At 59.7% G+C, this 57,671-nt stretch carries 47 protein-coding genes and 4 tRNA genes (2 of these 51 cut by a window edge); 22 read left to right on the top strand and 29 right to left on the bottom strand.

Annotated elements, in window-relative coordinates; genetic code table 11:
* From fusA to FRH_RS06785, 17 genes are all read right to left on the bottom strand, one after another.
* Window positions 1-329, bottom strand: the beginning of a protein-coding gene (gene fusA / locus FRH_RS06865; protein WP_139527869.1) for an elongation factor G. It extends 1,795 nt beyond the left edge of the window; the window shows 329 of its 2,124 coding nt (coding positions 1-329); its start codon is at window positions 327-329; its stop codon lies off the left edge, out of view.
* Window positions 330-496: 167 nt separating this feature from the next.
* Window positions 497-967 (bottom strand): 30S ribosomal protein S7, encoded by a 471-nt coding sequence (rpsG, locus tag FRH_RS06860; protein WP_016915771.1) that lies wholly within the window; start codon window positions 965-967, stop codon window positions 497-499.
* A gap of 138 nt (window positions 968-1,105) precedes the next feature.
* Window positions 1,106-1,480, bottom strand: a complete 375-nt coding sequence (rpsL, locus tag FRH_RS06855; protein ID WP_009098973.1) for a 30S ribosomal protein S12 — start codon at window positions 1,478-1,480, stop codon at window positions 1,106-1,108.
* A gap of 195 nt (window positions 1,481-1,675) precedes the next feature.
* Complete coding sequence (gene rpoC / locus FRH_RS06850; RefSeq protein ID WP_153843238.1) at window positions 1,676-5,890, bottom strand: DNA-directed RNA polymerase subunit beta'; 4,215 nt, start codon at window positions 5,888-5,890, stop codon at window positions 1,676-1,678.
* A gap of 10 nt (window positions 5,891-5,900) precedes the next feature.
* Complete coding sequence (rpoB, locus tag FRH_RS06845; protein ID WP_153843239.1) at window positions 5,901-9,977, bottom strand: DNA-directed RNA polymerase subunit beta; 4,077 nt, start codon at window positions 9,975-9,977, stop codon at window positions 5,901-5,903.
* A gap of 361 nt (window positions 9,978-10,338) precedes the next feature.
* Window positions 10,339-10,710: a 50S ribosomal protein L7/L12 gene (rplL, locus tag FRH_RS06840; protein WP_139527866.1), complete on the bottom strand. Its 372-nt coding sequence runs from the start codon at window positions 10,708-10,710 to the stop codon at window positions 10,339-10,341.
* Between the two features lie 112 nt (window positions 10,711-10,822).
* Window positions 10,823-11,329 carry a 50S ribosomal protein L10 gene (gene rplJ, locus FRH_RS06835; protein WP_139527865.1) on the bottom strand — a complete coding sequence of 169 codons (507 nt, stop codon included), beginning with the start codon at window positions 11,327-11,329 and terminating at the stop codon, window positions 10,823-10,825.
* Between the two features lie 298 nt (window positions 11,330-11,627).
* Window positions 11,628-12,320, bottom strand: coding sequence for a 50S ribosomal protein L1 (gene rplA, locus FRH_RS06830; protein WP_139527864.1), 693 nt, complete (start codon window positions 12,318-12,320; stop codon window positions 11,628-11,630).
* A 2-nt stretch (window positions 12,321-12,322) separates the two neighbouring features.
* Entirely contained in the window at window positions 12,323-12,754 is a 432-nt protein-coding gene (rplK, locus tag FRH_RS06825) for a 50S ribosomal protein L11 (protein WP_139527863.1), read from the bottom strand.
* Window positions 12,755-12,876: 122 nt separating this feature from the next.
* The gene (gene nusG, locus FRH_RS06820) at window positions 12,877-13,410 is read right to left on the bottom strand and encodes a transcription termination/antitermination protein NusG (RefSeq protein WP_139527862.1); all 534 of its coding nucleotides are present in this window, start codon (window positions 13,408-13,410) and stop codon (window positions 12,877-12,879) included.
* Between the two features lie 8 nt (window positions 13,411-13,418).
* Window positions 13,419-13,802 (bottom strand): preprotein translocase subunit SecE, encoded by a 384-nt coding sequence (gene secE / locus FRH_RS06815; RefSeq protein WP_281997991.1) that lies wholly within the window; start codon window positions 13,800-13,802, stop codon window positions 13,419-13,421.
* 73 nt (window positions 13,803-13,875) lie between these two features.
* A tRNA-Trp gene (locus FRH_RS06810) sits at window positions 13,876-13,951 on the bottom strand.
* 147 nt (window positions 13,952-14,098) lie between these two features.
* Window positions 14,099-14,173: transfer RNA gene (locus FRH_RS06805), tRNA-Thr, on the bottom strand.
* Between the two features lie 14 nt (window positions 14,174-14,187).
* Window positions 14,188-14,261 (bottom strand) — tRNA-Gly (locus FRH_RS06800).
* Window positions 14,262-14,367: 106 nt separating this feature from the next.
* Window positions 14,368-14,451 (bottom strand) — tRNA-Tyr (locus tag FRH_RS06795).
* Window positions 14,452-14,577: 126 nt separating this feature from the next.
* A complete protein-coding gene (locus FRH_RS06790) occupies window positions 14,578-15,417 on the bottom strand; it encodes a type III pantothenate kinase (RefSeq protein WP_139527860.1) in 840 nt (279 codons plus the stop codon).
* A complete protein-coding gene (locus tag FRH_RS06785; RefSeq protein WP_153843240.1) occupies window positions 15,414-16,397 on the bottom strand; it encodes a biotin--[acetyl-CoA-carboxylase] ligase in 984 nt (327 codons plus the stop codon). Before FRH_RS06785 ends, FRH_RS06790 begins: the two co-directional genes overlap by 4 nt.
* Window positions 16,398-16,560: 163 nt before the next feature.
* Between FRH_RS06785 and typA the strand changes: the two genes are divergently transcribed.
* The 6 genes from typA to FRH_RS06755 all read left to right on the top strand — a co-directional run bounded on the left by typA (window position 16,561) and on the right by FRH_RS06755 (window position 24,113).
* Window positions 16,561-18,387 carry a translational GTPase TypA gene (gene typA, locus FRH_RS06780; protein WP_139527858.1) on the top strand — a complete coding sequence of 609 codons (1,827 nt, stop codon included), beginning with the start codon at window positions 16,561-16,563 and terminating at the stop codon, window positions 18,385-18,387.
* A gap of 285 nt (window positions 18,388-18,672) precedes the next feature.
* Entirely contained in the window at window positions 18,673-20,109 is a 1,437-nt protein-coding gene (locus FRH_RS06775) for a sodium-dependent transporter (RefSeq protein ID WP_139527857.1), read from the top strand.
* 54 nt (window positions 20,110-20,163) lie between these two features.
* Window positions 20,164-20,934, top strand: coding sequence for an ABC transporter ATP-binding protein (locus FRH_RS06770; protein WP_153843242.1), 771 nt, complete (start codon window positions 20,164-20,166; stop codon window positions 20,932-20,934).
* A gap of 104 nt (window positions 20,935-21,038) precedes the next feature.
* A complete protein-coding gene (locus tag FRH_RS06765; protein ID WP_153843243.1) occupies window positions 21,039-21,767 on the top strand; it encodes an ABC transporter ATP-binding protein in 729 nt (242 codons plus the stop codon).
* Window positions 21,768-21,783: 16 nt separating this feature from the next.
* Window positions 21,784-22,788: a branched-chain amino acid ABC transporter permease gene (locus FRH_RS06760; RefSeq protein ID WP_058579848.1), complete on the top strand. Its 1,005-nt coding sequence runs from the start codon at window positions 21,784-21,786 to the stop codon at window positions 22,786-22,788.
* Entirely contained in the window at window positions 22,788-24,113 is a 1,326-nt protein-coding gene (locus tag FRH_RS06755) for a branched-chain amino acid ABC transporter permease (protein WP_153843244.1), read from the top strand. Before FRH_RS06760 ends, FRH_RS06755 begins: the two co-directional genes overlap by 1 nt.
* Before the next feature lie 75 nt (window positions 24,114-24,188).
* On the opposite strand, the gene FRH_RS06750 is transcribed toward FRH_RS06755, so the two are convergent.
* Together FRH_RS06750 and FRH_RS06745 are read right to left on the bottom strand one after the other, a co-directional pair.
* Window positions 24,189-25,397 carry an ABC transporter substrate-binding protein gene (locus FRH_RS06750; RefSeq protein ID WP_139527852.1) on the bottom strand — a complete coding sequence of 403 codons (1,209 nt, stop codon included), beginning with the start codon at window positions 25,395-25,397 and terminating at the stop codon, window positions 24,189-24,191.
* Between the two features lie 97 nt (window positions 25,398-25,494).
* Window positions 25,495-25,743, bottom strand: a complete 249-nt coding sequence (locus FRH_RS06745) for a hypothetical protein (protein WP_139527851.1) — start codon at window positions 25,741-25,743, stop codon at window positions 25,495-25,497.
* A gap of 66 nt (window positions 25,744-25,809) precedes the next feature.
* Here FRH_RS06745 and FRH_RS06740 point away from each other — a divergent pair, with 66 nt between their 5' ends.
* Together FRH_RS06740 and rapA are read left to right on the top strand one after the other, a co-directional pair.
* A complete protein-coding gene (locus FRH_RS06740) occupies window positions 25,810-26,613 on the top strand; it encodes a TlpA disulfide reductase family protein (protein ID WP_281997990.1) in 804 nt (267 codons plus the stop codon).
* A 115-nt stretch (window positions 26,614-26,728) separates the two neighbouring features.
* Complete coding sequence (gene rapA / locus FRH_RS06735) at window positions 26,729-29,677, top strand: RNA polymerase-associated protein RapA (RefSeq protein ID WP_281997989.1); 2,949 nt, start codon at window positions 26,729-26,731, stop codon at window positions 29,675-29,677.
* A 16-nt stretch (window positions 29,678-29,693) separates the two neighbouring features.
* Here the strand turns inward: rapA and FRH_RS06730 are convergent, their stop codons facing one another.
* Window positions 29,694-30,596 (bottom strand): TIGR01777 family oxidoreductase, encoded by a 903-nt coding sequence (locus FRH_RS06730; RefSeq protein ID WP_153843248.1) that lies wholly within the window; start codon window positions 30,594-30,596, stop codon window positions 29,694-29,696.
* A gap of 181 nt (window positions 30,597-30,777) precedes the next feature.
* Between FRH_RS06730 and FRH_RS06725 the strand changes: the two genes are divergently transcribed.
* The 9 genes from FRH_RS06725 (at window position 30,778) to FRH_RS06685 (ending at window position 39,717) form a co-directional block, all read left to right on the top strand.
* Window positions 30,778-31,839, top strand: coding sequence for an FAD-dependent oxidoreductase (locus FRH_RS06725; RefSeq protein WP_153843249.1), 1,062 nt, complete (start codon window positions 30,778-30,780; stop codon window positions 31,837-31,839).
* Between the two features lie 236 nt (window positions 31,840-32,075).
* On the top strand, window positions 32,076-32,996 hold the full coding sequence (locus FRH_RS06720) for a MerR family transcriptional regulator (protein ID WP_176558247.1): 921 nt from the start codon (window positions 32,076-32,078) through the stop codon (window positions 32,994-32,996).
* Between the two features lie 33 nt (window positions 32,997-33,029).
* The gene (phrB, locus tag FRH_RS06715) at window positions 33,030-34,442 is read left to right on the top strand and encodes a deoxyribodipyrimidine photo-lyase (RefSeq protein WP_153843250.1); all 1,413 of its coding nucleotides are present in this window, start codon (window positions 33,030-33,032) and stop codon (window positions 34,440-34,442) included.
* A gap of 100 nt (window positions 34,443-34,542) precedes the next feature.
* On the top strand, window positions 34,543-34,974 hold the full coding sequence (locus FRH_RS06710) for a nuclear transport factor 2 family protein (protein WP_281997988.1): 432 nt from the start codon (window positions 34,543-34,545) through the stop codon (window positions 34,972-34,974).
* Between the two features lie 63 nt (window positions 34,975-35,037).
* Window positions 35,038-35,823 (top strand): SDR family NAD(P)-dependent oxidoreductase, encoded by a 786-nt coding sequence (locus FRH_RS06705; protein ID WP_139527843.1) that lies wholly within the window; start codon window positions 35,038-35,040, stop codon window positions 35,821-35,823.
* Window positions 35,820-37,169 (top strand): FAD-dependent oxidoreductase, encoded by a 1,350-nt coding sequence (locus FRH_RS06700; RefSeq protein WP_153843252.1) that lies wholly within the window; start codon window positions 35,820-35,822, stop codon window positions 37,167-37,169. The genes FRH_RS06705 and FRH_RS06700 overlap by 4 nt, the downstream gene beginning before the upstream one ends.
* Window positions 37,166-37,930, top strand: a complete 765-nt coding sequence (locus tag FRH_RS06695; protein ID WP_281997987.1) for a DUF1365 domain-containing protein — start codon at window positions 37,166-37,168, stop codon at window positions 37,928-37,930. The genes FRH_RS06700 and FRH_RS06695 overlap by 4 nt, the downstream gene beginning before the upstream one ends.
* Window positions 37,927-39,195: a cyclopropane-fatty-acyl-phospholipid synthase family protein gene (locus FRH_RS06690; RefSeq protein ID WP_153843254.1), complete on the top strand. Its 1,269-nt coding sequence runs from the start codon at window positions 37,927-37,929 to the stop codon at window positions 39,193-39,195. Before FRH_RS06695 ends, FRH_RS06690 begins: the two co-directional genes overlap by 4 nt.
* A complete protein-coding gene (locus FRH_RS06685) occupies window positions 39,196-39,717 on the top strand; it encodes a DUF2878 domain-containing protein (protein ID WP_153843255.1) in 522 nt (173 codons plus the stop codon).
* Here the strand turns inward: FRH_RS06685 and FRH_RS06680 are convergent.
* Window positions 39,711-41,549: a GGDEF domain-containing phosphodiesterase gene (locus FRH_RS06680; protein WP_139527838.1), complete on the bottom strand. Its 1,839-nt coding sequence runs from the start codon at window positions 41,547-41,549 to the stop codon at window positions 39,711-39,713. The genes FRH_RS06685 and FRH_RS06680 overlap by 7 nt on opposite strands.
* Before the next feature lie 273 nt (window positions 41,550-41,822).
* Between FRH_RS06680 and fabA the strand changes: the two genes are divergently transcribed.
* Complete coding sequence (gene fabA / locus FRH_RS06675) at window positions 41,823-42,338, top strand: 3-hydroxyacyl-[acyl-carrier-protein] dehydratase FabA (RefSeq protein ID WP_139527837.1); 516 nt, start codon at window positions 41,823-41,825, stop codon at window positions 42,336-42,338.
* A 12-nt stretch (window positions 42,339-42,350) separates the two neighbouring features.
* Entirely contained in the window at window positions 42,351-43,568 is a 1,218-nt protein-coding gene (gene fabB, locus FRH_RS06670) for a beta-ketoacyl-ACP synthase I (RefSeq protein ID WP_139527836.1), read from the top strand.
* A gap of 79 nt (window positions 43,569-43,647) precedes the next feature.
* On the opposite strand, the gene FRH_RS06665 is transcribed toward fabB, so the two are convergent.
* From FRH_RS06665 to FRH_RS06650, 4 genes are all read right to left on the bottom strand, one after another.
* Window positions 43,648-44,382: a lysophospholipid acyltransferase family protein gene (locus FRH_RS06665; protein ID WP_139527835.1), complete on the bottom strand. Its 735-nt coding sequence runs from the start codon at window positions 44,380-44,382 to the stop codon at window positions 43,648-43,650.
* Window positions 44,379-45,272 (bottom strand): sugar nucleotide-binding protein, encoded by an 894-nt coding sequence (locus FRH_RS06660; RefSeq protein WP_139527834.1) that lies wholly within the window; start codon window positions 45,270-45,272, stop codon window positions 44,379-44,381. Before FRH_RS06660 ends, FRH_RS06665 begins: the two co-directional genes overlap by 4 nt.
* 68 nt (window positions 45,273-45,340) lie before the next feature.
* A complete protein-coding gene (gene ssb / locus FRH_RS06655; protein ID WP_139527833.1) occupies window positions 45,341-45,934 on the bottom strand; it encodes a single-stranded DNA-binding protein in 594 nt (197 codons plus the stop codon).
* 76 nt (window positions 45,935-46,010) lie between these two features.
* Window positions 46,011-47,390 (bottom strand): MFS transporter, encoded by a 1,380-nt coding sequence (locus tag FRH_RS06650; RefSeq protein WP_219862369.1) that lies wholly within the window; start codon window positions 47,388-47,390, stop codon window positions 46,011-46,013.
* 170 nt (window positions 47,391-47,560) lie between these two features.
* On the opposite strand from FRH_RS06650, the gene uvrA reads away from it, so the two are divergent.
* Window positions 47,561-50,410, top strand: coding sequence for an excinuclease ABC subunit UvrA (gene uvrA / locus FRH_RS06645; protein ID WP_239286273.1), 2,850 nt, complete (start codon window positions 47,561-47,563; stop codon window positions 50,408-50,410).
* 120 nt (window positions 50,411-50,530) lie between these two features.
* Window positions 50,531-51,268, top strand: a complete 738-nt coding sequence (locus FRH_RS06640) for a Crp/Fnr family transcriptional regulator (protein ID WP_139527830.1) — start codon at window positions 50,531-50,533, stop codon at window positions 51,266-51,268.
* A gap of 72 nt (window positions 51,269-51,340) precedes the next feature.
* On the opposite strand, the gene FRH_RS06635 is transcribed toward FRH_RS06640, so the two are convergent.
* Both FRH_RS06635 and FRH_RS06630 read right to left on the bottom strand, forming a co-directional pair.
* Window positions 51,341-52,090 carry a ribonucleoside-diphosphate reductase gene (locus FRH_RS06635; RefSeq protein WP_281997986.1) on the bottom strand — a complete coding sequence of 250 codons (750 nt, stop codon included), beginning with the start codon at window positions 52,088-52,090 and terminating at the stop codon, window positions 51,341-51,343.
* A 50-nt stretch (window positions 52,091-52,140) separates the two neighbouring features.
* A complete protein-coding gene (locus FRH_RS06630) occupies window positions 52,141-54,252 on the bottom strand; it encodes an adenosylcobalamin-dependent ribonucleoside-diphosphate reductase (protein WP_219862363.1) in 2,112 nt (703 codons plus the stop codon).
* 204 nt (window positions 54,253-54,456) lie between these two features.
* Here FRH_RS06630 and FRH_RS06625 point away from each other — a divergent pair, with 204 nt between their 5' ends.
* On the top strand, window positions 54,457-55,020 hold the full coding sequence (locus FRH_RS06625; RefSeq protein ID WP_168444417.1) for a hypothetical protein: 564 nt from the start codon (window positions 54,457-54,459) through the stop codon (window positions 55,018-55,020).
* On the opposite strand, the gene FRH_RS06620 is transcribed toward FRH_RS06625, so the two are convergent.
* On the bottom strand, window positions 55,017-57,029 hold the full coding sequence (locus tag FRH_RS06620) for a sensor domain-containing diguanylate cyclase (protein WP_219862361.1): 2,013 nt from the start codon (window positions 57,027-57,029) through the stop codon (window positions 55,017-55,019). The genes FRH_RS06625 and FRH_RS06620 overlap by 4 nt on opposite strands.
* 23 nt (window positions 57,030-57,052) lie before the next feature.
* Window positions 57,053-57,671, bottom strand: the 3' portion of a protein-coding gene (locus FRH_RS06615) for an OmpA family protein (RefSeq protein ID WP_281997985.1). Its footprint extends 53 nt past the window's final position; 619 of the gene's 672 nt are visible here — the last part of the coding sequence; its start codon lies beyond the right edge, outside the window; it ends in the stop codon at window positions 57,053-57,055.

The raw sequence follows: 57,671 nt of genomic DNA, 5'->3' as shown, positions 1-57,671 counted from the left end.
ACCGCGCCATCGAGAACGCGCAGAGAACGCTCGACTTCGATAGTGAAGTCAACGTGCCCAGGCGTATCGATGATGTTGATGCGGTGCTCGTCGAACTGCTTACTCATGCCCTGCCAGAAACAGGTCGTTGCAGCCGAGGTGATAGTGATACCACGCTCCTGCTCCTGCTCCATCCAGTCCATGGTCGCCGCACCGTCATGCACTTCACCCACTTTGTGGGAAAGGCCGGTGTAGAACAGTACGCGCTCGGTCGTTGTGGTTTTACCCGCATCGACGTGTGCCACGATACCGATGTTGCGATAACGCTTAAGTGGAGTCTTGCGTGCCACGGTGAAACTCCCGTTAGTTGGCGATGCTCGTTAATCCAGCGGTGTACTTTTTGCTTATGCCACCGCCGCCATCGACAACGATAGCGGCGGCGTGTTGCAACATGACGAACATCTTTTCAATCACACTACAACTGGCAAAAAGCGACACAAACTTAGAAACGCCGAGCTTAGAAACGATAGTGAGAGAAGGCCTTGTTGGCTTCTGCCATGCGGTGTACGTCTTCACGCTTCTTAACGGCAGAACCTTTACCTTCAGCGGCATCCAGCATTTCACCTGCCAGACGCTGAACCATCGTTTTTTCACCGCGACGACGCGCAGCGTCTACCAGCCAGCGCATTGCCAGCGCTTGACGGCGTGACGGACGAACTTCAACCGGCACCTGATAGGTCGCACCACCTACGCGGCGAGACTTAACTTCAACCATCGGCTGGATGGTTTCCAGCGCTTTGTCGAAGATTTCCAGCGGCTCTTCTTTACTACGCTCGGCAACCTTGTCCAACGCACCGTATACGATGCGCTCAGCTACGGACTTCTTGCCGCTGACCATCAGGTGGTTCATGAACTTCGCCAGACGCTCACTTCCGAACTTGGGATCCGGCAGGATTTCGCGTTTAGCTACAACTCTTCTTCTAGGCATGATAAGCCCTCAATTAAGGATCCTTCAGGTAAACCCGGGACTCACGTCGCTCGTTGCGCCGCCCGACCTTACTCTTATCAGACCGATATATTCGTGTGAAAGGTAACGCCGCAGCCCTTGATGCTGCGATAAGACGTCTTAGGACTTCGGACGCTTAGTACCGTACTTAGAACGACCCTGCTTACGGTTCTGAACGCCAGAGGTGTCCAGGGCGCCACGAACGGTGTGATAACGCACACCGGGCAAATCCTTTACACGACCGCCGCGGATCAGAACAACAGAGTGTTCTTGCAGGTTGTGACCTTCACCACCGATGTAAGAAGAGACTTCAAAACCGTTGGTCAGGCGCACACGGCAAACCTTACGCAGCGCCGAGTTCGGTTTCTTCGGGGTGGTGGTGTAAACGCGCGTACAAACGCCGCGCTTTTGCGGGCATGCCTGAAGCGCAGGCACGTCACTTTTAGTGACGGGGCGCTTGCGCGGCTTGCGCACTAGCTGATTAATCGTTGCCATGGTGTTTAGCTGACTCCAATGGTTGCCTTAGCCTTTAACAAGTACCTTCAGCGGATGCGGGCGCACCCGCCCCACTGTTAAAGGCTGCGCATTCTAAAGGCTGACCCCAGGTGGCGTCAAGTCTTGCCGACGTATTCGCCAACAAGACCCTGCTCTTTGGGCCAGCTACTCGTGTTGCTCGTTGTCTACCGTTGGTTACAGATCGTCGTCTGAATCCAGGGCGGTCAACTGAGCGCCAAGCTCCTGCTCTACCTCGGTGGCCGAGGGATTGAACAGACGCTCTACGTCTTCGCGCTTGCGACGACGCTCTGCGTGATGGGTCAGACCGGTACCTGCCGGAATCAGACGTCCAACCACCACGTTTTCTTTCAGGCCGCGCAGGTAGTCGCGCTTGCCGGTTACCGCTGCTTCGGTCAGTACGCGGGTCGTTTCCTGGAACGACGCGGCAGAGATGAACGACTCAGTGGCCAAGCTGGCCTTGGTGATACCCAGCAGCAAGCGCTGATACTTGGCCGGGAACTTGCCTTCTTTCTCCAGACGCTCGTTCTGCTCCAGCACGCGCACCAGTTCTGCCTGGTCACCGGTAATGAAGTCAGAGTCGCCGGAATCGGTGATCTCCACCTTGCGCAGCATCTGACGCACGATGACTTCAATGTGCTTGTCGTTGATGCCTACGCCCTGCAGACGATAAACGTCCTGTACTTCGGCGGTGATGTACTTGGCCAGCTCTGCGACACCCAGCAGACGCAGGATATCGTGCGGGTTGCTTGGGCCATCGGAGATCACCTCCCCCTTCTCGACCGTCTCGCCTTCGAACACGGCGATTTGACGCCATTTCGGGATCAGCGCCTCGAACGGATCGCCAGACTCAGGCGTAATCGTCAAACGACGCTTACCTTTGGTCTCTTTACCGAAGCTCACCACACCGCTGATTTCCGCCAAAATAGCGGACTCTTTGGGTTTACGTGCTTCGAACAAGTCAGCCACGCGGGGCAGACCACCGGTGATGTCCTTGTTACCCGACGCCTCGACCGGGATACGCGCAACGACCTCACCTACACCGATGGTCGCACCGTCGTCCACCGAGATGATGGAGTTACCCGGTAGCAGGTATTGAACCGGCGTATTGGAACCGGACACGGATACGTACTCACCAGCGGCATCTTTCAGCATCACCATCGGGCGCTTGTCACGACCCGCCATTGGGCGTGCGGCCGACTCGATCACTTCGATGGACGACAGACCGGTCATCTCATCGACACTGCGGTGCATGGTGACACCTTCATCGAGGTCGATGAATTGCGCCTTACCTTCCACTTCCGCAATGATCGGATGGGTGTGCGGATCCCACTTGGCTACGACAGCACCGGCATCGACCACGTCGCCATCGCGCACGGAGAGCTCGGCACCATAGGGCAGCTTGTAGTACTCACGCTCACGACCGTGATCGTCGGCAACCGCCAAGGCGCTCGAACGAGAGACCACGACCAGTTTGCCGTCGGCACGCTCAACGTGCTTGATGTTATGCAGGCGCACTTTACCGCCGTGCTTGACCTGAACGCTATCGACCGCAGACGAACGCGATGCCGCACCACCGATGTGGAACGTACGCATGGTCAGCTGAGTACCCGGCTCACCGATCGACTGTGCGGCGATGACACCGACGGACTCACCGATGTTGACCTGGTGGCCACGGGCAAGGTCACGTCCGTAACAGGCGGAACACACGCCGTGAGCGGTATCACAGGTAATCGTGGAGCGTACGACGATTTCGTCAACGCCCATGGTGTCCAGCGAGGCACACCACTTCTCGTCGAGCAGCGTATTACGCGGAATCAGTACTTCTTCGGTACTCGGATCGACCACGTCCTGCGCGACGACACGACCCAGTACGCGCTGAGACAGCGGTACGATGATGTCGCCACCCTCGATGATCGGGTGCAGCGTCAGGCCGTTTTCGGTGCCACAGTCGGTCTCGGTAATCACCAAGTCCTGAGCAACGTCTACCAGACGACGAGTCAGATAACCGGAGTTGGCCGTTTTCAGTGCCGTATCCGCCAGACCTTTACGCGCACCGTGGGTCGAGATGAAGTACTGCAGTACGTTCAGACCTTCACGGAAGTTGGCCACGATCGGCGTTTCGATGATCGAGCCATCCGGCTTGGCCATCAGGCCACGCATACCTGCCAACTGACGGATCTGAGCGGCACTACCACGAGCACCGGAGTCGGCCATGATGAAGACGCTGTTGAACGAGTCTTGCTCAACGTCGTTACCATCACGATCGACGACCGTCTCTTTCGAGATACCGACCATCATCGCTTTGGCGACTTTATCGTTGGCCTTGGACCAGATATCGATAACTTTGTTGTACTTCTCGCCTGCGGTTACCAGGCCAGAAGAGAACTGGTCTTCGATCTCTTTGACTTCTGCTTCAGCGGCATCAACGATCTCGGTCTTGGCATCGGGGATAACGAAGTCGTTAACACCGATCGAGGCACCGGACCAGGTCGCCAGACGGAAGCCGGTGTACATCAGCTGGTCAGCGAAGATGACCGTGGGCTTCAGCCCCGCACGACGGTATACCTCGTTAATTAGGCTGGAGATCGCCTTCTTCTTCATCGGCTGATCGATCAGCGCGAACGGAACGCCTTCCGGCAGAATGCGGAACAGCAGCGCACGACCGACGGTGGTGTCGTAAAGACGGCGGTGCTCGGAGCGCTCGCCAGTCTCTTCGTCGACGTCCACTTCGTCCAGACGCACCTTGACGCGGGCATGCAGCGACACGGACTGTGTGCCGAAGGCGCGCTCTACCTCATTGAGGTCGGAGAACACCATGCCTTCGCCCTTGGCGTTGATCTTTTCGCGGGTCATGTAATACAGACCCAGAACAACGTCCTGCGACGGTACGATGATCGGCTCGCCGTTGGCCGGCGACAGCACGTTGTTGGTCGCCATCATCAGCGCGCGGGCTTCGAGCTGGGCTTCCAGCGTCAGCGGTACGTGAACCGCCATCTGGTCACCGTCGAAGTCAGCGTTGTAGGCCGCACAGACGAGCGGGTGCAGCTGAATCGCCTTACCTTCGATCAGCAGCGGCTCGAACGCCTGGATACCCAAACGGTGCAGCGTCGGCGCGCGGTTGAGCAGTACCGGGTGTTCGCGAATGACGTCGGCCAGGATGTCCCAGACTTCCGGCAGCTCGCGCTCGACCATCTTCTTCGCGGCTTTGATCGTGGACGCATGGCCCAGCGACTGCAGCTTGGAGTAGATGAACGGCTTGAACAGCTCGAGCGCCATTTTCTTCGGCAGACCGCACTGGTGCAGACGAAGGGTCGGGCCCACGGTGATGACCGAACGGCCGGAGTAGTCGACGCGTTTACCCAGCAGGTTCTGACGGAAACGCCCCTGCTTACCCTTGATCATGTCGGCCAAGGATTTCAGCGGACGCTTGTTGGAACCCGTGATGGCACGGCCGCGGCGGCCGTTATCCAGCAGTGCGTCGACCGCTTCCTGCAGCATACGCTTCTCGTTACGCACGATGATGTCGGGCGCATTGAGGTCGAGCAGACGCTTCAAACGGTTGTTACGGTTGATCACACGACGGTAGAGGTCGTTGAGATCCGAGGTCGCGAAACGGCCACCGTCTAGCGGCACCAGCGGACGCAGGTCCGGCGGTAGTACGGGCAGCACTTCCATGACCATCCACGCCGGCGCATTGCCGGAGTGGTAGAACGCTTCCAGCAGCTTCAAGCGCTTGGAGAGCTTCTTGATCTTGGTTTCAGAGTTGGTCTGCGGAATCTCTTCACGCAGCGTGTTGATCTCTTCTTCCAGATCGATGTCTTTGAGCAGCTCCTGAACGGCTTCGGCCCCCATACGGGCGTCGAAGTCGTCGCCGAACTCTTCCAAGGCTTCGAAGTACTGCTCGTCGTTGAGCAGCTGACCACGCTCCAGCGTGGTCATGCCGGGGTCGATGACCACGAAGCTTTCGAAATAGAGCACGCGCTCGATATCACGCAGCGTCATATCGAGGAACATGCCGATACGCGACGGCAGGGATTTCAAAAACCAAATGTGAGCCACCGGCGATGCCAGTTCGATGTGACCCATGCGCTCACGGCGCACGGCCGCCTTGGTGACTTCGACACCACACTTCTCACAGATGATGCCGCGGTGCTTCATGCGCTTATATTTGCCGCACAAGCACTCGTAGTCTTTGACCGGGCCGAAAATCTTGGCACAGAACAGACCATCCCGTTCCGGCTTAAAGGTACGGTAGTTGATGGTCTCAGGCTTCTTCACCTCGCCGAAGGACCAGGAGCGAATCATGTCCGGCGACGCCAGGGTAATCTTGATCGCGTCAAACTCTTCGGACTGAGATTGCGATTTGAGTACTTTCACCAAATCTTTCATGGGACGGCTCCTAGCTCTCTAACTCGATATCGATGCCCAGCGAGCGGATTTCCTTCACGAGTACGTTGAAGGATTCCGGCATGCCTGCCTGCATGGTGTGGTCGCCATCCACGATGTTCTTGTACATCTTGGTGCGGCCTTCGACGTCGTCCGACTTGACGGTGAGCATCTCTTGCAGCGTGTACGCGGCGCCATAGGCTTCCAGCGCCCACACTTCCATCTCACCAAAGCGCTGACCACCGAACTGCGCCTTACCACCCAGCGGCTGCTGCGTAACAAGCGAGTAAGAACCGGTAGAACGCGCGTGCATCTTGTCGTCTACCAAGTGGTTGAGCTTCAGCATGTACATGTAGCCAACGGTCACCGGACGGTCAAACGCATCGCCGGTACGGCCATCGTACAGCGTCATTTGGCCCGACTCCGGAATGTCCGCCAGCTTCAGCAGGTGCTTGATTTCGTGCTCTTTGGCACCGTCGAACACCGGCGTGGCCATCGGCACACCGCCCTTTAGGTTCTTCGCCAGCGCGATGACTTCGTCATCGGTCAAGGAGTCGATATCCTCGACGCGGGTACCCGGCGTGTTATACACCTGACCCAGGAAGTCACGAATTTCAGCGACTTGCTGACCGCGGGCGTCGCGCAGCATGGCGTCGATTTTGACACCCAAGCCGCGTGCCGCCATACCCAGGTGGGTTTCCAAAATCTGACCGACGTTCATACGCGACGGTACACCCAGCGGGTTCAGTACCACGTCCACCGGCTCGCCCTTCTCGTCGAACGGCATGTCTTCGATGGGCATGATCGCAGAGATAACACCTTTGTTACCGTGGCGACCGGCCATCTTGTCACCGGGCTGAATACGACGCTTGACCGCCATATAGACCTTGACGATCTTCAGCACGCCCGGCGCGAGGTCATCGCCCTGGGTCAACTTGCGCTTCTTGTCTTCGAAACGCTCGTCCATCTCTTTCCGACGGTTTTCGAGCTGCTCGTCGGCCTGGGCCAGCAGTTCGTTGTAGGACTCGTCCTGCATACGCAGCTTGAACCACTGCTGACGGGGCAGTTCGTCCAGATACGCGTCGTCCAGCACGTCGCCTTTCTTCAGCTGCGGACCGCCGTTGACGGCCTGACCTGCCAGCGTACGCTTCAGACGCTCAAAGGTGGCATCTTCGGCGATGCGGTAGGTCTCTTGAAGATCCTTACGCACTTCGTCCAGCTGCATCTGCTCGATGGAGAGTGCACGGGAGTCTTTTTCGACGCCGTCACGGGTGAAGACCTGAACGTCGATGACCGTCCCTTTCATGCCGGTGGGAGCACGCAGAGAGGTATCTTTTACGTCAGACGCCTTCTCACCGAAGATGGCGCGCAGCAGCTTCTCTTCGGGCGTCAGCTGGGTTTCGCCTTTGGGCGTGACCTTACCGACCAGAATATCGCCGGGGCCGACTTCGGCACCGATGTAAACAACGCCCGCTTCGTCCAATTTACCCAGCGCCGATTCACCGACGTTGGGAATATCGGAGGTGATCTCTTCCGGCCCCAACTTGGTGTCGCGGGACACACAGGTCAGCTCCTGGATGTGGATCGTGGTGAAACGGTCTTCTTGAACCACACGCTCGGACAGGAGGATGGAGTCCTCGAAGTTGTAGCCGTTCCAGGGCATGAAGGCGATGCGCATGTTCTGGCCAAGCGCGAGGTCACCCATGTCGACGGACGGACCGTCGGCGAGGATGTCACCACGCGCCACGTTGTCACCAGGGCGCACGATGGGGCGCTGGTTCATGCAGGTGTTCTGGTTGGAACGGGTGTACTTGGTCAGGTTGTAGATGTCGACACCGGCTTCACCGCCGATGATCTCGTCTTCGTTGACCCGCACCACGACACGACGCGCGTCGACGGAGTCAATGACGCCGCCGCGGCGTGCCACGGCACACACGCCGGAGTCACGGGCCACGAAGCGCTCCATGCCAGTACCTACTAGCGGCTTGTCGGCGCGCAGGGTCGGAACGGCCTGACGCTGCATGTTCGCCCCCATCAAGGCGCGGTTGGCATCATCGTGCTCGAGGAACGGGATCAGCGCAGCGGCCACGGAGACGACCTGACGCGGAGACACGTCCATCAGCGTCACCTGTTCAGGACGCATGAAGGTCGTCTCGCCACGGTGACGTACCTGCACCAAGTCATCGCTCAGCTTGCCAGACTCATCTACGGCAGCAGAGGCCTGGGCGATAACGAAATCGCCCTCCTCGATGGCAGAGAGATGCACCACGTCATCGGTCACCTGGCTATTGACGACCTTACGGTAAGGCGTCTCCAGGAAGCCGTAGCTATTGGTGTGGCTGTACGTCGCCAGCGAGTTGATCAGACCAATGTTCGGGCCTTCCGGCGTCTCGATCGGGCACAGACGGCCATAGTGCGTGGCGTGTACGTCGCGCACTTCGAAGCCTGCACGCTCACGGGTTAGACCACCCGGGCCGAGTGCCGACACACGACGCTTGTGGGTCACCTCGGAGAGCGGGTTGTTCTGGTCCATGAACTGAGACAGCTGACTGGAGCCGAAGAACTCTTTCACCGCCGCCGCAACCGGCTTGGCGTTGATCAGGTCTTGCGGCATCAGGCCTTCGCTTTCCGCCATGGAAAGGCGCTCTTTCACCGCACGCTCGACGCGCACCAGACCGACGCGGAACTGGTTCTCGGCCATTTCGCCCACGCAGCGAATACGACGGTTACCCAGGTGATCGATATCGTCCACGTCGCCGAAGCCGTTACGGATATTGATCAGCTCACGCAGGACATCGAGGATGTCTTTACGATCCAATACGCCAGAGCCCGTGTCGGATTCACGGCGCAGGCGACGGTTGAACTTCATCCGGCCAACGCCCGACAGGTCGTAGCGGTCTTCGGTGAAGAACAGGTTGTGGAACAGCGTCTCGGCAGCCTCTTTGGTGGGCGGCTCGCCGGGGCGCATCATGCGGTAAATCTCGACCAGCGCTTCCAACTGAGAGCCGGTGGTATCCAGCTTCAGAGTGTCGGAAATGAACGAACCGCAGTCGAGGTCGTTGGTGTAGAGGGTTTCGATATGCGTGATACCGCCCTGCGCCATACGCTCGAGGACTTCCGGAGTGATTTCCGTGTTACACGGGCAGATCAGCTCACCGGTTTTGGTATCGATTTGGTCTTTGGCCAGCGTTTTGCCGAACAGGTACTCCATCGGCACTTCCAGACGCTCAAGGCCGGCTTTTTCAAGCTGACGAATGTGCTTCTGAGTGATCCGACGGCCCTCTTCGACGATGACGCCGCCTTCGCCATCTTTGATGTCGAACGTGGCCGTTTCACCGCGCAGACGTGACGGTACCAGCTCCACCGAGAAACCGCTCTTCTCGATGTGGAACTTGCTGGTTTCGAAGAATTCGTCGAGGATCTCTTCGGTGCTCATGCCCAGCGCACGCATCAATACCGAGGCCGGCAGTTTGCGGCGGCGGTCGATACGTACGAAGACGTTGTCTTTCGGGTCGAACTCGAAGTCGAGCCAAGAGCCACGGTAAGGAATCACGCGAGCAGAGTAGAGCAACTTCCCTGAGGAGTGGCTCTTGCCTTTGTCGTGATCGAAGAACACACCGGGCGAACGGTGGAGCTGAGAAACGATAACCCGCTCAGTACCGTTGATGACGAAGGTACCGTTCTCGGTCATCAGGGGGATCTCCCCCATGTAGACTTCCTGCTCTTTGATGTCTTTGATGGCCTTGTTCGAAGAGTCGCGATCGTAGATGATCAAGCGAACCTTGACACGCAGCGGAGCGGAATAGGTCACGCCACGCAGCTGACACTCTTTGACATCGAACGCTGGCGTACCGAAACGGTAGCTCACGTACTCCAGGGCCGCATTGCCTGAGAAGCTCTCGATCGGGAACACGGACTTGAACGCCGCGTGCAGGCCAACCTCGTGGCGCTCGTCGGGCGAACGATCCTGCTGGAGAAAGTCGTAGTAGGAATCAAGCTGGATGGCCAGCAAGTAAGGCACATCCATCACTTGGGGCAGTTTGCCGAAATCCTTGCGGATGCGTTTTTTCTCAGTATATGAGTAAGCCATCTGTATTCCCCAGCTTGTTCACCATGGGTGACCGATGCGTGGTCATCTGCCCCGCGGGCGTTTCAGACGCAGACAGCAAGCTCCTAAATCGGTAGCTCGCCGTCAAAAATCTTGATAGATAACAGTGTTACAGTAGTGCTGTTCGCGCTTTGCTGTCGCTTGCCAACATCACTCGCGCTTCACAACTGACGCGTCACAACAACGTACGCTTCACAACAACGGTCTTACTGTTTTGCTGCTTTTTACCGCAGCGCTTCTGCTGTTGCCTTGCAGCATATTACAACAGAAAAAGGCCGGCAGCGGGATAGCCCGCCGCCAGCCGTGGAAGCTTACGCAGCGCGTAAAGCCATCAGCACAAGGATTACTTGAGCTCGACGGTTGCGCCCGCTTCTTCCAGCTTCTTCTTAGCGGCTTCAGCGTCTTCTTTAGACATGGCTTCTTTGATGGTCGCCGGCGCGCCGTCAACGGCACCCTTGGCTTCTTTCAGGCCAAGACCGGTGATTTCACGAACGGCTTTGATGACGTTAACTTTCTTGTCACCAGCAGATGCCAGCACCAGGTCAAATTCAGTCTGCTCTTCAGCAGCTGCTTCGCCGCCAGCAGCCGGACCAGCCATCACGGCCGCCGCTGCAGAAACGCCGAACTTCTCTTCCATCGCTTCGATCAGCTCGACAACTTCCATGACGGACATGTCGGCTACAGCATTGATGATATCGTCTTTGGTCAGTGCCATTGTTTCATTCCTAACTTTGCGGGAGTCTCGGTCGACCGAGAACTCAGGGTTCATTGCTTGGTTCAGGCAACGCTACGACTCGATCGTTCACGCCGCCTGCAAGAAACGCTGCTTAGGCAGCTTCGGCTTCTTGCTTTTGGTCGCGCAGTGCGGCCAAAGTACGAACCAGCTTGCCAGCTGAGGCTTCTTTCATGACCGACATCAACTTGGCAATCGCCTCGTCGTAGGTCGGCAGGGTTGCTAGACGATCGATGTCAGCAGCCGGAATCAGCTCACCTTCGTAGGCCAACGCTTTGACTTCGAAGTTCTTCTCGTCTTTGGCGAAATCCTTGAACAGACGAGCGGCAGCGCCCGGATGCTCAGTAGAGAAAGCCAGCAGAGTAGGACCAACAAAGCTCTCGTTCAGGCACTCCCACTGAGTGCCTTCGAGTGCGCGGCGAGCCAGCGTGTTACGAACAACGCGAAGCTCTACACCGTTCTCGCGGGCCTGCTTACGCAGATCGGTCATTTTGCTGACCGTAACGCCACGAGAATCGGCAACTACGACGGAGAGTGCGCCCTTGGCCGCTTCACTGACCTCGGCAACAATCGCTTTCTTGCCTTCAAGTGCTAGTGGCACAGTGATCACTCCTTCGTGCCGGAACCCATCAAGGCTCCGGTGGTTACCATCTCTTCCAAGGCATACTGCTGGCCTTGGAAGCCTTGGGGGATGGTGCTCACCAGAAAGCGGCTTGCGAAAAGCGTTAACCAACTGGCGGCCACACCATCTGCGCAGGCGCTCTAGGGCGATTAAGCCGCCCCGTCTCAAAAGACGAGGCGGCACCTGCGGTCTTTGACGGCGCCTCGCTCGACTGACTGCCTAGCGAGGGACCGCAAAGTTCTTGCTCGGTACTTACTAAAACCTGCCGACGACTCGCTTATACCAGCGCAGAGTGGTCGATGGTCAAACCCGGGCCCATGGTAGTGGACAGGGTAATTTTCTTAAAGTAGATGCCTTTGGAGGAGCTCGGCTTGAGCTTCTTCAGGTCAGCTACCAGTGCTTCCAAGTTGCCCTGAACGGACGCCGCGTCAAAATCCACTTTACCTAGGGTCGTGTGGATGATGCCGTTCTTATCGGTACGGAAACGCACCTGACCCGCTTTGGCATTTTTGACCGCCGTCGCCACGTCAGGCGTCACGGTGCCTACTTTCGGGTTCGGCATCAGGCCACGCGGACCAAGAATTTGGCCCAACTGACCGACAACGCGCATCGCATCCGGAGAGGCGATGACCACGTCGAAGTCCATTTGGCCTTTTTTGACTTGCTCAGCCAGATCGTCCATACCCACGATGTCAGCACCGGCTTCTTTAGCCGCATCAGCATTGGCACCTTGGGTGAAGACGGCTACGCGAACGTCTTTACCAGTACCGTTAGGCATGACGGTAGCGCCACGTACGACCTGATCGGATTTACGCGGATCAACACCCAGGTTGATCGCCACATCCAGAGACTCTTTGAACTTGACAGTCGACAGCTCGGAAAGTAGCGCAACGGCTTCTTCCAGAGAGTACGCTTTGTTCGGGTCTACTTTCTCGCGAATGACTTTCGCGCGCTTAGACAATTTAGCCATGATCAGAGACCCTCCACGTTTAAGCCCATGCTACGAGCGCTACCAGCGATGGTGCGCACCGCGGCGTCGAGATCAGCAGCCGTCATATCCGGCTCTTTGGTCTTGGCGATCTCTTCGAGCTGCTCGCGAGTCACGGTACCGACTTTCTTCTTGTTCGGCTCACCAGAACCGGATTTGATGCCGGCTGCTTTCTTGAGCAGAACGGCGGCCGGCGGTGTTTTGGTGACGAACGTGAAGCTACGGTCAGAGTAGACAGTGATCACGACAGGCGTCGGCAAGCCCGGCTCAATCTCTTGAGTCGCAGCGTTGAACGCCTTACAGAATTCCATGATGTTCACGCCGTGCTGACCCAGCGCGGGGCCTACGGGCGGACTCGGGTTGGCTTTACCTGCAGCAACCTGCAGTTTGATATAAGCCTGTACTTTCTTGGCCATGGTAAATACTCCAGTTGGGTGATAGCGCCTGACGGCTCCCCGGTACGCGTAAAGCAGCGCTGGGCTGCTTTACATGAATCCAGACTGGCGCGCATAGGACACCAGCCTGCAACATTTTGAGATTACTCTTTTTCTACCTGCGAGAACTCGAGCTCAACAGGCGTTGCACGCCCGAAGATCAGCACGCTGACCTGCAGGCGGCTCTTGTCGTAGTTCACCTCTTCAACGACACCGTTGAAGTCAGCAAACGGACCATCGATGACACGAACGGACTGACCCGGCTCGAACATGGTTTTGGGTCGCGGCTTGTCGGTGCCGTCTTTCACACGACGCAGAATGGCTTCCGCCTCGCGACTGGTAATCGCTGCGGGCTTCTCTTTGGTGCCGCCAATGAACCCCATGACACGCGGCGTTTCATTCACCAGGTGCCAAGTTTCATCCACCATTTCCATCTCGACTAACACGTAGCCCGGATAGAACTTGCGCTCACTCTTGCGGCGCTTACCGTCACGCATCTCAACCACTTCTTCCGTCGGCACCAGGATCTCGCCAAAGCGATCTTCCATGCCGTACATCTTCACACGCTCGATAAGCGAGCGCATGACATGCTTTTCGAAGCCGGAATAAGCGTGGACGACGTACCAACGTTTGGACATGAAAACTCCTAACCAATGACGCCGGACATCGCCCAGCCAAGAAGAGTATCGATCAACCACAGCATCAGACCCACCACCAGCACAGCCACTAGCACGATCGCCGTGGTTTGGATGGTTTCAGGACGGGTCGGCCATACAACGCGCTGAATCTCTTTCTTGGCGCTGATGGCAAGCTCAACCAAGTCACGACCTTTGGTGGTTGTTAAGGCGATCAAACCCGCAAGCGCACACAACATCACCACACCTAAGACGCGGTAGAGCAGGCCAACATCGGTGAAATAGGTATTACCAACGACTGCAACGACAAGCAGCGCCACAACCGCCGCCCACTTGAGCCCGTCATGGCGCGTCTGTTGCACCTCTTCGCCATGTTTTACGGAACTAGGCTTCATAAAAACGAGACTCCCAAGGGTGCAGCGAGCGACAAAGGAATTCTAGAAAAAGACATACCAACCTGGGGAAGGTTGGCAGGCCAGGAGGGAATCGAACCCCCAACCTGCGGTTTTGGAGACCGCTGCTCTGCCAATTGAGCTACTGGCCTGTATCGTCACGTGCGCAAGCAAACGCCTACGCAACAGCGGGCGCCATGATAGCGGAGAAACCCCCACCTGACAACCCTTACTTTTACCCTCCACCCAATGGGAGAGCAAAGACAAAAAAAGCGAGCTTCGCTCGCTTTTTTGCAATATGGAGCTCATGGACGGAATTGAACCGTCGACCTCACCCTTACCAAGGGTGTGCTCTACCCCTGAGCTACATGAGCCAAACACATCAAACTGGAGCGGGCGGCGGGAATCGAACCCGCACCATCAGCTTGGAAGGCTGAGGTTCTACCATTGAACTACGCCCGCCGAACTTGCCTGTAGAATGACAATCCGTTGCACGAGAAACAGTAGCTAATGCCCGCTTACCGGCGTTTCATTCCCAAACGCTGACTAACTCAGCGCTCGATCAATCTGGTGGAGAGGGAAGGATTCGAACCTTCGAAGCTTTCGCGGCAGATTTACAGTCTGCTCCCTTTGGCCACTCGGGAACCTCTCCAGCTGTGGCGGCACATTATGCCAGCCTCCAAAACGGTGTCAAGCCTGCAAACCCTTTATTTATCAAAGCTTGCTGGAAGCAGCACTTTCAAAGCACGGCATCCGCTCTGGAACGCGCTGCATTCTGTCAAAGCAGCATCGAGAATGCAAGGCCTGCACGAATTTTTTCTAATGATACCGGCTCTGGCACTCGCGGCGCGCCCGACATCTTTCCAGCACGTTCGGCAAACGTGAGCGGATAGCAGGCCTCCAACCCACCATAGACCATGTCGGGCCACACTGCGTGAGGCACTTGCACGCCACGGGATACCACACGGGCATCGCCGCCGGTCAGCAGCACCGGTAGTGTCACCCCCTGCTGATCGCATACTTCACTGTAAATGCGGTTGATGGCGCTAACGGCGGCCATGTAAATACCATGGTTCACCGCATCCACCGTGCGCCTTCCCGGCTCTAGTAGCGCATCGGCTTCGCTTTCCGGATCGATGGCGACATTGCGTGTCCCCAGCTTCAGGCTCTCTTTCATCAGCCGCAGTCCTGGGATGATAAAACCACCCAAATGCATACCACCCGGTAAGACGAAGTCGATGGTAATGGCACTCCCGCAATCCACCGCGCAGCACCCCCCCGCCAGCTGGTAGCCTGCCAGCGCCCCCATCCAGCGGTCGACGCCGAGTCGCCCCGGCTCCTCGTAGCCGTTGACGACACCGAGCGCCTCTGACGTCGAGCGAGCCACGTAGACATGGCGCACCTGGCGCCGCAGCAGCGCGACGGTCTCTTCAAGCACGGCCGTCCTGGCCACGCTGGAGATACGTACCGCTTCCACGACGTCCAAATCGGGAATGTCTGCCCCGGGACGCCACTCCTCTCGCGTCCACACGGCGCCTCGCGAACGGATCTCGCTGCTCTCGGCATCCTTGAGCCGCCACTTCGACAGCGTGTTGCCGATATCCAAATCCAAAATCATAGGCGCCTACGTACGCTAATCTCACCGCCGACCAGGCGTCGCGAGTAACCATTTTCAGTAACCCATAGGTTACCACTTTCATCGACATCCCCGGCGACGGCATCGCTGGACCGCTCGCCTTGAATCACACGGATGGGCAGGCCTGCGTAGGCATGCCGCTGATTCCAGGCATTCAGCCAGGGAGCAAACCCGCGGGTTTCGAACCCTGCCAGCATGTTCAAAAGCCCTGCTACCATGTCTGCCGCTAGCTGATTACGCGAAATGCCCGGCTGCGCATCGAACAGCGCCGCCACCGGCTGGTCGATCGTGGCGCGCAAGCTATCTGGCAATGACAGATTCATGCCCATGCCGATGACCACTTCGCAGGGGCCAGCCGCGTCGCCGGTCACCTCGATCAAAATACCGGCCAGCTTACCGAGTTCACCACCCTGCTCGGCCAGCAGCACATCGTTGGGCCACTTCAACTTGGGCGACACACCATAACGTTCGAGCACTTGGGAGACCACCACACCGACGGCCAGACTAAGCCCCTCCAGCGCATTGATGCCGGACTCGAAGCGCCACCCCATCGACACCATTAGGCTCTGCCCCCAGGGAGTCGACCACACTCGCCCCCGGCGACCACGCCCAGCCGTTTGCAGCTCGACGAAGCAGACCTCGCCATGCCCCGCCCCTTGCGAAAAGCGTTCGCGCAGATATTCGTTACTGGACGGCAGCTGATCTTCGACGAATAGCCGTGTCAGCAAATGGCGGGCATCGGCGGGCAGCCGTTCGACGATCTTGGCGCCCTCCAGCGGTTCTAACGGGTAGGCGAGCCGGTAGCCGCGCCCTTTGACGGCCACCAGCTCGACACCCAGCGCCTCTAATTTTTTTAGTTGTTTCCACACGGCGGCTCGGGAAACGCCCAGCGCTTCGCCTAATTGTTCACCGGAATGAACCTCGCCATCGCTTAACAAACGCATCAGGTTACCGATGGTCATGTGCTTGCCCCAACTGGGAAAACGCCTATCTTAACGGAAGCGTCACAACAGCGAAAACTGCCGCGTTTAGGTTATTGACTTGCTGCTTTGTTTAAGACAGCGCTGGTAGTAGACCATCCCCAGACCCTATAATGCCGCCCTATTTTTCCAGCAGGATCGCGTCGTGATCGAGAATCTTCGCAACATTGCCATCATCGCCCACGTAGACCACGGTAAAACTACCTTGGTAGACAAACTGTTAAGCCAGTCCGGAACGCTCGACCGCAAGGCCGAAGGCCAAGAGCGCATCATGGACTCGAATGACCAGGAAAAGGAGCGCGGTATTACCATCCTGGCCAAAAACACCGCTATTCAGTGGCAGGATGGTAATGGCAAGGGTTACCACATCAATATCGTCGACACGCCTGGGCACGCCGACTTCGGTGGTGAAGTCGAGCGCGTCATGTCCATGGTGGACTCGGTACTGCTACTGGTCGACGCCGTTGACGGCCCGATGCCGCAGACCCGCTTCGTGACCCAAAAAGCGTTCTCCCAGGGCCTGAAGCCGATCGTCGTCGTCAACAAGATCGACCGTCCTGGCGCGCGCCCCGACTGGGTCATCGATCAAATTTTCGATCTATTCGACAACCTCGGCGCCACCGACGAGCAGCTCGACTTCCCGATCATCTACTGCTCGGCGTTGAACGGCATTGCCGGCATGGATCCGGAAGAGCTGGCCGACAACATGGACCCGATGTTCCAAGCCATCGTGGACATCGTCGAGCCGCCGAAGGTCGAAGTCGACGGCCCCTTCCAGATGCAGATCTCAGCGCTGGACTACAACAGCTACGTCGGCGTCATCGGCCTGGGCCGCATCACTCGCGGCAGCGTCAAGCCGAACCAGCAAATCAGCGTGATCACTAAAGAAGGCAAGACCCGTAAGGGTAAGGTCGGCCAGGTGATGACCCATATGGGCCTCGAGCGAGTGCAGACCGATGAAGCCACTGCTGGCGATATCGTCTGCATCACCGGCATCGAAGATCTAGCGATCTCCGACACGCTGTGCGACGTGAATAATGTCGAAGCGCTGCCGCCGCTGACCGTCGATGAGCCGACCGTCTCCATGACGTTCCAGGTCAACGACTCGCCGTTCGCCGGTAAAGACGGCAAGTTCGTTACCAGCCGCAATATCAAGGATCGTCTGGATCAAGAACTGATCCACAACGTGGCGCTGCGCGTCGAGCAGGGCGAAACCCCCGAGAAGTTCAAAGTCTCTGGCCGTGGCGAGTTGCACCTGTCGGTGTTGATCGAAACCATGCGCCGTGAAGGCTTCGAGCTGGCCGTTGGCCGTCCGGAGGTCATCATCAAAGAGATCGACGGCGTCAAGCAGGAGCCCTACGAAGAAGTCATCATCGACTGTGAAGAGCAGCACCAAGGCTCGATCATGGAAGAGCTCGGCTACCGCAAGGGCGAAATGACCAACATGAACCCGGATGGTAAAGGCCGTGTTCGACTGGACTTCATCATTCCCGCCCGTGGTTTGATCGGTTTCCGCGGCCAGTTCCTGACCCTGACGTCTGGTACCGGCATTCTAACTAGCCGCTTTGATCACTACGGCCCGCTGAAGCCCGACGCCGCCATCGAGCGTCGTAATGGCGTCATGGTCTCCATGGTCGACGGCAAAGCGCTGGCCTACGCGCTTTACACGCTGCAAGAGCGTGGCAAGCTGATCGTCGACCACGGCACCGAGGTGTACGAAGGTATGCTGATCGGTATCCATAGCCGTGCCAACGACCTGGTGGTCAACCCCACCAAAGGTAAGAAGCTGGATAACATGCGCGCCTCGGGCAACGACGAGAACATCGTACTGACCCCGCCAGTGAAGTTCACTCTGGAGCAAGCCATCGAATTCCTCGATTCCGATGAACTGGTCGAAGTAACGCCGAGCTTTATCCGCCTACGTAAGAAACTGCTCAAAGAGAACGAGCGCAAGCGCTCCAGCAAAAAGTAAGCTGACCGCTGCCGACACAAAGCCCGCCACCGCGCGGGCTTTTTTATGTAAGTTCTCAGCGTAGCAACCTTTTTCGTACGACAGCCCCTCTAGCCGCGCGTTTTGGTTCATCGCCAAGCGTGCTCGTTAACGCACCCTAAACGCTAGTACGCTGGAAAGCGCTGACGTTCTATCGCAAAGTAGCGCTATTCTCAGCACGCCCTCGGGGTGCTGACATGCCATAATTCATACAAGTGTTTGGATACTTACCCCCATCCTGGCACCCCTATACGGACACTCCTTCACATGAGCGGTCATAACGTCTGGACACACAAAGGCACGTTTTTATTGGCGGCGGTGGGCTCTGCCGTCGGTCTCGGCAACCTCTGGCGCTTTCCCTACCTCACCGGTGAAAATGGGGGCGGCGCGTTCATCCTGATTTACGCGCTGACCATTTTTGCCGTGGGCATTCCTATCCTCATCGCTGAAACCATGCTGGGGCGCACCAGCCGTCAAAGCCCTATCATGGGTATGCGGCATTTGACTAAAACGCATCGCACATCACGGGCGTGGGAGTCGATAGGCTGGCTGGGCGCCGCCTCCGCTTTTTTGATTTTGAGCTTTTACTCGGTGATCGCGGGCTGGGCGCTGCACTACACCTGGCTGATGCTCACCGGTTCGCTGGTTGGCGCAGACGCGCAAACCATCAGCGAGGGCTTCAATGCGCTGCTCGCCTCGCCCGGATTAATGACGCTGTACCACACGCTGTTCATCGTGGGCTCCGCGCTGATCGTCGGGATGGGTATTCATAAAGGCATAGAGTCGGGCCTGCGCATCATGATGCCTGCGCTGTTCGTCATTCTGATCGTGGTGCTGATTTACGGCATCATCAATGGCGATGTGGGCGCGGCAGCGAGCTTCCTGTTCACCTTCAACATTGGCGATCTCAGCTTGGAAGGCTGGCTGCAGGCCATGGGTCAATCGTTCTTTACCCTAAGCCTCGGTATGGGCGCGATCATGGCTTACGGCGCTTATATGTCCAGCGACGCGTCGCTCACACGGACGGCCATTGCCGTCGCGTTCGTCGATACCGCCGTTGCCATGGTCGCGGGCCTGGCCATTTTCTCGCTGGTGTTCGGCGCGGGCCTGGAAACCGGCCAGGGCCCCGGGCTGATGTTCGTGACGCTGCCGCTGGCCTTTGCCGAGATGCCGTTTGGCGCCTTGGTCGGTGGTGTGTTCTTCATTCTGGTATTGGGGGCCGCCATTAGCTCCTCCATTTCGCTGATCGAGCCGGTCGCGGCGTTCCTGGTCGAGCGCTTCGACATGACGCGTCCCCAGGCGGTCACCATCATGGTCGTTGCGGCTTGGGCCATGGGGCTACTCACGGTGGTCAGCTTCAACGTCTGGGCAGAAGGCACGATTTTCCATACGCTGTTTGGACGCAGCGCCTTCGATGTCATCGAGCTGCTGACCAATATCTTCATGCCGCTGGGTGGCCTGTTGATCGCCCTGTTTGCCGGCTGGGCGCTGACCCAGAGCGAAGTCATGAAAGAGCTCGGCACCAATGCCACCTGGTTCGCTTTCTGGCGCTTTTTAGTGCGCTTCGTCGGGCCGGCGGCGGTATCGTTCGTCTTTTTACGTACGATACCCCACATCGAGGGGTATCTGATTCCAACGCTCGGCGCACTGCTCATCGTGGCGGCTTTTGCGCTTGCCCAGCGTCTGCGCCACTCTAAACCTTGATAACAATATCCCTGCTGCAGGCGGTGACGAGGCCGCCTGCCTTACGAGGACACCATGCAACCGCTTATCGAAGTACAACACGTCAATAAAGCGTTCGGTGGGCTACACGTCATCAACGACTGTTCGATCCAAGTCGAGAAAGGGTCGATCACCGGCATGATCGGCCCTAACGGAGCCGGTAAATCGACGCTCTTCAACCTGATCGCCGGGGCGCTGACGCCGGACAGCGGGCAGATCCTGCTCGATGGCGAAGACATCACCACCTTGAGCGCCGACCAGCGTTTCCACAAAGGACTGCTACGCACCTTTCAAATTGCCCACGAGTTCAGCCAGATGAGCGCGCTGGAAAATTTGATGATGGTGCCCCCCCGGCAGGCCGGTGAAAATCTGTTCAATACTTGGTTCAAGCCATCGCTGGTGCGCGAGCAAGAGGCCGAGGTGCGCCGCCGCGCGCTGGAGGTCATCGACTTCGTCGGCCTGCACCATGTGCGCAACGAACTTGCGGGCAACCTCTCCGGCGGACAGAAGAAGCTTCTGGAGCTTGGCCGCACCATGATGACCGATGCCAAGATCGTCCTGCTCGATGAAATCGCCGCGGGGGTGAACCGTACGCTTCTGGGCGATTTAATGGGCAATATCGAGCGGCTCAACCGTGAGATGGGCTACACCTTCCTGGTCATCGAGCACGACATGGACATGATTTCGCGGCTCTGCGATCCGGTCATCGTACTGGCCCAGGGCAGCGTCATGGTGGAAGGACACATCGAAGCGATACAGAACGACCCGGCAGTCATCGAGGCCTACTTCGGCTCGGATGCCGCCTGACCCCGGCAATACGCTTCACACCGTCACGACCAACAGCCCACCCACGGCTACAACAACATGATCGCGTCTGGAGACCCCAGCGCGACGCTTGCTGAGACGCGTTTATGTCATCGACACAGGCATCACCCCAGCCACTGCTTGAAGCACGCGACGTGCACGGCGGTTATGGCAGTATGAACATTTTGAACGGGGTCGATATGACCCTGTATGCCGACGAGGTCGGCGTCATCGTCGGCCCCAATGGCGCGGGAAAATCCACCATGCTCAAAGCCGTATTTGGGCTTCTGAACGTCAACCAGGGCGAAATCCTGCTCAACGGCCAACCCATCCACAATTTACCGCCCAACCAACTCGTGGAGCGAGGCATGGGCTTCGTCCCCCAGGAGAAAAACGTCTTCCCCAGCCTCTCGGTGAAAGAGAACCTGGAGATGGGCGCCTACCTGAAGCCGCAGAACGTCAAGCGCATGCTGGAACAGGTGTACGACTTCTTCCCGCCGCTGGTCGAGAAGCGCCACCAGCCGGCGGGCGAGCTCTCCGGCGGCCAGCGCCAGATGGTGGCCATGGGTCGTGCACTGATGGCAGAGCCCAGCCTGCTGCTGCTAGACGAGCCCACGGCCGGATTATCGCCACTCTATATGAATGAGATCTTTGATCGCGTGAAGAAGATCAACGCCGCGGGTGTGGGCATCTTGATGGTCGAGCAGAACGCCAAGCAGGCCTTGGCGATTGCCGATAAAGGCTTTGTCCTGGCAGCAGGCCAGAACCGCTTTACGGATACCGGGGCGGCTCTGCTGGCCGACCCCGATGTCGCCAAAAGCTTTTTGGGCGGCTAGCCCGGGGGAGAAACGCGTGAACGAACTGGCTTTTTTCATTAATAACGTGGTGATTGCGGGCAGCGTCACCGGCTCGATTTATGCCATTGGCGCGATTGGCGTGACGCTGATTTTCAGCATCATGCGTTTTGCCCACTTTGCCCATGCCGACATGATGACCTTCGGTGCCTTCATGGTGCTGCTGCTCACCACCGCTTTCCCTGCCGTCGGCGCCAGCATTGGCGTCCCCACGGCGCTGATCATGCTGCCCCTGGCGATGCTACTCACCGCCCTACTCGCCGTCGGCATCGATAAGGCCTTCTATAAGCCGCTACGCGCCCATGGCGTAAAGCCCATCGTCATGGTGATTGGCTCGCTGGGGGTCACACTGATGCTACAGGGCTTGATTCGCTTGTTCTCGGGTACCGGCGGGCAGAGTCTGTATGTCGATGACCGCAAAGAGATCTTTCGTCTAGCGCTACCGTTCGAAGGCGCGCGGGCACCGATCGTGATCACCGAACCGCAGATCTATCTGTTCGTGATCACCATCGTTGCGGTGATGGCGCTCCACCTGTTCCTCAACCGTTCACGGTTAGGCAAAGCCATGCGCGCCATGTCGGATAATCCGGAGCTGGCCCAGGCATCGGGCATTAATACCAATACCATCGTGGCGGTCACCTGGGTGATTGCGGGCGGCCTCGCAGCGATTGCGGGCACGCTGCTCTCGTTGGACGTGACCTTCAAACCGGACCTGAGCTTCTTCCTGCTGCTACCGATTTTCGCGGCAGCCATCGTCGGCGGAGTGGGCCATCCTTATGGCGCGATTGCCGGTGGGTTCGTGGTGGGCTTTGCCGAAACCTTGGCCGTCTTCAACTGGAACGTGCTGCTGCGCCCCTTCCAAGACAGTTTTCCCGAGTGGCTGGCGCTGCCGTCGAATCTTGCCTTCGTGGGTACTGAATACAAAATCGTGGTGCCGTTCTTCATTCTGGTGGCCATCCTGGTGTGGCGCCCGACCGGCCTGTTCAAAGGCAAGGTGATCTAATGAGCCATCCAACCAATACTCGCAACCCGGCCTACACGCCGAAAGACGCCACCCCGCAGCGCCGCTTCCCGCTGCGCGAGCTGGTGCTGTTTGGTGCGCTGCTGCTCGCCGTTTTGGCGGTATATGCCCTGATGGGTGCGGCCTACAGCACGCGCATGCTGGTCGAAGCCGCCTGTTACGCCATTCTCGCTTTGGGCCTGACGATTCAGTGGGGCTACGCCGGGCAGTTCAATGCCGGGGTGATGGGCTTCGTCGCCCTCGGCGGCTTCTGCGCCATGCTGTTTAGCGTACCGGTCAACGACGCCTTTTGGGGTACCGAGCTGCCGGGCGAGCTAGGCCAAGTGCTGCTCTATGGCCTTGCGGCCACGGTCGTGGTCATCGGTGCCACCAAACTCGACCGCTTGGGTGTGCCCAAAACGCTGCGCACCGTGATCGCCGTAGTGCTGGCGGTGGTACTCTACCTCGTCGTGATCAGTCTGCTGCGCGATGTCACCAGCCAAATTCAGTCCCAGGCGGGCTTTGTGGGCGGATTTGGCCTGCCGCCTTGGGTGGGCTGGATCGTTGGAGGCGCGCTGGCCGGTGGCGTGGGCTACTTCATCGGCCATGTGTGTCTTGGGCTGCGCAGCGACTACTTGGCGATTGCCACCCTGGGTATTGCCGAGATCATCAAGGCGTTTTTGAAAAACTCCGACTGGCTGACCCGCGGCACGGCCACGGTCTCGCCGCTGCCTTGGCCCACGCCTGGCCCTGCCGAACTCGGCTTTACCCTCTCCCGCGCCATCTATCTATCGGTGACGGCGGTGGTCATTGCGGTGATCTTCTTCCTGCTGCACCGTGCTTATCACGCCCCTTGGGGGCGAATGATTCGCGCGATCCGCGACAACGAAGTCTCATCGGCGGCCATGGGTAAGGACATCAACAAGCGTCGCCTGGAGATTTTCGTGCTGGGCTGCATTTTGATGGGCCTGGGGGGCGGCATGTTGGGCACGTTCAACAGCCTGTTCGATCCGCAGGGCTACCTACCGCTGAACCACACCTTTCTGGTGCTGGTGATGGTCATCCTGGGCGGCCCCGGCAATAACCTGGGCACCATTTTTGGTGCGGTGGCCGTCTACATCATCTGGATCATGTCCGAGCCGCTGGCGCTGTTTTTGATGGAGCTGTTCGTCGCACTCGGAGAGAACGCCTTTGGCTGGGAGGCACCCAGCAATATGGACAGTCGAGCGCTTCAAGCACGAGTTCTGGTGATCGGCATGCTGATCACCCTGGTACTGCGCTTTGCCCCCAAAGGGCTGCTGCCTGAAAAGATCAAAAGCCACGGCTAATGACACAGGCATCGCCCAACGAAAAGCGCCCCGCTCAATGAGCGGGGCGCTGTGTTATGTAGCGATGGTAACGGCTTACAGGTCCACTTGCCCTTTGCTGGTAAAGGTGCCGTTTTCTACAGCCATCTCGACGACCACGCCCGGTACATCGCCGTTGTCATCGAACTCGTGGGAGCCGGAGGCGCCTTCGTAGTTGATGTCCGTCCCCGCAGCGATCAGCTCGACGGCTTTCTCCCACTCACCGGGCAGGATCACTTCACCGGGCGCACTCGATACGCTGCGCAGGGCTTCCGAGAGCCCTTCACGGTCTGCGCTGCCGTTCTGCTCGATGGCTAGCGCAATCAGGAAGGCCGCATCGTATGCCTGAGCCGCAAACACGGCGCTGGGGTCGATATCCGCCTCAGTCGCTGCGTTGTTAAATATTTCGGTGCCGGGTAGCTCTGGGCTGCCGGGGCGAGTGGCAATCATGCCATCCAATACGTCGGCACCGATCGCTTCGACTAGGCTGTCGCCCACCATCCCGTCAGCGCCCACGTACTGGGTGAACATGCCACTCTCATAGGCTTGACGCAGTACCGTTTGGCCAGACGTGTCAGCGTAGGCCAGGACGACGAGGGTATCGGCACCGCTGGCGGAGAGCGAGCCCAGCTCGGAGCGGTAGTCGGCGCGGTTATCTTCGTGGGCGAGGTTCTCGGCCACTTCGCCGCCACCGGCGGTAAACGCGGCGCTAAAGGCGTCCGACAGACCACGTCCATAGTCGTTGTTGACGAAGGTAACGGCCACATAGTCGATGCCTTTATCCAGCAGCAGCTTGGCCAGCATTTCCCCCTGGAAGGCGTCCGACGGCACGGTACGGAAAACCAGATCGTTGTCGTCCAGCTCCGATACCGCAGGCGCGGTCGATGCTGGCGACACCATCAGCACACCGCCAGGGATCGCGGCGTTGTTGGCAGCGGCAATCGTGGCACCGGTGCATAACGCCCCAACGATGGCCGTGACGTTCTCGGAGTTCACCATGCGGTCGGCGGCGTTGGAGGCGGCCGACGCATCGGAACAGGTGGTATCGCCCGAAGGCATGGCCAGGGTTTGCCCCCCCAAGATACCGCCCTGCGCGTTGACCTGTTCGACCGCCAGCTGAGCCCCAGCAAAGATCGGCGGTGTCAGACTCTCGATCCCCCCCGTAAAGCCGCCCAAGAAGCCAACTTTGACCTCCGCTTGGGCCATCCCGGTTAAAGCAAGTGATGAGGCCGCTACGGCAATGGCTAGTGCGCGCTTATTGATCATATTATTTGTCGCTCCCAGTAGATTGAGTGCCCTGACCGTCCAGCGCAGGGCTACCCATAATCTGGAACCGTCCCGTCAAAAACACAAGCAACGGTTTCTAACGCTCGTGGTTTTTCGGCTCTGATGCCTCTAAACGCTCAGCCAGTCGCTTCTGTCGGCGCTTGTTGCGGTACATGCGCACCAGTGCAATGACCAGCGCACACGCCACCATGACGGCCAGTACCGCGCCCTGCCAGGGGCGGGCACCGTCACCGAGCACGGTTTCGAGAGTAATGATCAGCGCGAGGCCTAGCGCCTGACTGCCTATGGCCAGAGCGCGCAGGGTGTCAAAAGAGGATTGCGGCATCGACATCTCCATCGTGAGTAGCGTGCGTGGTATGGTGCCCTAGTGTACCTGCTTACCGGAATGACGATGAATGCCATAGCCCTCGGCCCCCTGCTGATTTCGACGCCACGGCTTTACGCGCTGGCCTGCGCGCTGCTGCTGCTGCTGAGCAGCCGCTACCTGCTGGGGCTATCCGCCAGACCCCATGGCCGCTGGTTCAACGGCTTGTTGCTCGCCTGGCTCGTCGGCGCGCGGGTGACGTTCGTCGTCCTCCATTGGGAGAGCTACGCGGCGTCCCCGCTGGACGCGCTGAAAGTATGGCAGCCGGGCTATCACGCCCTCGGCGGCCTGCTTGCTGGCTTGCTTTGGACCGTCTGGGCACTGCGCGCGCGGCTATTGGCGATGATCGGCGGCCTGGCCATGACGGTAGGCGCCGCCAGCCTTTGGCTGGTGCTGGTCACGCTATCACCGCTGGGTCAATCATTTGCCGTCACGTCGCTACCCGATGTCACGCTAGACGATCTCGACGGCAACGCGGTGTCGCTGCCGTCGCTGACCCATCAAGGCGAACGCATCATCGTCAATCTGTGGGCCACCTGGTGCCCGCCCTGCCTGCGCGAGATGCCGCTGTTAGAAGAGGCGGACCAGCGCGACGACATTACCGTCGTCGTGGTGAATCAGGGCGAGGACTTGCTGCCCATTGCCCGCTATTTGGACGAGCAGTCACTCAGCTTCCGTTACCCGCTGCGCGACCCCGAGCAGACGCTGATGGCGCGCTTCCAAGCGCCGGGGCTTCCGACGACGGTGCTCTTCGATACGACGGGCAGAACCCTCGACGTGCACGTCGGTGAACTGACCCGCGCGCAGTTGGAGCGCTGGTTGAGCGATTGACCACGATAGACCTTAATCCCCCCGCTGCTTTGCGTTAGAATCCCCCGCCCTGTTAGCCGCCGGTCACCTGCCCCGGCGGCGTACGACCCGATTTTGACGACTTCCTCGAGGCATCATGAGCGATTTTTCTCCCGGCCAGCGCTGGATTAGCGACGGCGAAGCCGAGCTTGGACTCGGCACCGTGCTTAACTGCGACGCCCGTAGCGTTACCATTTTGTTCAGTGCCAGCCAGGAAACCCGCACCTACAACACTCGCCAGGCGCCGCTCACCCGCGTGATGTTCGGCAGCGGCGACCGCGTTCTCTCTGCCGATGGCTGGCAGATGATCGTCGATGACAGCAAAGAGAGTCGCGGCCTGATCACCTACATCGGTGAAGACAGCGACGGCACTCTGCGCGAGCTGCCCGAGGCCAAGCTGGCCGATACCATGCAGTTCGATCAGGCCCGCGACCGCTTGCTCACCGGTCAAGTCGACCGCAACGACTGGTTTGATCTTCGCTTTCGCACTCTTCACCACTTCCAGCGCATCGAGCAGCACGGGGCCCTCGGTTTTGCCGGGCCGCGCATCGACCTCATACCCCATCAGCTCTATATTGCCGACGAAGTCGCCGGACGCCATGCGCCGCGGGTTCTGTTGGCCGACGAAGTGGGCCTGGGCAAAACCATCGAAGCCGGCCTGATTCTTCACCGCCTGCTGCTGGCTGGCCGGGTAGAGCGCGCGCTGATATTGGTGCCCGACAGCCTGACCCACCAGTGGTTGGTCGAACTGCTGCGCCGCTTCTCGCTGAACGTCACTCTGCTGGACGAGCACCAGAGCCAGGCCCACGGCAGCGCCAACCCGTTCGAGAGCGCCCAGCTCGTGCTGGCTAGCCAAGGCTGGCTGTTTGCCAACATTCATCGCCAGGACCAAGCCCTGGCCAGCCGCTTCGACCTGCTGATCGTCGATGAGGCCCACCACCTGGATTGGAGCCCGGAGAAGAGCGGCCCCGGCTACCAGTGCGTGGAACAGCTCGCCGCCGAGATTCCCGGCCTGCTGCTGCTTACCGCCACGCCGGAGCAGATGGGTCTGGAAAGCCACTTCGCCCGCCTGCGGCTACTAGACGCCGAGCGTTACCACGACATCGAGCGCTTCAAAGAGGAGGAGCAGCACTACGTCGCGGTGGCAGGCGCCATCGATGCCCTGGAGGAGCTGCCGCACACCGCGAGCGCCCGCGAACGCGTCGCCGCCGTGGCCGACGACCGCGACAGCCAGGCGCTGCTCGCCACGCTGTGCCACCCAGAGGCCAGCCCGGAGCAGCAGGACGCCGCACGCGCCCAGCTGCGCGATGCACTGCTCGACCGCCACGGCACCGGCCGCGTGATGTTCCGCAACAGCCGCCGTCACGTAGGTGGCTTCCCCGAGCGACGCCTGCATTTAGCTCCGCTCGAACTGCCGTCGGCCTACCGCCGCGTGCTGCGCCGCCTGGAGCGCGACGACGACTATTTGGACGAGCTGCTGATCGAAACCGGCATGGACCATCCGGACGTACTGATCTACCCGGACGCCATGTACCGCGAGCTCAGCAACGACCCGCTGAACACCGAGGCCTGGTGGCACATCGACCCTCGCGTCAACTGGCTGCTCGAAAAACTCAGCGACGACAGCGAGACGGGCTTCGCCAACGACAAAGTACTGGTCATTGCCCACCACCGGGAAACCGCAGAAGGGCTCGCGGAGGGCCTGCGGGTCTTGGGCGGCTACCATGCGCCGGTCTTCCACGAAGGCCTATCGCTGGTCGAGCGCGACCGGGCCGCCGCCGCGTTTGCCGACGAAGAGGATGGCTGCCAGGTGTTGGTGTGTTCCGAGATCGGCTCCGAGGGGCGCAACTTTCAGTTCTGCCGCCACTTGGTCATGTTCGACATGCCGCAGCACCCCGACCAGCTAGAGCAGCGCATTGGCCGTCTTGACCGGATCGGCCAGCGCCACGCCATCGAGCTGCACGTGCCTACGTTTACCGGCAGCCCCGGCGAGCGCCTGCTGCGCTGGTACCACGAAGGCATGGACGCGTTCAGCGCGCCCCATGGGGTGGGCAGCGACCTGTTCGATGCCTTTGGCGATGCTCTGGCCGATGCGCTGCTCGACGACGAGATGCTCGACGAGATCATCGACGAGACCCGAGAGATGTTCATCGCCAAGCTCGCCGAACGGGATGCAGGCCGCAACCGCCTGCTGGAACTCAACGCCTGCCGCCCCACGCGGGCACGGCAGGTGATCGATGCCGTGCGCGAGCTGGACGAGGATCCGGCGCTGCCTCGCTACGTGGAGCGTGCGCTGGATATCTTCGGGGTCGACAGCCAGGAGATCGGCAACGGTCTGCTGCACCTTCAGCCCAGTCAGCACATGCTGGATGGCCTGCCCGGGTTGGTCAAAGGCGAAGAGGGCTTCTCTGCCACTTACAGTCGCGCCCAGGCACTAGCGCGGGATGACGTGCAGCGGCTCTCTTGGGAGCATCCGCTGGTGCGCGAAATGATGGGCCGCGTGCTCGACGGCACCATGGGCAACACCGCACTAGCACTGCTGCGTCATCCGGCGATTCCCAGCGGGCGCTTGATGGCCGAGCTGGTCTTCCGCACCCACTGTCCGGCGCCCAAATCGCTGCACCTGAACCGCTTCTTGCCGCCCACCGCCGTACGCGTACTGCTGGATGAGTCAGGCGCCAACCTGACCAGCAAGATCTCGTTCACCGGGCTGGGCAAAAACCTGCAGAAGGTGAACAAGTCGCTGGCGCGGGATTTGATCAAGAGCCGCCATGATCAGCTTCGCGAGCTGCTCACCCAAGGAGAAAGCGAAGCCGAGCGTGAACTGCCGAGTATCGTAGAGGCCGCAGAAATCCGCATGCGCGCCCAGCTAGACGCCGAGCTGGCCCGCCTGACGGCGCTGGCGGAGCACAATCCGGCGGTGCGTAGTGAAGAGCTGGAAGCGCTGCAGCAGGAGCGTCAGGCGCTGAGCAGCGCTATCGAAAACACTCGCCTACGACTCGACTCGGTGCGGGTGATCATCACCGTCGACCCCAACGCGAACTAAGGCTCACGACGGGCGGCTATAGGATGGCCGCCAGTGCTTGGTCGAGCGTCGGGTACTGAAACTCGAAGCCCGCTTCGCGTAGCCGCTCGGGACGCATGTCCGCCCCGGTCAACAGCAGCCGCGACATCTCCCCAAAGCCCGCTTTCAGCACGAACGCGGGCACCGGAAACATGGCCGGACGATGCAGCTGCTTGGCCAGCGTTTGAGTGAATTCGGCGTTGGTCACCGGATGCGGTGCGCTGCCGTTGAACGCACCAGAGAGGGCTGGCTGGGTGATCAAATAGATGATCGCGGCCACCAGGTCATCTCGATGAATCCAGGGCATGAACTGCTGACCATCACCAAACCGCCCGCCTAGGCCGAGTTTGAACGGCGGCAGCATTTTTTGCAGTGTCCCGCCCCCCGCTTCGAGCACCAGCCCAATACGCAGAATCGCCAGCCGGATGCCCATCGTCTCCACGGGCTTGGCCGCCGCTTCCCACTGAGCGCACAGCCGATGCGCGAACTCGTCGTGGGGCGTGGTGGTCTCGTCCACCACCTTGTCCCCCTGATCGCCGTAATAGCCCATCGCCGAACCACTCACCATGACGCTCGGTAAAGGTTGGCCGTTGGCCGTCAGCTGCTCGCAGAGGGCAATGAGCTGCTGGGTACTCTCGACCCGTGAGCGGATGAGTCGCTCTTTCTGTTCGGTGCTCCAGCGTTTTGCCGCAATGGGCTCCCCCGCCAAATTCACCAGCGCGTCTGGCGGTGTGTCCACGAAGGCTTGCGCGCTATCGCGGATATCGCAGGTCTTGGGCAGTTTACCGCGCACGTTGTGGGGCGTTCGGGATACCACCTGCACCTCGTGCCCTTGGTCGATCAGCACTTGGCTGAGTCGTTGGCCCACGAAGCCGCTGCCCCCGGTGATCAATACCCGCATGGTGTCACTCCTTTGCCGTTAAACGTGGTGTGCAGGAGAGTGTTGCCTGCCACCGCCGGATGAGCGGTCTCGGTGGGCGAGGTTCGGTCACTCATACACATTGCAACTTATTTAATTGTACGATATTTATACATAACTGCTACGATAAAATGGAACCCGCCTACTGATACCGCGAGGACGTATGGCCGCAACGGCAAACGAGAGCTATCCATCACCCTTTGCGCTTCGCGTGGCCATCGTGGGCGCCGGGCTGTCTGGGCTGGCCTGCGCCCATCGACTGGCGCAGCAGGGTACCCAGGTTCGGCTATTCGATAAGGCACGCGGTCCCGGCGGGCGAATGTCCAGTAAACAGCGCCCTGCCGCCACGCTCGACCTCGGCGCCCAAGCCTTTACCGTGCGTGATGAGCGTTTTGCGCGTCAGGTCGACGAGTGGCGACACGCCGGTTGTGTGGACATCTGGCCAACACATCGCTATCAGGCTAGTGCATCCGGCTGGCAAACACACGACGATGGGCAGATACGCTATTGTGGAGCGCCGCGCATGAGCGCCATTACTCGCTACCTGGCCGACGGGCTGAGCGCGTTCGCTGATGCCACGCTCTTGCTCGAAACGACCATCACGGCTTTAGAGCGCCAGCCCAAAGGCTGGCAGCTTCGCGATGCTCACGACAACCGGTACGGTCTTTTCGATTACGTGGTGATCAGCGCCCCGCCGCCCCAGGCGAAAGCGCTGCTGGCAGATTGGGAACCGATGCTGTCCGACGCCTGTGAAGAAAGACCGCAGCGGAGCTGCTGGGCGGCATGGGCCATATTTGACGAATCGCTTCCAAGACTTCCCGTCGGCGACCAGTGGCAGAGCCTGCATCTTGAGCATCCTGCTCTACGCTTGGTCTCTCGCAACCACACCAAACCAGGGCGAAAGCACCAGCCGGAAAGCCTGAGCCTGCTGGCCCAACTCGACTGGAGCGATGCACATATCGACGCGACACCAGCATCCGCGGCGCAGCAGCTATGGGAGGCATTCGTCACCACACTGCCCAGCGACACATCGCTCCCCTCTCCTATTGACGTAGGGGCGCACCGCTGGCGCTATGCCCAGCCTGCCTCGCCAGGCAGGCAGTCGTTCTTGTACAGTGAGAGCGGTTTAGCACTGTGCGGTGACAGCTTCCGCGGTAGCCGTGTCGAGGATGCTTGGCTCTCTGGAAACGAGCTGGGGGCGGCATTATTAGGCCGGTCGGTCTAATAATACTCCGACTAACAGCGCACCAAGATGGACACCGCAAAGGTTGTACCCAGTCGCCACAAATTGTACAAAGGTGCCTATAATAGCGTGATCCTATTCCATCGATTAGGTGTTATTCAACGAATCGCTATACGGCTAGATGGCCCTGCGCCGAGCTGGCGCGGCAACATAGCTATCGCAATTATTGACAGACCCCTGCAGCGCTGGCTGCAGGCAACCAAGAGGCAATGGCGCCCATGAGCAACAAGGCGACCCACCCACCCGATACTCCCCTCTATCCGATTCGGGAAGTTTCCCGTTTGACGGGTGTGAACTCGGTCACTCTACGCGCCTGGGAGCGACGCTACGGTTTGATTCGTCCACAGCGCACGCCCAAGGGACACAGGCTCTACGCCCAGGACGACATCAGCCGCATCGAGCGCATTCTTCAATGGCTCAACCGCGGCGTACCGGTCAGCCAAGTGGCGGACCTGCTCGACCAACCTGAAACGGTCGAGGCACCAACGCCGAATGCCGGTGACTGGGCCAGCCAACGCCAGCAGCTTCAGGCGGTCATCGAAGCGGTCGACTTGCCGAAGTTAGAAGCCCTGTATCACCAGAGCCTGGCGCTTTATCCGCTGAGCGTGGCGATCAACGAGCTTTGGCAGCCGGTCATTCTGACCCTAGAAGCCAAGTGGGCCGCCGAGCCCGACGACTTGGTACGCCGCACGTTCGAAGCGTTTTTCCGCAGCCAAGTAGGTATTCGCTTGCACTACGCCAACCAAGCGACACGGGGACCGCTGATCCTACTCAGCGCTATGCCTGACGACCCCGGCCCGCTTTGGGTGTTGATGTGCGCGCTCATGGCCAGCGAACAAGGCTACCGCGTGCAACTCTTCGATCACTCGCTGCCACTCGACGATTTGCCGCAAGCGGTGTCTCGCCTACATTCATCGATGGTGCTGCTTTCCAGCGGTCAGCGGGAAAACGATCGCTATATTCGCGACGATTTACCCAAAGCCGCCGAAGCCCTCGGCGTGCCCCTCGGCGTTTGCGGCGAAGTGGCGCGGCTGCGCGAGAACGACCTCCGTGACGGCGCCGTTCACATGCTGGGGGACGACCTTCCCCAAGCGATTGCTCGTTTGCGCCCGCTGCTACGTGAATCCGGTATCCTGTAAACGCGGTGGCATCGGCTAACCTAAGGATTTTGCATGAACCTGCAGCTTGTTTGGTTTCGCAGCGATTTACGTATTCATGACAATTCCGCACTCGCCGCCGCTGCCGCCAAAGGGCCGGTCGTAGCGGTTTTTTTACGCAGCATCGAGCAGTGGCGTGACCACGGTCACGGTGCGAACAAGCTCGATTTTTGGGCGCGCGGCGTCAGTGCACTGAAGACGTCGCTCAACGGTCTGAACATCCCGCTTTTGCACCGCGATATCGAACGCTACGACGACGCCCCTCAAGCGCTGTTGGAGATTGCCCAGAAGTACGGCGTCGAGCGGCTACACTTCAATTACGAGTATCCGCTCAACGAGCAGCGCCGCGATCAGGCAGTACTGAAGGCCTTTCAACAGGCAGAGATAACTGCTCATGGTCACCATGACGCCGTTGCCTTTGCCCCAGGCAGTTTGCTGACCGGCAAAGGCGATTACTACGGCGTGTTTACACCCTTTGCGAAAGCGTGGCACAAACAGGTAACGGCGGATCAGCTTGCTCTGCGCGACACGCCAGAAGCCCAGTCGCCCCTCGAGATCCAAAGCGACTCGCTTCCGTCTCTGCCCGCGCTCGACGACGAGCCGCTGGATGGCCGCCAGTGGCCCGCAGGCGAAAACGCCGCTAGCGACAACTTGGAGCGCTTCTTGCGTTTTCGCGGGCGGCATTACAAGGATCAGCGCGATTTTCCCAAGGTGCGGGGAACCAGCGAGCTGTCACCCTATTTAGCCCTGGGGATGATCTCGTATCGCCAGTGCCTACAAGCCGTGATGAGCGAAAACGGCGGGAGCCTCGCCGACGGCGACGCGGGCTTGACGGCCTGGGTGAACGAGCTGGTGTGGCGGGAGTTTTATCAGCATGTGGCGGTCGGCTTCCCCCAGGTGTGCCGCTACCAGCCGTTTCAAGAACACACCAAGCAGCTCGACTGGCGCGATGACGACGACGGCTTTGCCGCTTGGTGCGAGGGCCGCACCGGCTACCCCATCGTGGACGCTGCCATGCACCAACTCGTGTCGACCGGCTGGATGCACAACCGTCTGCGCATGATCACGGCCATGTTCTTGAGCAAACACCTGCTGATCGACTGGCGACGTGGTGAGGCTTTTTTCATGCGCCACTTGGTGGATGGCGAGTTCTGCGCCAACAATGGCGGCTGGCAGTGGGCCGCTTCGACGGGAACCGATGCGGCACCCTATTTCCGCATTTTCAACCCCACCACCCAATCGACTCGCTTCGACCCCGACGGCGAGTTCATCGCCCAATGGCTGCCCGAGCTTGCATCGCTGCCAGCCAAAGCGCGACACGCCCCACCAAAAGACATGCTCGATCCCATCGATTACCCAGCGCCCATCGTCGATCACAAAGCGGCGCGCCAGCGGGCACTCGACGCCTTCAAAGCGCTCTCGAAGTAGCCGCCACATACGCCTCTTCATGGCGGCCATGTGCCGCTATGCTGCCTATCTACCTACCATTCTCTCATCATGACGCCCTGTCACTTGCAAGGAGTGTGCGATGACCGACGACCGCGCTTTGGCCAAGTTTTGTGCTTTCTTCAACAAACTAGACAACACCTGTACAGAAAAACTATACGAGGTATATACTGAGGAAGTTGTTTTCAACGATCCGCTACATCACATTGAGGGTCGCGAGGCGCTAGAGCGCTACTTCGCCACGATGTACGAAAACGTTGAGCGCTGCCGCTTCACGTTCCATACCCAGCAGATGCAGGGGTATCAAGCGTTCGTGACGTGGACCATGGAGTTCGTTCACCCTCGCTTGGCCCGGGGCAGGCCAGTGAGTGTGGAGGGTTGCAGTGCGCTGACGTTTACCGAGGACGGAAAAGTGTCGCGTCACCGCGACTATTTCGATGCTGGGGCCATGCTGTACGAGCACCTTCCCATCATGGGACGTGTCATACGCTGGTTAAAGCAGCGCCTGGGTTGAGTCGTGTGACCTCGTTGATACGCACGCAGGCTGCGTGCTAACAGGCCGCTACAGGAGAGCAGGATGAGCACATGGAATACGTCCCAACGTATCTGGCTGACCGGCGCGACCTCCGGCATTGGTGAAGCGCTGGCCAAACAGTTAATCGAACAGGGACACCGCGTGGTATTGAGCGCCCGCAACGAAGAGGCATTGCATGCGCTTTGCAATGGCCATGACAACGCTTATCCGTTGCCCCTGGACGTCAGCGACCATCAGGCCGTATTAGCCGCCGGTGAGCAGATTCGCGAATGGCTGGGCGCATTAGACGTTGCACTATTCAACGCGGGCACCTGCGAGTATCTCGACGCGCGACACTTTGATATGGCGCTCGTCGAACGTGTTTTCACTCCAAACCTGTTTGGCACGCTGTATGGCGTCGACGCCGCCCTTCCGCTGCTGCGTGCTGCTCGTCAGGAAGGCAAACCAGCACGCTTGGCCGCGACATCGAGCGCCTCGGCCTACTTGCCGCTGCCTCGCGCGGAGGCTTACGGCGCGTCGAAGGCCGCCGTGAGTTACTTTCTTGAATCTCTGCGTCTTGATCTGCACCAGGAAGGCATCGACGTCAGCTTGATCCACCCGGGCTTCGTGAAAACACCGCTCACCGACCGCAACGACTTTCCTATGCCCATGCAGGTCACAGCCGACGAAGCCGCCAAGGCGATCATTGCAGGGCTTGCCAAAGGTCGCCTGGATATCCATTTCCCACGGCGGTTTACCTATATCGTCAAATGTTTGGGCATTTTACCCCCCGCCCTGCGGCGATGGATTGGCCTGCGCATGACGCGGCAAACCAAGGAGTCACCATGAGCGTCACAGCGTCACAGCGCATTGCGGTTATTGGCAGCGGCATCAGCGGGATGGCCGCCGGATGGTACCTATCCTCACAGCATGAGGTGACGCTGTTCGAAGCCGATCGTCGACTAGGCGGCCATACGGCCACCATGGACGTCGAGGTCAATGGCGAGCCCTACGCCATCGATACCGGCTTCATCGTTTTCAATGACTGGACCTACCCCCATTTTCAACGCTTGTTAGCGACCCTCGGCGTGCCCAGCCAAGCCACCGAGATGAGTTTTTCGGTGCATGAGACGGACGTCGACTTCGAGTACAACGGCCATACGCTCACGTCGCTCTTCGCCCAGCGCCGCAATCTGCTCAATCCCTCGTTCTATCGTCTGCTACGCGATATTTTACGCTTTAACAAACAGGCCACCGCCGACCTAGAGAGCAAACGGCTACCGGCGGACATGACGCTGGGTGAGTACCTCGATAGACACGGCTACGGCGACGCGTTCCAGCGTCGTTACCTGCTGCCCATGGGGGCCGCCATCTGGTCGGCGAGCATTGGTGATCTACGCGCTTTCCCACTGACGTTTTTCGTTCGCTTTTTCCGCAACCATGGACTGCTATCGGTCAACCACCGCCCCCAATGGTATACCCTCGTGGGCGGCTCCAAGCGCTATATCCCCAGCTTGACCGCGCCCTATGCGTCGCGCATCCGTCTCAACACCCCGGTGACCCACATCACTCGCAGCGACACGGGTGTCGTGGTGACCACGGCCCAGGGCAGCGAACGCTTCGACCAGGTCGTACTGGCCTGTCACGCTGACCAAGCGCTCGCCATGCTAGGAGATGCCTCTGCCGCCGAGCGCGAGATCCTGGGAGCAATGCCTTACCAGGACAACGAGGTCGTGCTGCACACCGACACCTCGCTGCTGCCCCGCCGCCAGCGCGCCTGGGCAAGCTGGAACTACCGGTTGGATGGCCGCGGAGCCGACGAGCGAGTATCGGTCACTTACAACATGAACATCCTGCAGCGTTTAGCAGCAGACACTACGTTTTGCGTCACGCTGAACGATTCCGACAGTATCGATCCGACCAAGGTGCTTGGCCGCTACACCTATGCCCATCCCCAGTTCACGCTGGCAGGTCAGGCCGCTCAAATGCGCCACGACGAGATCTCGTCGGTGGCACGGCGCACCCACTTCTGCGGCGCCTACTGGCGCAACGGTTTTCATGAGGACGGCGTTTGGAGCGCGCTACGTGTGGCGCAGGCACTGGGCTGTGACGAAGCCGCTGAGCCGCCCACCACGCCGACGGCGCTGCCCGCGCATGAGTTGATGCCCAACAGCGTTGGGGAGGGGCTGGGATGATCCCTGCGCCGCGCTCGCGCATCTATCGCGGCACGCTTCGCCACCGCCGCTTTACGCCCAAGGTTCACACGTTTAGCTATCAGATGTGGATGGCGTGGCTCGACCTCGATGAGCTCCCCACGCTCTTCGACGGCGTGCCGGGATTTAGCGCGCGACGCCCGGCGCTGGCGCGCTTTCGTCGCGAAGATTATCTGGCCCCGACGGACCGCCCGCTGCGCACCGCCGTGCGGGAAGAGTTGGCCCGCCAGCTAGGCAGCGCCCCTAACGGTCGTATCTGCATGCTGACCCAACTGCGCACCCTCGGCACGATGTTCAACCCTATCACCGTGTACTACGCCTACGATGAGCTGGGACGCCTAGCCGCCGTGCTGGGTGAAGTCACCAATATGCCCTGGCGCGAGCGTACTTGCTACGCCTGCCATGTCGAGACCGACCGCCACGCGCATCAGGCACGCTTTGCTAAAGCCATGCACGTGTCGCCCTTCAACCCCATGGAGATGACCTATCGCTGGAAATTCAATTCGCCCGGCGACCAGCTCTATCTGCATATGGAGAACTGGCAGCACGAACAACGCCATTTCGACGCTACGCTCACGCTCGATGCAGCGCCCGCCACGCGCGGCGTGCTCCTGGCCACCCTCGCCAAGCACCCTTGGATGAGTCTGAAAACGGTCGCGGGAATCCATTTTGAAGCGCTTCGCCTGTGGCTCAAGCGCATCCCCGTTTATAACCACCCTAAGCGCAAGGAGACTTCAAAATGACCACCCTGCGTACCACGCCTCCCAATAGCCAGCCAGCGCGCCAAGACCGCTTCACTCGCTGGCTAAAACCCCGTTTGCTGGCTCAGTTGGATGCCTTTCGCGGCGGACGCATCACGTTGATCGAGGGCAACCAGTGCCATCACCTGGGTCAGGAGGGCCCGCTACAAGTCACCGTGGTGATCCGTCACTCACGCGCCTGGAAGCGGCTCGCCTTTGGCGGCACCGTCGGTGCCGCAGAATCCTATATGGACGGCGATTGGGACGCCGATGACTTGGTGGCGTTGGTCCGCCTGTTTGCGGCCAATCTGGATCATGTCAATGGCCAGATGGAGAACGGTAGCGCTCGCCTCACCCGCTGGCTGCTGGGACTGGCTTACCGCTTCCAACGCAACAGTCTGTCCGGTTCCAAGCGCAATATCGCCGCGCACTATGACATCGGTAACGATCTGTTTGCGACATTCCTGGATACACGCCACTGGATGTACTCCAGCGCCGTCTTCCCCTACCCGGAAGCCAGTTTGGAAGAGGCCTCGACCTATAAGCTCGACATCATGCTCGAGAAGCTGGACGTTCGCCCCGAGCACCACTTGTTGGAAATTGGCACGGGCTGGGGCGGCTTGGCCATTCACGCTGCCAAGACACGCGGCTGCCGGGTGACCACCACGACGATTTCCGAGGAGCAGTACGCACATACCGCCCTGCGCATCAAAGAAGAAGGGCTGGAAGATAAAATCACGCTGCTGAAGCAGGATTATCGCGAGCTGACCGGACGTTTCGATCGGCTGATCTCGGTAGAAATGATCGAGGCGGTGGGACATCAGTATCTCAATACGTATCTCGAAAAGATCGACAGCCTGCTGACCGATGATGGTCAAGTGATGCTGCAAGCGATCACCATTCGCGACCAGCGCTTCGAAGAGGCCAAACGCGACATGGACTTCATCAAGCGCTACATTTTCCCCGGTGGTTTTTTGCCCTCCCATCACGCCATGCTCTCGAGCGTAATGCGTAAAACGTCTCTCAACGTCGTAGCGCTCGATGAGATTGGCCAGCACTACGCACGGACGCTGCGGGAGTGGCGCCACCGTTTCGAGGCGAGTCTCGACCAGGTACGTAGCCAAGGCTATGACGAGCGCTTCATTCGTATGTGGCGCTACTACCTGTGTTACTGCGAAGGCGGCTTTATCGAGCGCTCCATCGGCACCTGCCACCTGTTGCTGGCCAAGCCAGCGGCCAAACCGGCCCCGCTCACCGGAGCGCTGTAAATGGCGTCGCCCTCCCCCATGCCAGTACGCGCGATGTTATTCAATGCGCTGCGCTTCGAGGCGGGCTGGCTGCTATGTGTGCTGGGCGGCTCATGGATCGCCGCGATCAGCGGGGCGGCACTGCTGGGCTGGCACTTTTGGCACTGGGCCAAACCCGGCGAATGGCGTTTCATCGGGCTATTCGCTCTATTGGGGCTGGCGCTGGATGGCGGACTACATGTGGCAGGCGGCTTCGATTTTGGCGACCAAGCGCTCGTTGCGGGACTGCTGCCCGTATGGCTATGGATGCTCTGGCCGCTGTTCGCCACGCTGGTATTTCACTCGCTTGCTTGGCTATGGCGCTACCCTTTGATTGCCGCCGCGTGCGGGGCGATCAGTGGCCCACTCTCTTATTTGGGAGGCGCGGCGCTGGCCAACGTAAGTTTGGCAGCGTGGCTTTTGCCGGTGCAAGCGGTCATCTGGGCCGCGCTTTGCCTAGGCATTAGCTACTACGCACGGCGGGTCGCTGCAACGACTCAATGAACACCCTCGGCAAGCGCCACCGGCGACCAGCGCTGCTCTAGCTCGGAGGCAGGCAGCGGTTTGGCGAAGTAAAATCCCTGCACCAGCGTACAGCCCGCTTTGATCAAAAACTGACACTGGGCTTGAGTTTCAACGCCCTCCGCCACGACTTCCAGTCCCATCCCATCGGCCATGGCCAACACCGCCGTGACGATGGCCGCATCGGCTTGGTCATTGGGGAGCTCGCGGATGAACGCACGGTCCAGTTTGATCTTATCCACCGGCAGTCGTTTCAAATAGCCTAACGATGAATAGCCGGTACCGAAGTCGTCGATGGCAATGGCGTAGCCAAGCGCCCGAAGCGCCTGTAGGCGGGGGCCCATGTCGCCGGCACGCTCGTCCAGCAGCACCGACTCGGTGAGCTCCAGACCAATTTGCGACGGTTTGAGCTGATAGCGCTCCAAGCAGGTCGCCAATTGGGTTTCCAGATCGCCCTGAAAGAGCTGCAGCGCCGAGATGTTGATCCACACGGTCACTTTGGGCATACCGCTGTTTTGCCAGTGTGCTTGCTGAGCACACGCTTTCTCGATCACCCAGCTACCTAGCTCGGCCATCAGACCATGACGCTCGGCCAGAGGAATGAACTCGCCCGGCGAGATCATGCCATCCTGCGGATGGCGCCAGCGTAGCAATGCCTCCATGCCCATCAGCTCACCGCTGCCTGGGTGGTGCTGAGTTTGGTAGTGAAGCTCTAACTGGTCACCGGACACCAGCGCGGCGCGCAGATCGCTGACCAGCGCCAGCTGGGGATTATCCTGCTTGTCCAAGGCTGGTCGAAAACGCTGGCTATGGTTACGCCCCAATCGCTTGGCGCTATACAAGGCGGACTCCAAACGCTGAAACAGCACGCCGGAGTCGCGGCCATCTTCGGGTGCGCGGCAGCTGCCAATGGTCAGCCCTAGGCGCAGCGACTGCTCATTGATCTCGAAAGGGCTGCACATATGATCGCGCAGGGTCATGATCCATTTGTCGTGATCATCGAAGGTGGTGGTGCGAATCACCAAAAACTCATCACCCCCCAGGCGGCCGACGACGCTGCCCGCCATGTAGCTGGTGAGCCGCTGAGCAAACCGCGCAAGCAACCGATCCCCCTGCTCGACGCCCAGACTGTCATTGACCGACTTCAAACCATCGATATCGATCAGCGCCATGTCCAAACTCTCACCCGCGCGCAGGTGGCGCAGCCTTGAGGCCATTAGGTCATGCAGGCGGCGACGATTAGGTAGCCCGGTCAGCGGGTCCTCGTAGCCGATGCGGCGCAGGTCACGCTCGCGAGCCTTTTGCGCCGAAATATCGGTAAACAGACTGATGAAGTGGGTAATCTTGCCGCGTTTGTCGGTCACGGCACGAACCTTGAGCCACTCGGGGTACTCATCGCCATGTTTGCGGCGGTTCCACATTTCCCCTTCCCAACGGCCCGTGGCTTTGAGGGTGCTCCAAAAGCTTTCATAGAAGGCTTTGTCGTGGCGCTGCGCCGCGAGGGTTTCAAGCTTGCGGCCGACCATCTCCTGACTCTCGTAGCCGGTAATGTCGGTAAAGGCCGGATTGACGGCCAGAACGCGATTTTGCACGTCGCTGATGACCATGGCATCCCCCGCCAACCCCATGGCATCTTGGGCAAGCCGCAGGCGCAACCGCTGCTGACGAACTTGGTGCCAAGCATCCCATAAACCCAACGTAACCAAGCTGGCGGCCACCATGCGCAGCGCGGTATCAGGAATCCATACACACGCAGGCAGCGCCATGAGCGCTACCCAAACCAGCGGACGATTAAGAGAAACAGGCAGCCACATGGCGGGTCTTGTTGTCCTATCAGCAGTCACTAACTAAAAACAAGGGTCGACGACATCATGCCGTCTAACCCAAAACTTGGATAGAGCATATTACGTCAATAGGCCGTTTATTGTGCGAATTCGCTAAGTGAAACGTTACACTCATGACGATTGCCGTATTGGCAAATCATTAAAAAGCATTAGAAAGTGACGATAAGGCGCCCGTGACGTGCATTCGGTGGTCTCGGGAAGTAGACTAGGCGCAACAACCATCTTCATACTCGGAACGATTCAGTGACCAAGCAACACTCCTTTGATCGCGAAGAACTGCTGGCCTGCTCGCGTGGCGAGCTTTTTGGCCCAGGCAATGCACAGCTGCCAGCCCCCAACATGCTGATGCTCGACCGTATCACGCATATCCATGAAGAGGGCGGTGAACACGGCAAAGGCGAACTGATCGCCGAGCTGGATATCACTCCGGATCTGTGGTTCTTCGACTGCCACTTCCCCGGCGACCCGGTGATGCCTGGCTGCTTGGGTCTCGACGCGATGTGGCAGCTGGTAGGTTTTTATCTGGGCTGGCTTGGCCATCCTGGCCGAGGCCGTGCGCTAGGCTGCGGCGAAGTGAAATTCAGCGGCCAAATTTTGCCCGACGCTCAAAAAGTGACGTATCGCATCAACATGAAGCGCGTCATTACCCGTCGGCTCATTTTAGGCATCGCCGACGGCACCGTGTCCGTCGACGGGCGCGATATCTACCAGGCTAATGACCTGCGCGTTGGCCTATTCACCTCCACTGCGAATTTCTAACAGGAGGCTCCCATGCGACGAGTGGTAGTCACCGGCCTTGGCATCGTGTCGTGCTTAGGCAACGACCAGCAACAGGTCCTAGACGCGCTCAAAAGCGGGCGCAGCGGTATTCGTTTCAAGGAAGAGTACGCCGAGCGCGGCTTCCGCAGCCATGTGGCGGGCAGTGTCGATATCGATCTCGATACGCTGATCGACCGCAAGCTGCGCCGCTTCATGGGCGATGCAGCGGCTTACGCCTACGTCTCCATGGCTCAAGCCATCGAAGACGCTGGTCTGACCGAAGCGCAAGTGTCGAACGAGCGCACCGGCCTGATTGCCGGTTCGGGCGGCGCGTCTAGCGCCAATCAGGTCGAAGCCGCCGATCTCATGCGCGAGAAAGGCCTGCGCCGCGTTGGCCCTTACCGCGTGACCCGCACCATGGGTAGTACGGTATCCGCCTGCTTGGCCACGCCGTTCAAGATCAAAGGCGTGAACTACTCCATCTCTTCTGCCTGTGCGACCTCGGCCCACTGCATTGGTAGCGCCATGGAGCAGATCCAGCTCGGCAAGCAGGACGTAGTCTTTGCTGGCGGTGGCGAAGAGGAGCACTGGACGCTGTCGTGTCTGTTCGACGCCATGGGTGCTCTCTCTACGCACTATAACGACACCCCGGACAAAGCTTCTCGCCCTTACGATCAGGCCCGCGATGGTTTCGTCATCGCCGGTGGTGGCGGCATGCTGGTGCTGGAAGAGCTCGAACATGCAAAAGCGCGCGGCGCCAAGATCTATGGCGAGCTCGTCGGCTATGGCGCGACCTCGGATGGCCATGACATGGTGGCCCCCTCTGGTGAGGGCGCGATGCGCTGCATGCATCAGGCCATGGCCACGGTGCAGGGCGATATCGACTACATCAATACCCATGGCACCTCGACGCCGGTTGGCGATGTCGCTGAACTGAAAGCGATTCGAAGCGTGTTCGGCAACTCAACGCCCGCCATGAGCTCGACCAAGTCGCTCACCGGCCACTCGCTGGGTGCCACTGGCGTACAGGAAGCGATCTACTCGCTGCTGATGATGCAGCACGACTTCGTGGCCGCTTCTGCCAACGTCGAGCAGCTCGACGAGCAGGCCGACGGTTTCGATATCGTGACCGAGCGTCGCGACGGCGTCACCCTCGAGCGCGTGCTCTCCAACAGCTTTGGCTTTGGCGGCACCAACGCCTGCTTGGTGTTCCAGCGCTACGACGGCTGATATCCATGTACGGCATCAAAAACGGCGCCTTCGGGCGCCGTTTTTGCGTGAATATGTGTGGATAGTTGCTCAGCGTCGCTTAGCGAGCCACGGGCCTTGGGACCTCGGAAATCTCCTGCAGCTGCCCCTCGATCCAGGCTTCGACATCCACCAACACCTCGTCGGGCGTGCGCCCTTCGGTCGCGATGGGCGGTCCAATGCGCACGCGAAGCACCCCTGGGCGCTTGACCCAGTGACGACCAGGCCAGCGCTCACCGGCATTGTGAGCAACGGGAAGCACCGGCACACCGGCTCGGCAAGCAACGACGCTACCGCTTTTGTTATAGCGCTTGCGCACGCCAGGATCTACCCGCGTGCCCTCTGGGAAAATCAGGACAGACAGGCCAGTGCCCAGGCGTTCGACGCCCTGTGTCAGCACCTGTTTCATGGCTCGCGCGGGCTTGGAGCGATCCAAACTGATCGGGCGTAGCAAGCGCAGCCCCCACCCAAAAACGGGAATGCGCAGCAGCTCGCGCTTGAGCACGGTGCACACCGGCGGCTTCATCACCTGCAGAAAGACCGTCTCCCACTCACACTGGTGATTGGCTTGAATGACGCAGGGCCCTGACGGGATATTCTCCCGCCCCTGAATCTCATAGCGCACACCGCAGGCAATGCGGAACCACACCATCAAGAAGTAGTTGTAGAGATTCAACAGCCGATAGCGAGCCGCCAGTGGCAGAAACGGTGCGATGGGTAAAAAAAGCACCCCAATGAGCAGCATGGCAGTGAAATAACCTACATAAAACAGCAGGCTGCGACCCACATTGATCAAACTGACTCTCCTGTCCCAACGTCATCGGGCTGCTGGTCGCGGGTGAGACACCAAGCATCCAGCATGCGTCCAACTTCCAGCCGCCATGGCTTTTGATGAACGCCAAACACATCCAGCACGCGGCGACAGTTCAATACGCGGCGTAATTTAGCATCGTGGTGATGGTTCAGTGCTTGCACCTCACCTAGCGCGACCGTCTCACCTCGGCCCTCCAGGTGTGTCGCCAATTGTGTGCGCACCATCGAGGTAAAGGTGAACGCACTGACCGGCTCCGTCCCTGCCAAATGGTAGGCCCCCCAAGCGTCGGCCCCGCAGGCCTGCTGCTGCAGCATACCGATGAGCGCCATCGCCACTGCATCGGCCGATGTTGGGCAACAGACGACATCCTCGGCGGCCCGAACCGCCTGCCCGGTCACCAAGCTATCAATGATTTCATTCAGCCAAGCGTGGCTGCCTTCCAGCGCGAACAGGGGCCCCAAGCGCACGATCAGGTGTCGGTGGTAGTCGGCGCGAATGCGGTCGCCGGTCTGGACGAGGCGGCGCAAACACTCGTCGCGTGGGGCGGGCACGACGTGCTCATCGATGGGGATATCGAATCCCTCTTCGTAAAGCTGATCGGACACGCACCAGACCAGCGCCACTCCTTGGGTTTGACACGCATCCACGCAGCGCTCCACGGCGTCCGCATGGGCTTTTACCTCGGCAGGGGTCATGCTCAGCGGATGCGCCAGCGGCGGAATGATCACCGCATCGGGCGCGATGGCCTGCAGCTGGCTCGCCGAAACGGCGAGGCCCTGTTCGATTACCAGCTCGGTATCGGTGCGCCGGCTCGCTTCCCGAGCCAATGCTAAACTCAAGCAGTGCCCGGCATCCAGTATCAGCAGCTTCAAGACAGACCCTCTTCCTCAACCCAAGAACGTAAACTCGTGCGTCATGCGGTGACGAACGCCTGCCAGCGTTAGAACGGAATTTCGTCGTCGAAGTCGTCGAAATTGCCCGGATCAGGCGCACCGTAGCTGTTGTTCTGCTGGTTAGGCGCAGGCTGCTGGGGCGGCGCAGAGCGCTGCGGAGCGCCTTGATTGGGGTAACCACCTTGTTGGGGTGGCTGCTGCTGACCATAGTTTTGGCCATAGTTCTGCTGCGGCGGGGCCTGCTGAGCAGGTGCCTGCTGGGCATAGCCACCTTGCGGCGCACCGCCGCCCTGGTAGTCACCGCTGCGGCCATCGAGCATCTGCATGTCGTTGGCGACGATCTCCGTACTGTAGCGGTCCTGGCCATTTTGATCCTGCCATTTGCGCGTTTGCAGGCGGCCTTCGATATAGACTTTCGAGCCCTTTTTCAGGTACTGCTGGGCAATTTCGGCCGTTTTGTTGAACAGCACCACGCGATGCCATTCGGTGCGCTCCTGACGCTGGCCGCTTTGACGATCCATCCAGGTATCAGAGGTGGCCAGGTTCAGGTTCGCCACCGCGGTACCGGAGGGAGTGAAACGGACTTCCGGATCCTGGCCTAAGTTGCCAATCAAAATAACTTTATTAATCCCGCGCGCCATAAGGTCGCTCCTCATCATTCATCGTGTACATTAGCGGTCACTGACAGCTGGTCACAGCTAAGCCAGCGGTGAGTCATTAGGTTCGTGGCGGCGACATCAGTCTCGACAACGCCGCCTGGTCCAATGCGTCGCGATTGACCTTCAAGTAGACCAAACGCTCTTCTGGCACGACCATCACATCTTCTACGCCGACCACGTCGGCAAGATGCTCCATCAACAGGTTCATCGCATCGGGCTGCGTTTCGTGCAGCGCCATCACTTCACTCGAGAGCGGCGGCGGCGACGGCATACGCCACATGGCCGTCCACCACCCTAGCGCCAACAAGGCACAGCCTATGAAGACGGCGTTCAACCCCCAAACGTTGGCTAACAAGCCGCCCAGCGTGCCGCCTAAAAAGGCGCCTAAAAACTGGCTGGTGGAGTACACCCCCATGGCCGTCCCCTTGGCACCCGCTGGGGCCAGCTTACTGAGCATGGAGGGCAGCGTCGCCTCCAGCAAATTAAATCCGGTGAAAAACACGAACAACCAAACGAACAGCCAACGTCCTTGCGAGAGCGACATCCCCAGGCTCGCCAGGCTCAAGGCAATGGCCCCAATGGCCAGCAGGCACATCAGCTTCATCCGCTGACGTTTTTCCGCGACGATGACCAGCGGCACCATGGCGACGAATGACAGTGCCATGATGCCGAGATAGGCAAGCCCATGGTACTCCGCTGCTACGCCTGCATTGAGCAAGCGAAACGGAATGGCGACGAAAATGGCCATCAGTACCAAATGCAGCGCAAAAATCGATAGATCCAGTCGCCACAAATCGGGTCGAGTCATCACGCTCTTGAACTGTTTGCGATCCAGCCCAACGTCGCGGTGGCGCAACCGGCGCGGAGCGGGCGGCACCCAGCGCCATAGCACCACCAGTCCCACCAGCGTCAACAGGGCGGTAAACCAAAACACGCCGGAGAGACCGGCCCAGGCGGCCAGCCAGGGACCAAGCACCATGGCAATGGCAAACGACACGCCGATCGAAAGACCGATGGTGGCCATGGCGGCGGTGCGAACCTGCTCGCGGGTTTGATCGGCCAGTAGCGCCATGATGGCCGCCGCCACGGCGCCACCGCCCTGCAGCGCGCGCCCGGCGATCACGCCGACAATCGTATCCGCCATTGCAGCGATCACACTACCGACGGCGAAAATCACAAGCCCCATGGCAATCACTCGCTTGCGCCCGATACGATCAGAGAGCAGGCCAAACGGAATTTGCAGCGACGCCTGGGTAAGGCCATAGATGCCTAACGCGACCCCCACGAGCAGCGGCGTTGCACCTGCCAACGTATCAGCATAGAGCGCGAGTACCGGCAGAACCATGAAGAGTCCCAGCATACGAGACGCGTAAAGGCCAGCCAAGCCGCTGATTGCACGGCGTTCAGCGGCCAGCAGCAGTGCGGAAACCTTGCGCATAGTGCCCTTGTGTATGGTGGATGGGCCAGAACGGCCTGAGATAACCGACCATTCTAGCGCTTTGTCACCACGCTGGAAACGCCAGCGCGGTGGCGACAGCAGAGACAGTTTTGCCGGGAAGGGTACAGCAAACGTATAATTACGCTTTTGCCACGCGATTCGAGGTGTTGATGGACAGCATTCTGGTCAGGGGTGCCCGCACCCACAACCTCAAGCAGATCGATGTGGAGCTGCCCCGTGACAAACTGATTGTCATTACCGGGCTCTCCGGTTCCGGCAAGTCATCGCTGGCGTTCGATACGCTCTACGCGGAGGGGCAGCGTCGCTACGTGGAGTCGCTTTCCACCTACGCGCGACAGTTCCTGTCGATGATGGAAAAACCCGATGTGGATCACATCGAGGGACTCTCTCCGGCCATTTCCATCGAGCAGAAGTCCACCTCGCATAACCCTCGCTCGACGGTCGGTACGATCACCGAAATTTACGACTACCTGCGCCTGCTGTTTGCCCGCGCCGGCACACCGCGCTGCCCCGAGCACGGGGAAGACCTAGAAGCCCAGACCATCTCGCAAATGGTCGACCAAGTCATGAATCTCGCCGAAGGCACCAAGCTAATGCTGTTGGCCCCAGTGGTGAAGGGCCGCAAAGGCGAGCATTTACAATTGCTCAGCGAGCTGCGTGCCCAGGGGTTCGTGCGGGTGCAGATCGACGGTCAAGTGCTCGAACTCGACGACATCGCACCATTGGATAAGCGTAAAAAACACGATATCAGCGTGGTGGTCGACCGCTTCAAAGTACGCGACGACATTGCCCAGCGGCTGGCAGAGTCGTTCGAGACGGCGCTGAACCTGGCCGACGGCACGGCGATGATTCACTTCATGGATGGCGAGCAGGAGGATCTCGCCTTTTCATCGCGCTTTGCCTGCCCGGTGTGTGGCTACTCGCTCTCCGAACTCGAGCCGCGCATGTTCTCTTTCAACAACCCGGCGGGGGCCTGCCCGACCTGCGATGGCTTGGGCGTTCAACAATACTTCGACCCCGACAAGCTCATCAGCCACCCGGAGCTATCTCTGGCGGAAGGCGTCATTAAAGGGTGGGATCGGCGCAACATTTATTACTTCACCCAGTTACAAGCACTGGCCAAGCACTACCGCTTCGAGCTGGAAACGCCCTGGCAGGACTTAGCGCGACACGAGCGCGACATCATTCTCAACGGCAGCGGCAATGAGCAAATTCCGTTCGTGTACGTGGGGGATCGCGGCCGCAAAGTCACTCGGGAGCATGCGTTCGAGGGTGTCTTGCCCAATATGCAGCGCCGCTATCGCGAAACCGAGTCCAACATGGTGCGCGACGATCTCGCCAAGTACATCGCCGTCCAGCCGTGTACGACCTGCGGCGGCTCGCGGCTACGCAAAGAGTCGCGCCATGTCTACGTGGACGAACACAACATTGCCGATATCGTCCACCTGCCGATTGGCGAGGCGTGGAACTACTTTGCCGAGCTCGACTTACCCGGTCGTAAAGGCGAGATCGCCGCCAAGATCGTCAACGAGATCCACGCGCGCCTGGAGTTCTTGGTCAACGTGGGCCTGGACTACCTGAACCTGGAGCGCAGCGCCGACACCCTCTCGGGCGGCGAAGCCCAGCGCATTCGTCTGGCCAGCCAGATCGGCGCGGGGCTGGTAGGCGTCATGTACATCCTGGACGAGCCCTCCATCGGCCTGCACCAGCGGGATAACGATCGCCTGTTGAAAACCCTGGAGCGGCTGCGCGACCTGGGCAACACCGTGATCGTGGTCGAACACGACGAGGACGCCATTCGCGCGGCGGACCATGTGCTGGACATTGGCCCCGGTGCCGGGGTGCACGGCGGTGAAATCGTCGCCCAAGGCACGCCTCAGCAGGTGATGGACAACCCTCACTCACTGACCGGTCAATATCTCTCTGGCACCCGCGAAATTGCCGTGCCGCCCTATCGCATTCCCGGCAATCCCGATAAGCAGCTAGTGGTACACGGCGCGACGGGCAATAATCTGCAAAACGTCACCCTCAGCCTGCCGCTCGGGCTCTTCATTGCCGTCACCGGAGTATCCGGTTCGGGCAAGTCGACGCTGATCAACGGCACCCTGATGCCGATTGCGGCCCGCGAGCTCAACCGTGCCACCACGCTCACTCCCGCGCCATATGAGAAGGCCGAGGGCCTCGATCAGCTCGATAAAGTGATCGATATCGACCAGAGTCCGATTGGTCGCACGCCGCGCTCTAATCCGGCCACCTACACCGGCATTTTCACGCCCATTCGTGAGCTGTTTGCGGGCACCCAAGAGGCACGTTCACGGGGCTACAAACCGGGCCGCTTCAGCTTCAACGTCAAAGGTGGGCGCTGCGAGGCGTGCCAGGGCGAAGGCATGATCAAGGTCGAGATGCACTTTCTGCCGGATATCTACGTGCCTTGCGACGTGTGCAAAGGGAAGCGCTATAATCGCGAAACGCTGGATATTCATTACAAGGGTAAAACCATCCACGAAGTGCTGGAGATGACCGTGGAGGACGCCCTGGCATTTTTCAGCCCAGTGCCTGCCATCGCCCGCCGCCTACAAACGCTGATGGACGTTGGGCTTTCGTACATTCGCTTGGGCCAGAGCGCGACCACCCTCTCTGGCGGTGAAGCCCAGCGAGTGAAGCTCGCCCGCGAACTCGCCAAGCGCGACACCGGGAAAACGCTCTATATTCTGGATGAGCCCACCACGGGACTGCATTTCGAGGATATTCGCCAACTGCTCACGGTCTTGCATCGCCTGCGCGATCACGGCAATACCATCGTGGTGATCGAGCACAATCTGGATGTGATCAAGACCGCTGACTGGCTAATCGACCTGGGCCCGGAAGGCGGCTCGGGTGGCGGACAAATCATTGCCGAAGGCACCCCGGAGCAGCTTGCCAAGCAGCACGTCTCGCATACAGGGCGCTTTTTGGCCCCGCTTCTCGAGCGGGGTCACCGCGCGTCAACCACCTCTTAAGCGGCCGTCCCGGCGCAAACGCGCCGGGAGACGCAAAAGAGCGAGCATGCCGCGTGACGACTGCTTATAGTAAGTAACGACGCCGTTTAACAAAGGTGGTTTGCACGAGGAGAAGCACGCGTGGAACAGGATAAGAGCTGCATTATTCGCCACTTTAGCCACTACTGTACGCTGACAGACGACGAAAAGCAGTTGCTCAATTCACTCGAAGAGAGCCCTGACGACATCAAGGCTGGTTCGCTACTATGGGAGATGGGCGCCCCTGCCAACGAGTTTTGCACGCTGCGCAGCGGCTGGGCTTACTCTTACCGTCACCTAGAAAATGGTGATCGGCAGATTCTCGAAGTTTTCCTCCCCGGGGACATCATCGGCCTGCGGGAGTTTGCGTTTTCTCAGCGTCTCGAGAACGTGCGCATGATTACGGACGGAGTGGCCTGCCATTTCCCCCATAAACGGATGCTCGATCTCTTTCGTGAGTCGCTGCCGCTCACCTCGGTGATGTTCGCCATCGGCAGCCGTCAGCAGGCGCTGCTCACCGAACGGTTGGTGAACCTCGCACGGCGCAGCGCGCGCCAAAAGATGGCCCACTTCCTCCATGAAATGTACCTGCGCCTACGCCAAACCAATGACGATATTAGTGGGCAGTTCCGTCTCCCGCTCTCCCAAGAGCAGCTGGCCGATATTCTGGGGCTGAGCCCGGTGCATGTCAGCCGCACGTTCAGCGCGCTCAGCGAGGATGGTTTGGTCTTCCGCGACCGCCACCACGTGTCGATTCCCGACCTGGATGCTCTGGCCACGGAAGGAGAGTTCGATGACTGCTACCTGACCGATAACGTCCGCCCCCTGCTCGACGGTTGATCCTCCGATGACGGCTGATGCGACGTGTGCCGCCCGCTGGCCCAGCGCGCAGCACTTAGCAAAGGGGGCGCGTCAGCCACACTTGGACCAGCCGCATCCGGCGTAGCAGGTAGGACAGCCATCCATCATGATCAAGTCCCCTCGGCACTCGGGGCAGGTGCCCACGGTGGCCGGCGCGCCGCTGGCGGATACAGGCGCGCCTGAGGCCTCATCGACAGTTGGACGCTCCTCGGGCTGCCAAGCATGGCCATGCTGCATTCGGTGGGCGTAGCGGGCAACCAGCGTCTCGACCGGCACTTGGTGGCCGTCCTGATCCAGAAAGCCACGCCGATAGAGAATCTGCTGAATCGACCAAGCAATCGCCGCCACTTCAGAATCGTGAAACATGGGCTTATCCCAGCGATTCATGCCACAGCGCACCAATCCCTTATCCCAGGCCACCTTGCGAAGATCCGCCACGGCCTGCGTGACATAGCCGCCCCGCGCCGCTAGCGACAGGCTACGCATCGTGGCAGTGATCCACTGATGCTCGCTGGAGAGCTGGCCCGACGGAAAGAAAAACTCCACCGGGCGCTCGATCACCACGCGCTTACCACCGATCACCCCCTCCACCGGCATGAACGACACCAGCAAATAGACCTTCTTACGCCCTTCGGCCCCCACGTAGGAGATCTTCTCCGACACCGCCTCCAGCGTCCCCTCCGGACGCGAGGGGATACGGACCGTCAGCGGGTCCTCCTCGGCCAACACGGGCTCGGGGGTAGGCCGTTCCGGCTGTTTGATTCGGTAACCGACAATTTTCGACGTGATTTCGACCGCCATAACGCTCTCTCCCAATGTTTGACCGTTGCTCAAGCCTACGCGTGCGCTGGTTACCACTTACCGTAAGTGCCCTCTTTCAAGGCATCGAACAGGTTGGCCGCGTTGTGCTCCTCACCGTCATAGAGCACTTTTTCATCGCCCGTCAGTTCCAGCGTTTCGCCACTCTCTAGTTCGAAGACGTAGGTGGTGTTCTTGAGATCGTCTTCCCGCACCAGCACCCCTTGAAACGCTTCTGGATTGAAGCGGAAGGTCGTGCAGCCTTTCAAACGGCTCTCATACGCCTGCAAATAGAGGTCTTGGAACTGCTCGAACGGGAACTCGGTCGGCACGTTGACCGTTTTGGAAATGGCAGAATCTACCCACTGCTGCGCGGCGGCCTGCACGGCGACGTGCTGTTCGGGCGACACCGAGTCGGCGGTGATGAAGTAATCCGGCAGATCGCTTTCTACCGCATCGGCAGCGATGAAGTGGCGATAGGCGGCCAGCTCGAAGGAGACCACTTCCACCTGCTCCTTGGTCTTTTTGCCGGACTGAATGATGTTGCGGAAATAGCGATGTGAGAACGACGGCTCGATACCATTCGAGGCGTTGTTGCCCATGGAGAGCGAAATAGTGCCCGTCGGGGCAATCGAGCTGTGATGAGTGAACCGCGCGCCGTGCTCGGCGAGCTGCGCCACCAAGTCCGGCTCCAGCTCGGCCACTTTGGCCATGTATTGGCTATAGCGGGCATGCAGAATGCGGCCCGGCACTTTGTCACCGACCTCGTAACCGTCGCTGGCCAGCTGTGGGCGCTCGCGCATCATTTTTGGCGTGATGGTGTGCTCCTCTTCGAGCACCGGCGCCATGCCCTTCTCTTTAGAGAGTTCCAGCGCTTGCTTCCACCCTTCCAACGCGAGGTGACGACTCACTTCCTCAGTGAACGTCAGCGATGCCTGAGAACCGTAGGGTATCTTCAACATGGTCAGTGTCGAACCGAGCCCTAAAAAGCCCATGCCGTGGCGGCGCTTGGCTTCGATTTCGCGCTGCTGTTGGGGAAGCGGCAGTCCGGCGATTTCCACTACGTTATCGAGCATTCGGGTAAAGATCGCCACGACGTTACGATAGCGCTCCCAGTCGAAGCGCGGCTCGGCGCTAAACGGTTCGATCACGAACTTGGTCAAGTTGACCGATCCCAGTAGACAGGCCCCTTCTGGTGGGAGCGGTTGTTCACCACACGGGTTGGTCGCGCGAATATCTTCACAGAACCAGTTGTTGTTCATACGGTTGACCTGATCGATCAAGATGAAGCCTGGCTCGGCGTAGTCGTAGGTGGAGGCCATGATCGTGTCCCACAGCTCGCGGGCCTTGATCACTTCGACAATGCGGCAGGCCACGCGCCCCTGATCATCCACCGTGTAGCCCTCTTCGATCACCGGCCAGTCGCGGTAAATGATGTCGTCAGCACTAACGTCCTCTTTTTCACCTGGGTGCAGCGGAAAAGCCAGCGGCCAGTCGGCGTTGTGCTTCACTGCTTCCATGAACTCGTCGGTGATCAGCAGGCTAAGGTTAAACTGGCGCAGCCGCCCGGCTTCACGCTTGGCCTGGATGAAGTCCCGCACGTCGGGGTGACCGACATCGAAGGTCCCCATCTGGGCACCGCGACGTCCCCCGGCGGATGCCACGGTGAAACACATCTTGTCATAGATATCCATGAAGGCCAGCGGGCCATTGGTGCCCGCGCCTGCGCCAAACACGAAAGCGCCTTTGTGTCGCAGCGTCGAAAAGTCGTAGCCAATGCCCGCGCCCGATTTCAGGGTCATCCCAGCATCGACCACGGAATCGAGAATATCGCGCATGGAGTCATGGATGGTACGCGAGACGGTGCAATTGATCAGACTGACGGCGGGTTTGTAGGCGTCGGCACCGGCATTGGAGAGAATACGGCCGGCGGGAATCGCGCCGTTCTCCAACGCCCAGCGGAACTTGGGCAGCCACTCGTCAGCGTGCTCGCCCTCGACGGCCGCTAGCGCGCGCGCCACGCGTTCGAACGTCGCCGAGACATCCTGATCTACCGGCTGGCCATGGCGATCTTTCAACCGATATTTGGCATCCCAGATCTCTCTTGAGGGGGCCTGCAGAGGGACCTCACTGGATGTCTTCATCGCCTTGGCTGCGGTGTTCATGTCACGAAACTCCTTCACGAGGGATCAATAGCGGCTAAAACGGCCCGATGATACAAGGCATCGCCAGAGAGTATAGCCCCGACTTTCTACTATATCGGCTGCTTTTTTTAGACAAACCCACTAGATATAGAAAAAACAGCACCTTACCCTTTTGATTATTCACAACACGCTATAGGCTTAGGGTTTTCGATGACGATACGATCTATGAGCCCCACTCGCGCACTCTCTTCCTACGCGTTGTCCACGCTCCTGCTGGCGAACCCGGCGCTGGCGGCCACGTTCAACGTGAGTTCTACCGAACCCCACGGGCACTGGCAGTCGATGGCCCTTAGCCTTGGCGACGAACGCCACTTCCGCGCCGTGGAGACCCACAGCTACTCAGACGCTACGCTCAGCGTGAACACGACCCAGGGTGTCTGCGACCTGCCTTGGCTCGAGATGCGAGTGACGCTGGCGCAACAGCAAGGCGAAAGCCGTGCGGTGAACCTCGTGCCGACGCGGCTACGCATCGACGACCAGCCGATCATCGACACCATGGCGGAGTTCATTACCGAGCGCGGCGATGACGGCTTTTATGCCCATTTCTATTTGCAAGATATGGAGACGCTGATCGAGGAAATGCAGTCGGGGGAACAGCTCTTCCTTGGCTTCGATCAGAACGAGCGGGAGCCTTGGTACATGACCTTTAGCCTGGCGGGTGCAGATGCGGCCATCTCGCGCATGCAAGCGTTGTGCAGTGCGGCCGCCGAGACGGCCCGCACGCCTTAAGTCACGCGCTCTTCGGCGAGTTCTACGCGGTTACGGCCGCTACGCTTGGCTCGATACATGGCAGCGTCGGCCCGGGCCATCAACGTTTTACAGCTATCGCCGGGCTGCCAAATGGCGACACCGATGCTCACCGTGATGGGCTGATCCAGACCGCTGACGTGCAGTGTCGCCACCAGGCTACGCAGCCGCTCAGCCAAGCCGACCGCGGCGTCCATGTCCGAGTGCGTGGCGAGCACCACGAACTCTTCGCCGCCCCAGCGGCCCAGGTGGTCACAGCCACGTAGCGAGGTTTCCACCAGGCGCGCCAGCGATACCAGCACGTCGTCGCCCACGCTGTGTCCGTGGGTATCGTTGATCTGCTTGAAGTGATCCACATCGAATAGCAGCAGCGCAAAGGCAGCGCCGTACCGTTTGGCCGCGACCAGTTCGGCATCGATGGCCTGTTCGATACGGTAGCGGTTCCACACCTGGGTGAGCGGATCGAAGTGGGCGAGCTGCTCCAAGCGCTGATTAGCAGCGGCAAGCGCCTTACGCTCACGCTCTAAATGCATGTTCAGCGTGCTGATCTCGTAAGCGGAGATCGCCAGCGTCAGGTCTTCTCCCAGGTCCATCACCGCCAGGCGCTCGACGCGCTGCCACGCCTCGCTTTTGCCCACTACCTCTTCGCACCAGGCCGCCGACGGCGCCACCATCACCGGGGGTAGCGGTGCCGAGGTCGGTTGCATCGCCCAGTAAAGCGTTTCTACCTGCTCGGGGCGAAAGAAGATCAGCCAGCCGCGCTGAGCCACGCTCATGGGCAGCGGCACGGCCAGAATGCCACATTGGTCTGGCATGTTCAGGGATTCGGTCAAGGGCTCGCTGGCCACGCCACGGGTACACCAAGGCCCGCTGTGTCGATGCGCTTTGTCGAGCCGTTTGACGAACTGAGCGACGACTGCGGCGTCGGGCGTATGACCGTCCGCGTAAACGCTGCCTTTCAGCCACAGTGCAACACCGTGGGCGCGAAACAGCGAGCACCATGTCTCCGCTTGGGCTGACAACAACTCGATGGGGCTTTGCGGCTCGACACGGGCATTCGTCGAGAGCACCAAACTATCTTGTACGCGCTGAAGATAGCGGGCCTCTTGTCGAGCCCTGAGTAGCAAAAGCCGCTGGGTCGCCATCTGGACGAGGGTGCGAACGGCATCGCGGACTGGCGGCGACACCGGATGAGGCGCTGCCGAGTGGCAGAACAGCAAGCCCCACAGCCCGGTGTCGCCCTGCATGGCCAGGCTCATCGCACCGCGTACGCCCAACCGTTGCAAGTAGCGCTGACGCTCCGGCGCGGGGGCACGTAAAAAGCAGTGGCGCAAATCGACGCTCTCGCCCTCTGGCGTACACGGCAGCGGCGGTTCTGCATGGGCGCTGGCGTCATGAATCAAACGGATCGGATGGCGCTCGTAGGTGCGGCGCAGCGTGATCGGAAAGTCACTGGCAGGAAAGCGTTGGCCCAGCAGCGCAGGCAGGTGCCCGCCTTGCGCTTCGGCGACGATCAGCCCGTGCCAATCGCTGTCGAAATGACAGACCGAGACGCGATCATGACCGGTGAGCTGTTGCACGGCGGTCACTAAATAATCCAGCAGTTCTTCTTGATGGGTCGCTTCGGCTAGACGCATCAAGCGCTCGTTGACGGTCCCCAGCAGGCGTCGTTTGCCCAGCGGGCTGAGGGGCTCGATTTCGACCACCACGTGGCGATGCGTGCGATAAGCGTGAACCTGCAGGCGCGTAGTGTCATGTAGCCGACGGAAGGCCAGCGGGCTCGCTAACCGCTGGCGTCCATGCAGCTCTTGGCGCAATCGCTGGCTCAACCGCTTGCCCAGCACGGTGGCGGGGGAAATCGCACGGAGCTCGGTGTCTGCCAATCCCAGCAGTTTGGTTAGGTTGCGACTGACCGCCTGAATGCGCCGACTCTCACCGTCGAGCACCATGACGGCGCCAAACGATTGTAGTAGCGAGTGATGCTTCGACACGCAGATAGCCTCGAGATAGTGCTTTACCCCTCGACCTGCTGCCTCAGCAGCAGTTCAACGCGCCGGTTGGCTGCTCGCCCTTCCGAGGTAGCGTTACTTTCCATGGGTTGGGTGTCGGCATAACCGACCGCCCGCATACGTGAAATGGCAATGCCTTGCCGCTCTAATTGGCGCACGACCGCAATGGCACGGCCTACTGAGAGCTCCCAGTTCGATGGAAACCTCGGCGTCGAGATAGGCACGTTATCGGTATGACCTTCAACGGAGATTTGCCCATCGAAAGTCGCCAGCACGGAAGAGAGTCGTTCTAACACATCTTGCCCTTGGGGCGTTAGCACATCGTTGCCGCTGGGAAACAAAAGGCTGTCGTCGATGCGCAGCGTCACGCCCTCTTGACCTTGCGAGACGCTTACACCGGGAATGTCGAGTCCCACCATATGAGGTTGCAACCCTTCATGGCGTGGCTGAATACCCGTGGCCAAGCTAGCGAGCGGCAGTGAGGTCACGGCGCTGGCGACGCTCAGGGCCTCGTGGCTCTGCCCTTCGCCGCCGCTCGGCGGCGCCAAGGCTAGCAGCAGAACGAACAGCGTGATGAGCAGTGTGAGTACGTCCAAGTAGCTGGTTAGCCAGCTCTCGTCACTC

The sequence above is a fragment of the Halomonas sp. A020 genome (assembly GCF_027943625.1).
GTDB lineage: Bacteria > Pseudomonadota > Gammaproteobacteria > Pseudomonadales > Halomonadaceae > Vreelandella > Vreelandella piezotolerans.
Note: the sequence above shows the minus strand (reverse complement) of the source record. Positions and strands in the feature narration are given on the sequence as shown.

Bases quoted from the DNA above. Each gene is read 5' to 3' on its own strand.
- FRH_RS06790 (WP_139527860.1), bottom strand. From the start codon at position 15,417: ATGATTTTGGATTTGGATATCGGCAACACGCTGTCGAAGTGGCGGCTC.
- FRH_RS06650 (WP_219862369.1), bottom strand. From the start codon at position 47,390: ATGCGCAAGGTTTCCGCACTGCTGCTGGCCGCTGAACGCCGTGCAATC.
- FRH_RS06730 (WP_153843248.1), bottom strand. From the start codon at position 30,596: ATGCGGGTATTGATCACCGGGGGCAGCGGCTTCGTGGGCCAACGACTC.
- FRH_RS06630 (WP_219862363.1), bottom strand. From the start codon at position 54,252: ATGAACACCGCAGCCAAGGCGATGAAGACATCCAGTGAGGTCCCTCTG.
- FRH_RS06770 (WP_153843242.1), top strand. From the start codon at position 20,164: ATGCAACCGCTTATCGAAGTACAACACGTCAATAAAGCGTTCGGTGGG.
- FRH_RS06785 (WP_153843240.1), bottom strand. From the start codon at position 16,397: ATGACCATCGGTAACCTGATGCGTTTGTTAAGCGATGGCGAGGTTCAT.
- FRH_RS06750 (WP_139527852.1), bottom strand. From the start codon at position 25,397: ATGATCAATAAGCGCGCACTAGCCATTGCCGTAGCGGCCTCATCACTT.
- FRH_RS06725 (WP_153843249.1), top strand. From the start codon at position 30,778: ATGGCCGCAACGGCAAACGAGAGCTATCCATCACCCTTTGCGCTTCGC.
- fabB (WP_139527836.1), top strand. From the start codon at position 42,351: ATGCGACGAGTGGTAGTCACCGGCCTTGGCATCGTGTCGTGCTTAGGC.
- uvrA (WP_239286273.1), top strand. From the start codon at position 47,561: ATGGACAGCATTCTGGTCAGGGGTGCCCGCACCCACAACCTCAAGCAG.
- FRH_RS06685 (WP_153843255.1), top strand. From the start codon at position 39,196: ATGGCGTCGCCCTCCCCCATGCCAGTACGCGCGATGTTATTCAATGCG.
- FRH_RS06635 (WP_281997986.1), bottom strand. From the start codon at position 52,090: ATGGCGGTCGAAATCACGTCGAAAATTGTCGGTTACCGAATCAAACAG.
- FRH_RS06695 (WP_281997987.1), top strand. From the start codon at position 37,166: ATGATCCCTGCGCCGCGCTCGCGCATCTATCGCGGCACGCTTCGCCAC.
- rpsL (WP_009098973.1), bottom strand. From the start codon at position 1,480: ATGGCAACGATTAATCAGCTAGTGCGCAAGCCGCGCAAGCGCCCCGTC.
- ssb (WP_139527833.1), bottom strand. From the start codon at position 45,934: ATGGCGCGCGGGATTAATAAAGTTATTTTGATTGGCAACTTAGGCCAG.
- nusG (WP_139527862.1), bottom strand. From the start codon at position 13,410: ATGTCCAAACGTTGGTACGTCGTCCACGCTTATTCCGGCTTCGAAAAG.
- FRH_RS06625 (WP_168444417.1), top strand. From the start codon at position 54,457: ATGAGCCCCACTCGCGCACTCTCTTCCTACGCGTTGTCCACGCTCCTG.
- FRH_RS06705 (WP_139527843.1), top strand. From the start codon at position 35,038: ATGAGCACATGGAATACGTCCCAACGTATCTGGCTGACCGGCGCGACC.
- FRH_RS06710 (WP_281997988.1), top strand. From the start codon at position 34,543: ATGACCGACGACCGCGCTTTGGCCAAGTTTTGTGCTTTCTTCAACAAA.
- FRH_RS06700 (WP_153843252.1), top strand. From the start codon at position 35,820: ATGAGCGTCACAGCGTCACAGCGCATTGCGGTTATTGGCAGCGGCATC.
- FRH_RS06745 (WP_139527851.1), bottom strand. From the start codon at position 25,743: ATGCCGCAATCCTCTTTTGACACCCTGCGCGCTCTGGCCATAGGCAGT.
- rpoB (WP_153843239.1), bottom strand. From the start codon at position 9,977: ATGGCTTACTCATATACTGAGAAAAAACGCATCCGCAAGGATTTCGGC.
- secE (WP_281997991.1), bottom strand. From the start codon at position 13,802: ATGAAGCCTAGTTCCGTAAAACATGGCGAAGAGGTGCAACAGACGCGC.
- FRH_RS06690 (WP_153843254.1), top strand. From the start codon at position 37,927: ATGACCACCCTGCGTACCACGCCTCCCAATAGCCAGCCAGCGCGCCAA.
- rplK (WP_139527863.1), bottom strand. From the start codon at position 12,754: ATGGCCAAGAAAGTACAGGCTTATATCAAACTGCAGGTTGCTGCAGGT.
- FRH_RS06720 (WP_176558247.1), top strand. From the start codon at position 32,076: ATGAGCAACAAGGCGACCCACCCACCCGATACTCCCCTCTATCCGATT.
- rplA (WP_139527864.1), bottom strand. From the start codon at position 12,320: ATGGCTAAATTGTCTAAGCGCGCGAAAGTCATTCGCGAGAAAGTAGAC.
- FRH_RS06755 (WP_153843244.1), top strand. From the start codon at position 22,788: ATGAGCCATCCAACCAATACTCGCAACCCGGCCTACACGCCGAAAGAC.
- rapA (WP_281997989.1), top strand. From the start codon at position 26,729: ATGAGCGATTTTTCTCCCGGCCAGCGCTGGATTAGCGACGGCGAAGCC.
- FRH_RS06765 (WP_153843243.1), top strand. From the start codon at position 21,039: ATGTCATCGACACAGGCATCACCCCAGCCACTGCTTGAAGCACGCGAC.
- rpoC (WP_153843238.1), bottom strand. From the start codon at position 5,890: ATGAAAGATTTGGTGAAAGTACTCAAATCGCAATCTCAGTCCGAAGAG.
- FRH_RS06680 (WP_139527838.1), bottom strand. From the start codon at position 41,549: ATGTGGCTGCCTGTTTCTCTTAATCGTCCGCTGGTTTGGGTAGCGCTC.
- FRH_RS06740 (WP_281997990.1), top strand. From the start codon at position 25,810: ATGAATGCCATAGCCCTCGGCCCCCTGCTGATTTCGACGCCACGGCTT.
- FRH_RS06775 (WP_139527857.1), top strand. From the start codon at position 18,673: ATGAGCGGTCATAACGTCTGGACACACAAAGGCACGTTTTTATTGGCG.
- rpsG (WP_016915771.1), bottom strand. From the start codon at position 967: ATGCCTAGAAGAAGAGTTGTAGCTAAACGCGAAATCCTGCCGGATCCC.
- rplL (WP_139527866.1), bottom strand. From the start codon at position 10,710: ATGGCACTGACCAAAGACGATATCATCAATGCTGTAGCCGACATGTCC.
- phrB (WP_153843250.1), top strand. From the start codon at position 33,030: ATGAACCTGCAGCTTGTTTGGTTTCGCAGCGATTTACGTATTCATGAC.